Here is a 57,671-nt window from a genome sequence, read left to right on the forward strand (position 1 = left end):
TAATTTATTGTTTGTTGACGCTTGTTTGTTTAGTTTTCAAAGAGCAATGAAATTGGAGCGGGTGAAGAGAATCGAACTCTCATCATCAGCTTGGAAGGCTGAGGTTTTACCACTAAACTACACCCGCATATAAAGTTGAATCGCTGAATGGTCGGGAAGACAGGATTCGAACCTGCGACCCCTTGGTCCCAAACCAAGTGCTCTACCAAGCTGAGCTACTCCCCGTTATTGAAGAAAAATAATGGCGCGCCCGAAAGGAGTCGAACCCATAACCTTCTGATCCGTAGTCAGACGCTCTATCCAATTGAGCTACGGGCGCATATAATGTTGATAGCAACTTTTATATATTATCACACCCGATAAAGGATGTCAATAACTTTTTTGGTGCGGCCGAGAGGACTTGAACCTCCACGGGGTTGCCCCCACTAGGCCCTCAACCTAGCGCGTCTGCCATTCCGCCACGACCGCATTATCATGACAGGTTTAAATCTTAACTGATTAAAGTACATTAATCAACAGGTAATTAATGGTGCGGGTGAAGGGAGTCGAACCCCCACGCCTTGCGGCGCCAGATCCTAAGTCTGGTGCGTCTGCCAATTCCGCCACACCCGCATATTCACATTGTTCCTTTTTTTCGCCGGAGCGAATTAAGGAAGATTATTTCGCTAGTGCGAAAATATCATGGTGAGCCATGAAGGACTCGAACCTTCGACCCTCTGATTAAAAGTCAGATGCTCTACCGACTGAGCTAATGGCTCAAAAAATGGCTGGGCTAGCTGGATTCGAACCAACGCATGACGGAGTCAAAGTCCGTTGCCTTACCGCTTGGCTATAGCCCAATAAAAATGGCGGTCCCGACCGGGATCGAACCGGCGATCTCCTGCGTGACAGGCAGGCATGTTAACCGCTACACCACGGGACCAGAGGAAATATCGTATATTTAAAAATGGTGACCCCTACGGGATTCGAACCCGTGTTACCGCCGTGAAAGGGCGGTGTCTTAACCGCTTGACCAAGGGGCCATATTAAAAGGTTCTGGCGGAGAAGGAGGGATTTGAACCCTCGCGCCGGTTACCCGACCTACACCCTTAGCAGGGGCGCCTCTTCAGCCTCTTGAGTACTTCCCCATACCTTTAAAACTAATGGCTCCGCAGGTAGGATTCGAACCTACGACCGCTCGGTTAACAGCCGAGTGCTCTACCACTGAGCTACTGCGGAAAAATAGTATTTGTTCTTTCAAAAGTTACCCTTAGCCGACTGTCCTCATCTCAGGACGCTTATCCAAGAAGCGGCTCGATGAGTACAACTCGCAGTAAAACCGGAGATGATATCGCTCGTTGCTCTACCACTGAGCTACTGCGGAATAACTTTATTTTTTCGTGCTGTTGTCTTATCGACTCTTACTATTATAGGGAGGTGCCCACTAAAAGTCAAGGGTGTTTTTAATAAGTTTTTCATTTCTTTTTTAAAAGCTTTCAAAGCCTTATTCTACAGTCATTTCTTTCACTTTTATTAGTTTTCCTCGGCACTTTCCACACACGTATTTTGAGGTGTTTATAGATCTTTTACGGCGATAGGTCAGCTTACATTCGCTGCACTGATAATAAATGAATTTCTGTTTTGCCCTTCTTTTCTTCTCTTCCGGAAGTATCGAACAAAATCTTGGGGCATCTACCTTCTTTAATAAATCTCTAAAGTCTTTATCGCGATGCTTGTATCCTTTTCCTTCTATATGAAGGTGGTAATGCACCAACTCATGTTTGATGATCCCAATAAGTTCCGCTTCACCCAGCTGCTCAAAATACTTTTTATTGATTTCAATATTGTGGCTGCTTAGCATATAGCGTCCGCCGGTTGTCCGGAGTCTGGGATTGAAGAATGCTTTATGCCGGAATGGTTTCTGGAAGTATTCCTTGGAAATCAACACGACAAGATTGTGTAATTCTTGATCAGTCATCTGCAAAACGCCTGCCTTTTAAAGAAACATGACAACCTATTATAGCATATATTAATGTTACCTTTTACCGTATTATCTTAAGGAGGTATTGCTCTATGCCTGTCTGGTTTCAAAATCAAATGAAACGAGCCTTCTATGAGAAAAACAGATATCAAATCAAACTTCTAAACCAATGTTGGTACTTTTATAGAAAGAAACATGGGTCAAATGATTAAAAGACTGCAGGATCTCCTGCAGTCTTTTGTATTATGCCTGGTCAGGCTTCAGCATTGTCAAAGCAACTCGACCTTTCTTCTGGTCGACACTATCCACCCAAACAGTAACGACGTCCCCGACGGAGACAATATCAAGGGGGTGTTTTACGAATCGGTTGCTTAGCTTCGAGATATGGACAAGCCCATCTTGTTTTACCCCGATATCAACGAATGCTCCGAAGTCTACCACATTTCGTACAGTACCTTGAAGTTCCATTCCTGATTTCAGATCCTCAAGCTTCAATACATCCTTTTTCAATAACGGTGCTGGAAGCTCATCACGCGGGTCCCGTTCAGGTCTTACAAGTGCATCTATAATATCTTTCAGTGTAAGTTTGCCGATTTCTAATTCATCTGCTGTTTGGTCGATGTTGATTTTTGCGAGCGCATCCTTTAAGGCTGGAGTTCCTAAATCCTTAGATTTAAAACCAAGGCTCTCGAGTAATTGTTTTACCTCACCGTAACTTTCCGGGTGGATGCCCGTTCGATCTAGAGGTTCCTTTCCATCAATTACACGCAGGAATCCAATTGCCTGTTCATAGGTTTTGGCTCCAAGTCGCGGAATTTTTTTCAGCTGCGTCCTGCTAGTAAACTTTCCTTCTTCCTCACGTTTCTTCACGATGTTATTGGCTACTGTTTTGGAAAGGCCAGATACATACTGCAATAAAGAAGAAGACGCTGTATTTACATTGACTCCTACCTGGTTAACTGCTGTCTCAACAACGAATGTCAGAGATTCGGATAGCTTTTTCTGGCTGACATCATGCTGATACTGGCCAACACCGACGGACTTCGGGTCGATTTTAACAAGTTCAGCAAGTGGGTCCTGCAATCGTCGGGCAATTGAAACCGCGCTTCGCTCTTCAACCTGGTAATTAGGGAATTCTTCACGAGCAAGGTCTGACGCGGAATAGACACTCGCACCCGCTTCATTGACAATGAGATAGTAAATCTCCTTATTCATTTCTTTCAGTATATCCGACACGAATTGTTCCGTTTCCCTGGATGCAGTACCGTTCCCGATCGCAACCATTTCTACGTCATACTCTTTTAGGACTTTAACGAACTTATCCTTAGCTTCTGTATTTTTCGAGCTAGAGGTATGCGGGTAAATGACACCAATCGAAAGAACTTTTCCCGTTTCATCTACAGCAGCCAACTTGCAGCCTGTTCTGAATGCAGGGTCAACTCCCAGGACCACCTTCCCTTTTAAAGGTGGTTGCAAGAGCAATTTTCGGAGGTTTTCCGAAAAAATATGAATTGCTTGCTCTTCGGCCTTTTCTGTCAGTTCGTTCCTGATCTCACGTTCGATTGATGGCTGAATCAGTCGCTTATATGCATCTTCGATTGCTTCTGTTACTGCAGAAGCTGTGATCGAATGATTTTTAGCAATCCACTTGCGCGTCAGATAGGTCATGATGACATCTGTTTTCGGCTTTATTGATACCCTTAACAGATCTTCTTTTTCACCGCGGTTGAGGGCAAGGATTCGATGCGGTACCACTTTATTGACTGGTTCGGAATACTCGTAATACATCTCGTATACATTTTTCTCATCCAGCTCTTCATTTTTCACCGAAGATTCGATAGAGCCAGACTTACAAGTTTCATTCCGGATCCACTTGCGGCTGTCTGCGTCATCGGAAACAATTTCGGCAACAATGTCTTTCGCACCGGCAATTGCCTCTTCAATGGACTCTACACCTTTTTCTTCTGATAAAAACTCCTGTGCTTTTTCTTCAAGGCTACCGTTTACCGGAAATTCCAGCATCCACTGAGCAAGCGGTTCAAGACCCTTTTCTTTGGCAACAGTCGCTTTCGTCCTTCTTTTTTGCTTGTAGGGACGATACAGGTCTTCTACTTCCTGTAGCTTGATTGCTTTTTCGATGCTTCCCTTCAATTCGTCCGTCAGTTTCCCTTGTTCTTCAATGAGCCTGATGACTTCCTCTTTGCGCTGTTCTAAATTCTGTATGTATTGCCATCGGTCAACGATGTCACGGATTTGCACTTCATCAAGGGCACCAGTCATTTCCTTTCGGTAACGGGCTATGAACGGTACAGTGTTTCCTTCATCAATTAATGAAATGACACTTTGCACTTGTTTAGCTGTTAACGATTGCTCTTTGGCAATGATTCTTACATATTGATCTTGCTTATCCATTGTTTGAGTCAAGAGACAATCCTCCATAATCTATATTGTTATTACTGTCACTTTATTAGTGTACCAAAACCGCAGGGAGGTTTACAGTTCGGGTTACAACGAAGGGAATATAACCTCTCGTTCGTCATCTTCACCAACTTTTATTATAGCCGGCTGTTCCTCATCTTAAAAAACAAAAAGAAGCCCACCGGCTAAAGTAGACTTCCTACAATAAAAGTTGCATCATCCATTGAATTAGCATATTCACTCTTGATTTGTTCTGCGATCGCACCAACTGAGCGGTACCCTTTCAAAATCGTTTTAGCGCCGTGGATATTGTCAAAACCGTCTGAGTAAATCAGGAATTTTGATTCTGGCTCATAAACAAATCTCTGGGTGTGGAACACTTGCGGCTTGCCTGATAAATAACCTGTGACTGGCAATGGATATGTCAGCTTGCCATTCGAGGTATAGAGGAAGAAGCGAATGTTTCCTACGCAGCTGTATACAAACTCACGGCTTTCGAAGTAGACTTTGAAGATTGATACAGCGGCCCCTCGCTTTTGCACTAAGACACTGTTGCAGTATTTCATAAGTGTATCAACATCTTCGTGGTGATGTTGCTCTACTACTGAAACGACTGCGGCAGAAGCTTCATGGGCGTACTGCCCGGACCCTAACCCATCAGCAAGTACACAGACAAAATAATCATCAGTCGCTGTATAAAAATAGCTGTCACCGCACTCTATTTTACCTTCTTTGATTGTCTGGTAAGCATAAAGTTCTATTTTGTCTTTCAACTGTTGGATCATGTAATGTACTCCGAGTTGTTGTTTTCCGCATGAATCGCTTCTTGAAGTTTCTTGATCGCTCTTCTTTGAAGTCTCGATACATGCATCTGTGAAATACCAAGCTTGTCTCCTGCCTCTTTCTGGCTGAGGTTGTCAAGGTAGGTATATTGGATAATTAACTTTTCGCGTTCGCTCAGGACATGAAGCACTTTTTCAAGCACCATTCTTTGATTGATTTTTTCATAGCCTTCATCAATGTTTCCAACGATATCCAACAGGGTAACTGTTCCACCGTCAGAATCGGCTTCAATAGAATGGTCAACAGATAATGCCTGGTAGCTTTTGCCCATTTCCATAGCTTCCAATACTTCTTCTTCGGAAACCTGGAGCGCCTCCGCAATTTCATCCACACGTGGTGAGCGGTGCAGCTGGGTGGTCAAGTCTTCGACTGTCGTCTTGATTTTCGGACCAAGCTCCTTAATTCTTCGCGGTACATGGACGCTCCATGTTTTATCTCTTAAAAATCTTTTGATTTCACCAATAATGGTTGGTACGGCAAACGCTTCAAAGCTTTTACCGAATGTTTCATCATAACGGCGGATTGCGCCTAAAAGACCAATCATTCCCACTTGGAAAATATCCTCATGGAATGACCTTCCTTTTGAGTACTTTCTCGCGATTGTTTCGACAAGGTTTTGATAGTGAAGAACCAGCTCACTTTGGGCGTCTGCATCCTCATGCAGCTGGTAGGCTTTGATTAACTCATTAATCTCTTCTTTTGGCCTCTGCTTAGGTTGAGATTGTCTCTGCATCTCTCTCCACCTGCTCTCCTTCTCGGTACTTGGTCATAAAGACCGTGACGCCCTCTTTGTGATGGATTCGAACCTCGTCCATCAAGGTTTCGATCAAATACAGTCCCAAGCCTCCTTCGCGAAGGAATTCCACGGAACTATTCTGGTCATAAGGACCAAGTCCCTGGCGCGCTGAATGGAAATCAAAGCTTTGTCCATTATCTGCAACCATCACTTCAAGCTTGTCTTCATACAATCCGAAACCGATGATGACTTCGCCGTTCTCATTGTTTTTATATGCATGCTGAACAGCGTTCGTACAAGCTTCGCTGGTAGCAATTTTTAAATCTTCAATTTCGTCGTAGGTAAAACCCATTCGGCTTGCAATACCAGAGAGGGTCAAACGAATGACTCCAACGAATTCCGGTTTGGCCGGGATTTTCATTTCAATATAGTCAAATGACTGGTTCATTGCACTCCACCCTCAATCTGGCTGTTTATATCGATAATATCGGCCAAGCCAGTGATTTCGAAAAGTCTCTGTAAACGCTCGGACAACCCGACGATCTTGAACTCACCGTCATGTGCACGCACGTTTTTGAATACTCCTACAAATACTCCAAGCCCAGTACTATCCATATAATTGACCTCTGAAAGGTCAACAACCATCTTTACGCCCTCTTTTTCGGATAAAGGAAAAAGCTTTTCACGAAGCTGTGGAGCTGTATATGCATCTATTTCGCCACTTACTTTGACTGCTAGCATTGATTCTTTTTCTTTCACATCTATCGAAATATTCATAAATGACCCACCCTTTACAATTCAATTGCTCTTATGATTTACCCGTTTTAAACCCAATTAAACATCTCTTTTCAAAATGATTAATGTAAAATCATCACGCAATTGGAAGTGCTGAAGTTTTTCAAGTTCTCTAAAGATATTATTGACAATTTCCTGAGCATTTAAGTGAATATATTTATTTATATATCCGATTAATGTTTCCTTTTCGATGAAGCCTTCTTCCGTCCTGCACTCGGTTACTCCGTCAGACATCAGGATCACCATATCCCCAGGAAGTATTTCTTTTTCATACTGGGTATACTTCGTCCGCTTGTCCACTCCTAACAGCAAGCCTCTTGCTACTAACTCGGTGAATTCCTTCTTTTTGGAATCATAGTAGAAGCCCGGCTCATGCCCTGCAGATGCATAATAAAAGATGTTGTTTGAAGGATTAAACATTCCATAGAACATCGTGATGAACATGCTTGGGTCAACGTTCTGCTCAACGACTCTGTTCAGATTTTCCAGGATGCTGCTCGGATCAAGCCGGTTTTCTGGCAGGCTGTCCATCGCATACTTGATCATGGACATACAGAGAGCTGCCGGAATCCCTTTCCCGATGACATCAGCGATAGCAACACTGATATTATTGTTCTCATCCTGGACAAAATGGAAGTAGTCGCCATTCATATGCTTTGCCGGAACACTGATTGCCCCGATATCAATACCTGGAACTGCCGGGATTTTGGTCCCGAGCAAGGTTTGTTGAACATTGGCGGCAATCTCCATTTCGGACCTTAATTCCTCCTGCTGGTGTCTTAGGCTTTGATGCTCACGGTATGCGATACCATAGCCAATCATTACTTCAAGCAGGATATCAAAAGAATGCATAATATCTTCCGGAAGTTCAGGATACATCTCAAGAAGCAAGCTTTTATGCACGCTGATGATTTCTTCCGGCGCGATCTTGTGTTCAATCGACTTCCGGCTGAATTTCTGCCCTGCATACAATGCTTGTTCTGATTGCTCTTTTATATAATTGTCAAGAATATCCCGATACTTTGATTCCATCATTTCTCGGAAATCCATACTTTTTCCCCCTAACGGAGCCATTTAGTCGCTTTAATCTGTGTTCCTTGTCCGGGTGTTGAGTCTATGTCGAATTCATCCATAAGACGCTTCACTCCGGGAAGGCCGGCTCCTAGTCCTCCTGATGTTGAAAAACCATCTTCCATGACCTGGCGTATTTCTTTTATACCCGGGCCGCTATCTACTGCATTGATTCGCAATCCCGCTTTTCCGCCATCATACAGCTTGTCTATGCAAATCTGTCCTTTTCCGGCGTACAAGTAAATATTCCTGGCCAATTCACTGATGGCAGTGGTGATTCTTGCTTGGTCAACAGTGCCGAATCCAAGCTCTTTCGCAACATTTCGGCCAAGCTGGCGCGCTGCCACGATGTCCCATTCATTAATAATCGTAACGCAGGATTGGATGTCCATTCAGCTATTCCCCCAATTCCTGTTGTAATTTCTCCAAACCTTTTTCTAAATCTAATGCAGTTAGGACATCATCAAGGCCGATCCCTAATTCAATTAGCGTTATGGCAACAGCAGGCTGGATTCCGGTAATGACTACAATCGCACCCATGAGCTTGGACATATTGATGACATCCCCAAGAACCTTGGCGATAAAAGAGTCGATGAAGTCGATCGAGGTTAGATCGATGACGACCCCATTGGCACTTGTCTCATGTATCTTATGGAGCAAATCCTCTTGAAATTGAAGAGCGGTCTGGTCATCAAGCTCCCATTGAATAGAGACCAACAGACAATCATCCAGCTTTAGGATAGGTATTCTCACTTTGCTCCCTCCAATGAAACGATCTTTTTATTTGTCAGCTCAAGAGCTGCTTCGATTCCTTTTTTCAGATTGTTCTTGGTTGTAAATTGGTTCAGGTCGATGCCCAGGTTGACGATGGTCTGGGCAATTTCAGGACGGATCCCGACCAGCATGCACTTAGCACCAATCAGCCTGACAGCATCCGCCGCCTGGATAATATGATGGGCAACCATTGTATCCACAACAGGTACACCGGTAATATCTATCAGAACTACCTCGGAACGGTGTTTTACCGCACCCTTCAGCAGGTTTTCCATGATTTGCTTTGCACGCTCCGTATCAATCGTACCGACTAACGGCATCACTGTAATTCCGTCAAATACAGGGATGAGTGGTGCCGAAAGCTCTTGCAAGGCAATTTTTTGAAGGGAAACGGTTCTTTCCCAAGTGGATGAATACACGCTGACAATTTCATTGTTCATCGGCGTTGCCCAGCGATCAAACTCATAAACAATTTCCATCTGGTTCTCCGTCGTCACAATCCCTTCCTTTTGCATTCCTTCAAAAACGATCAAATTAAAGGTATGAAGACCTTTTGTGACAAACGTCAACGGCCAGCCAAGCCTGACAACCTTTTCGGCAAAATCCGTCAGCCTTTCTTTATACTCTTCGCTCGTGCCCTTGAAATTTGAGATGATCAGGTCAATGAATTCCTTACTCGCAGATTGGAAAACCCGATCTGATACAACGCGGACTACCCGTTCATCTGCTTCTTCCTTCGTTCTATCAATCCATTGATCCAGGATATCCTGTTTATGAGCCTGAATATAATTCGATATAGTTTTATTCATTCCATCCTCCCCATTCTATCACAACAAAATTTTACATTACCCTCATCCGTCCAAATGTAAACCAATTTTAAAACTGTAAATAAATATTCATAAATTTCCTGATAATATATCTCCATTTAATGATAACAGTTTTCTTTCGTCAAATAAAATCAACTTATCGACAGAATTCTGCGATTATTGCATTGCCGATAGTGTTATTATTCCTAATTAAGCTGTATTCAATTTTCATGTGAGATAAATTCTTAGCAGGTTCTGATTAATACCAGGCTAAAAAACGTTGGGACTGACAAGTTTACTTGTTTTCCTCTGAAAGCGGTCCGAATCCGAGCTAGCTTCGGACAGCTTTTCTTGTTTTCCATACAAACCTGTCTTAAGTTGGGCCTTCTTTTGACTGCTTTTCTTGTTTTCTCATCAAACCTGTCTTAAGGCGGACCTTCTTTTGACTGCTTTTCTCTTTTTCCATCCAAACCTGTCTTAAGTTGGGCCTTCTTTTGACTGCTTTTCTTGTTTTCTCATCAAACCTGTCTTAAGTTGGACCTTCTTCGGACAGCTTTTCTCTTTTTCCATCCAAACCTGTCCAAACTTGGAGCTACTTCGGACAGCTTTTCTGGTTTTCTCCTCAAACCTGTCCGAACTTGGAGCTTCTTCGGACACCTTTTCTGGTTTTCCACCCAAACCTGTCTGAACTTGGAGCTTCTTCGGACAGCTTTTCTGGTTTTCTCCTCAAGCCTGTCTGAACTTGGACCTTCTTCGGACAGCTTTTCTGGTTTTCTCCTCAAACCTGTCCGAACTTGGAGATACTTCAGACAGCTTTTCTGGTTTTCTCCTCAAACCTGTCTGAACTTGGAGCTTCTTCGGACAGCTTTTCTGGTTTTCCACCCAAACCTGTCTGAACTCAAACCTTCTTCGGACAGCTTTTCCTGTTTTCCACCCAAACCTGTCTGAACTCAAACCTTCTTCGGACAGCTTTTCCTGTTTTCCACCCAAACCTGTCTGAACTCAAACCTTCTTCGGACAGCTTTTCTGGTTTTCCATCCGAACCTGTCTGAACTTGGACCTTCTTTTGACAGCTTTTTCTCATTTTCCCATCAAAATTGTCCGAACTTGGACCTTCTCCTGACAGCTTTTCCGCTATTCTCATCAAACCTGCCATAACCCCAGCCTAATTTCCCGAGCTTCTCCCCAATAAAAAAGAGACAAGCGCTAAGCTTGCCTCTCACACAGGAAAACATCCGATTTTTATTTTGGGTTATGTATAAGGCCTGCTGGCAGGCCAGGTGTTCGGTTACAAAAAAACGCTCTATTTTAAGAGCGTGCTTTAAATCAAAATTCGATAAGACCTAAACTTACCTGAAGGGCTTCATCCACTTTTTCCATCATTTCGTCATCGAGATGGGTAATTTTATCGGTTAGGCGCTGTTTGTCGATTGTGCGAATTTGCTCCAATAAGATGACCGAGTCTCGTTCAAAACCGTACCGCTTCGCATCTATTTCTACATGAGTGGGAAGCTTGGCTTTTTGGATCTGTGCTGTGATCGCTGCGATAATGACTGTGGGACTAAACCGATTCCCGATGTCGTTTTGGATGACCAGGACAGGGCGAACTCCGCCTTGCTCTGAACCAACAACTGGGGATAGGTCCGCAAAATAGACGTCACCACGTTTGACAATCAAAGGATTATCCTCCGCTGACTAGACGTTCAACTGTGTGTTCTGCCTCGTATTCTGCTTGAAATGCTTCAGATGCAATGGTCAGATTAATCTTGGCCATTTCCATATAGCCACGTCTCATGGATTCACGAATTTGTCTCTTTTTCTTCTCACGCAAAAACATTTTTGTTGCCTGATAAATAAATTCGCTGCGGTTTACGTTCTCTTGCTTAACAAATCCATCTAGTTCACTTAAAAGATGCTGCGGTAACTTTACCAAAATCTCAGTTGTTGCGCTGGATTCAGACACAAACATACACCTCCACCATCATCACTACATACCATTATTAAGTTCGTTATCTCTCTACCATTACTAATATTATCACTATTTATGCCAGATGCAAAGGTAAATCAGCAATTCTTCTGTATTATCCGCCAAAAATTTAGTATTTTATGCATGGTATTAGCGGGATTGCACAGGTTTGTTAATTAATGGATGTGTTTTATAACAGTGAATTGTTCAAATCGACCACTTTTCCATTTTGTCTGTACAATCTTGGCACCCTTGAGGAGATGATGCACGGGACTTCATAGTTGATCGTTTCTAGCTTGCTGGCAATCTCATTGATGGAGATTGACTCTTGTTCCTGGCTGCCGATCAAGGTAGCGATCGTTCCTACAGGGACCTCGTACGGAAGCTTTACCATGCATTGATCCATGCAGATCCGACCGATGATCGGTGACCTTTTGCCATCGACCAGTACTTCCTGGCCCTGCAGCCTTCTTATCCATCCATCAGCATACCCAATCGGAAGTGTCCCTACCCAAATTTCTTCAGGCGCTTCATAGGTCGCGCCGTAACTGACCTTTTCACCTTTTTCAAGCTTCTTTACATGAACGAGCCTGGAATGCAGCGTGAACGCCTCATGCAGCTCGACAGGCAATTCCGGCGCAATCTCCATTGACGGAGCCAGCCCATACATCGCAATTCCGACTCTTACCGCGTTGAAGCGGGCATCCGCGTGCATCAGAGCAGCGGCACTATTGCTGCTATGGACGACCGGCGGCTGCGTTTCCAATGCCCCAAGCATTTCCCGGAACAAAGCAAGCTGTTTGTTAAAATACGTGTCATCCAATTCATCCGCTGTAGCAAAATGCGTATAGATGCCATGCAGCTGGAGTCTTTGGTCCTCATCGATCAATTTTTCCGCAGACTTTAATTCTTCTATGGAACGAATTCCGATTCGGCCCATTCCAGTGTCTATTTTTATATGAAGAGACAAGCTGGCATCTGCTTTCAGTACTTCACGTGCTTTTCCCAGCCACTCCTCCTGGAAAACTGTTAGGATGATCTCTTCTTCGGCCGCGATATTTACATCCTCCGGCCGGCTGGCGCCCAGCACGAGGATCGGTGCGGTGATCCCTTTCTTCCTGAGCGCGAGCGCCTCATCCATAAACGCGACAGCAAGCATTGTTGCGCCTGCCTCCAAAGCCGTCTCTGCCACCTGTGAATCCCCATGGCCGTAAGCATTGGCTTTCACGACGGCAATAAATTCAACGTCTTCGGGCAAGTGTTCCTTGATTCCCTCTACATTTGCCCTGATGTGATCCAGGTCCACTTCGGCCCATGTATCACGGTAAAAAAATCCTTGCTCCTCCACCGAAACTCCACTTCCTTCAACCCGAACATTATTTATATTGTTTTATTATCAAACCGAAAGAACTCAATGTCAAATGGATAATATATACGGGGCTTTTGTGCAGAAAGTACGTGGCCGGAAACGCGGTTTGGGCCGGAAAGTTGTTTAATCCGCAAAAAAATATATATTGATATTCCTTAAAATCAGATTTTTCCCCTTAAAAAGCCGCATTATAGTTTTATTCCTTACCCATAAAAAAACAGGCCCAGGTTACACTGAGCCTGCCTTTGAGGTATTATTTTTCCATATCAGCCAATACTGACTTTGCGACCATTTCCATTTCTTCTGGTGATAGGTCTGTTGAAGCCAGCATATAATCGACTCCGAGGTGTGTCCACGAAACGGAGGTTTCGTTCATTGCTCCGATTGTGAACCCAAGGTCAACAGGTTTTCCAGTCATGTTGATCGCAGAGGACATTGCAGGCATCGCATCTGCTTTCTCCTGGATCAGCGTGAAGGACTTTTCACCGTCATATGTGAGCACCACGCGCTTACCATTCTCGGTCGTGATTTCTTTTTCATCAATCAAAGTCACGCCTGGAATTTCTGCAACTGGATATTTCACGGTGAATTCGTTGTCTTCCGCATTTGCCATTACAGGTACCTCAAGCTGTGCACCTGTCATGTTTTTCTTCATATCAAACGCATCCTTGTCAAAGCTTGCGTCGAATTTCACGTCAGAGAACTCAACCGTAACCAATGAATTCCGGTCAGGGTCCATCACCTTGACGCTGACTGGTGCCAGGTTCTTTTTGTTCAGCTTGATTTCCTGGATCGGAAGCATCTTATTGTTTTGGTATCTTGTTTTTGTTTCGAACACATAATGTTCCTTTGTCGCCGAGAACTTCGCTTGCTTATCCTCGAGAATATCCATGATTAAAGATTCGTAAAGGTACGCCTGGCTGCTGTTTTTCGGCCAGTCGCTCTGGAAACGGAAGCTCTTGTTCAACGCTGGTGTCAGAACAAAAACTCCTTCCTCATTCCTTAGGATCATCTGGCTCTGGTCCTTCTGGGCATTCTTCAGGTTCACACGGTAAAATGACGGATCTTTATGCCAAATCTCCACATCGTACACTTGAGGCTCCGTACCCATCTGCAATGTCATCTTTGCCTTAGCCTTGTAACTCTTCAGGTCTTCGAGCGTTCCATCCAACTCCTTAACCACAGATTCCTGTGATTTCGTACCGCAGGCAGCCAGAGCAAAAACAACCATGAGCCCGGCGAGAAGCAACAATAACCTTTTCTTCATTCTTCCAACCCCTTTTAGTCTCATTTAAACGTGTAAAGGGAAAGAAAGGACAGGAATAAGACACTGGCTGCAAAATTGCTTGAGTAGTCTTCGTGCAGCCATGTTCTCGCCGCCCTAGCCTTGTCTCCCTTACTGCATTATGAATATATGAGACAACCTGGGCGAATATGCCCCTGGGATTGACAAGCATTTTAAATTTTTTCGATGACCACCTGCGCGATAGCGTATTGCTCACTGTGAGAAATCGAGAGATGGACTCCCTCCATATAAGGCTTCGTGATAATCGGCCTTCCATGCGGGTCCCTTTCGACTTCGATATCCATGAAGGACAATTCCTTGCCGATGCCAGTCCCCTTCGCTTTTGAAAAAGCCTCCTTCGCCGCCCAGCGCCCTGCAAGGAATTCAATTCCTCTCCGCTCATTATATTGTCGGTAAACTTCCCTTTCCTTTTCTGTTAAAACTCGCTCCGGAAAACGCGGCTGCGATTCTACCAGCTTGCGGATCCGGCCGATTTCCACGATATCGATTCCTGTCCCGATGATCATTTTTCCAGCTCCCTTCTAAAAAAGTCTCATGCAGCATACAAAATAGTGTACAACTTTTGCCCGTTAAGGCTATCCTTTAAATTAGGACCTTTTAATTGAAAAGAGATTTTTCATCCCACCTAGTTCACAAATATCCAAGCCTCACGATAATGAGGACCGAGGAGGTTTCCATGTTTACACGAACAGAAAGCTTGCGCGACTTCATTAGATTTTACCCGGTAATTTCTATCATCATATCCATCCATATCTTATTATACTTGCTGACGGCATTGCCAATCTTCCCAAGCAAATACCTGTTTGGACTTTTAGCCGGTGTGAACTTGTATGTTGTGAATGGAGAGTACTGGCGACTATTCACACCGATCTTCATGCATGCCGGTTTTGCACATATGCTGTTCAACAGCTTTTCACTCGTCTTATTCGGCCCGGCACTCGAGCAGATGCTTGGCAAAACGAAATTCATTCTGATTTATCTCGTGACAGGTATCGCGGCAAATATCGCAACCTTGATTCTCGAACCGCTGACTTACACACATGTCGGCTCAAGCGGCGCCATCTTTGGCCTGTTCGGTTTCTATATTTCTATCATAATGTTCCGGAAAGCCATGTTGTCACGTGAAAACTCCCAGACAATCATGACGATCGCCATCATTGCCGTGATCATGACATTCGTCCAGGCTAATATCAATATTACCGCCCATATTTTCGGCATGCTTGCTGGTTTTCTAATCGGTGCTGCCATTTATAGAAGGTAATCACATTTTAAAAAGCGCCACAAGGGCGCTTTTTTTGGTATGAGAGTAGGAATCTCAAGCTCTGTTGACCAAAGCCCTTTGTATTTCCTCACTCTGATGTTTCATGTGAGTACCAATGATAGATCCTATCAACATGCCTTTTCTCAAGGTCAATGACTTTGCCGCCAGCTCCGCCATGCCCTGACTTCACAATGGCCTCGACGGTAGCGAGATTCTTTTTCCTCTGAAAAAAGCTTTCCTTCATGCTGAAGGACTGGACTTTATTTTTCTTCATATATACTGTGTTCTTGACGATATTGCGGTATCGGAAGGTCAGCATTCCCTGGTCGAGACTCCAGCCTGCATCCTTATAATTCAGGTAGGACCAAATGGCCGAGGCCGGGAGCAAGAGCAGTGCGCCAAAGCCCCATGGTCTCAAAAACCAGATGGCCGAGATGATGACCGGCAGTGTAAATATCCAGCCTTTCAATAAATACCTGCTATATGCCCTCACAGGCGCAGGCGATATATTGACGCGGAAGTGGTACTCCGTCAAGTGCGGTTCAAGCAGGCCTGGGATTTTTCTTTTTTTCACAATCGGCAGGATGAGGACCTTGGAGCTTTCCTGGTCAAGCGCCGAGCCACCTGCACTTTCCAGGAATGCCGATGCATAGCCTAGCGGCTGCCTGACGAGATTCTCGCTGATCCGGACAGCCTGGATCCGATTGAGCGGGATCGTGAACTGACGCTTTTCCAGCAATCCTCTTGTGATAACTAAGTCATTATCCACTTTTCTCACGGTAAAATTAGCGTATTTCAGCATCGTCCCAAACAGTGCGATCATCCATGCCAGCAGGAATCCAATAAAAACGACAACACTGATAAAAATAACGCCGTTTTGAACAAAGTTCTCGACTCCATCAAAAATCTGCTCATATGGAATGAACTCTTCAAATTGGAATACGAACGCAAGCACCGCAGAAATGACGACACCGACGCCGCCTGATGTCGTCGCCAGCATTATTAGCTCTGGAACCGAGATTTTATAGAGAAGGTCATCGGATGATTGTGGCTCCTCTTCTCCTTGAAGCATTTGCCCAGACTTTTTAATGGAAACAAGATAATCATGGATTTCTTGTGCATCCTGCTTCGTGATCGCCGTAAGGATTGCCTCTCCATCCTGGAGTCCCATCCCGCCTGAACCTGCCGTCTCCACCTTCACCTTCACCAGCCCGAACAGCCGCTGCAAGATTCCTTCTGACAAATCAAGACTTTGGATCCGGTCGAATGGAATATAGCGCTTTTTCCTGACGATCAATCCGTATTCAATCCGCAATTCGCCTTGCTCGATGCGATATGTAAATCGGTACCACGACAAAACTCCATAAACCAATACCAGCACGACGACACCAATCGATCCGAAGAAGTAAAAGAGATCCCAATCGGTTCCCCGGCTTCCAAATACAACGAAGATCAAGAATGGGATGATCATTTCCTTCAGCTGGCGAAGTGCATTGACGACAGCGGCAATCGGATGCAGCCTTTTCGGTTCAGACATCTTCATCCGCCACCCTTGCCAATCTTGAAATGGAGATCCTTAAGTTTTCGGCCTCCTCCATATCAAGCGCAGGTATTTCGTGGATCGTCGCAGCTGTCGAAATCGTTACGGTCGATAACCTGTATTTACGCAGCAAAGGTCCTTGCTGGGTATCGACATGCTGGACACGGATCATCGGTATGAGCGTCCTCTTAATGAAGAACACCCCGTATTGAAGCTCAATTTCTTGCTCCCTGACTTCATAGCGCCAGCGTTTCCAGCGCAAGGAAGGCAATAAAATGATGAATAAATAGCTATATACAGCAGCCACAGCAAGGGCTGCACCAATAATCCAGATAGGAAAATCAAATATAATCGTCATGGCGATCAGACCGCCTGCTACTATCCATACTACCAGGGAATGGAGGCCAGCAGCAATTTTCCACACGGTCAATGCCTGCCTGGAAATCCGCTTTTGCGGCTCAGAAATCGTCATAAGGATTCCTCCCATTTTTCCAATTAATAGCACCTTTCTAAGTATACAACAACAAAACGTAAGTATGGCACTATATTGGGAGGAAAATGAAATATCGCGAATTTATTTTATTAGAAAGCTGCTGCCGTCTATAGGCTCAACTCCCGGCTTTTGTTTTAAGTCTTCCGCTAATTTGAACAGGGCAAGGTCCTTCTTTTTCGCCTCAATCATGCAGTGAATTTCCGGGACAGACCCTTTTATCCCATTAAGGAAATCCATGAACATATCAGCATCCACATATTCGGCGTGTGCCCGGAATTCTTTTTCGGAGCGAGGACTTGAAATATGCATTTTCACCGGCAGCTTCGAGTGTTCCCAAGTGCCGACGATTCGGCCCCATTGTTCCTCCCAGTTTATGTCCTCATGATGGGCGAGATGATGATGATAGTCGAACACCAGCGGAATCCCCAGCTTTTCGCAAAGGTAAAGTGTGTCGTTTAGTGTGAAGGATGTATCATCATTTTCTAGGATGATCATGTTCTGCAGCCTTGTTGAAACAAGCCCCCAGTTATGGATGAATTGCTCAAGCGCTTTTTCCCGATCTTCATAAACTCCCCCGACATGGAGGACACAGCGGTGCTCAGTGTCGATGTCCATCCCCTTCAGCAACGCATGATGCAGCGCCAGTGTCTTGATTGAATTGTTGAGAGTATCCGTCTTCAGCGTATTCAGCAGGACAAAATGATCTGGGTGAAAATCAACACGCATCGGGTTTTCATGTAAAAAGTCCGCAATATCCTTTAATGGCTCTTTTATTGCGCGCATATATTTCCAATCGGAAAGTTCTTCATGATTGGCAAGCGGAATCAGCCTCGAGCTCAGACGAAAAAAATGAATCTCATTCGCCTTGCTGTGCCTTAACAGCCGCAGGCAGTTTTCTAAATTGGAGATCGCAATTCTCTCCAGCTTATTGATGGCTGCATCCCTGTCCTTGATTCCCTGGAATTGCTTGAAAGTCATCGTCTGGGAAGGCGAAGCATTCTTCAGCTCCTCACTCATCGCCACATAACCAAGCCTGACAATCGTCATTTCAGCCACCCCCATTTTTATTGGTAGTATGCCCAGGTTCAATAGATGGAGACTGGTAAAATTACTGCATCAAATGAGGTTGGTCGATATAAATGGAATGTGGTCGATATATCCCGAAATGTGGTCGATATATTGAAAAAAGTGCTGATATATTCTGAAATGTGGTCGATATATCGCAAAAAGCGCTGATATATTTCGAAATGTGGTCGAATTATTGTTGGATGTGGTCGAATTATCCTGAAATGTGGTGAATTTATCGCGGAATGTGGTTGAATGATCTTGAATTTGTGGTCTAAGTAGTTTGGTTTCAAGTAGTTGATCGTCTTTCACTTGAAAAAGCCCATAAAAAACCCCGGTTTCGTTAAAAACCGGGGTTGGGTGTTTATTTTAGCGTGATGATCTTGATTTGTAGCTGCCGCCTTCTCTGCTTCCGCCGCCTGAGCGTTTTGTTCCAGAGCGTGGCTTATAAGGCTTCTTGCGGCCGTCGCCTCCTCTGTTATCATAACGTCTGCGGTCTCCTTGAGGCTTTTTGTCTCTTCTGTTTGGAAGAGGCTTTTCCTCTGTAAGCTTAACAGGAGTTGTATCAGGCTCTTTTGTCAGCATCTTCAATACTGAAGCAACGACTGTTTGTGCATCATGGTCTTTTAATAGCTCAGCCGCAGCCTGGCGGTAGTATTGAAGGTTATTGGACTCGATTGTTTGTGTAATCTTTTCGATAACAGCTCTTTGCTGGCCTTCAAGCGCCTGGTCCAAAGTTGGAGCTGTCATTTTTTCCATGCGGCGTTTTGTCGTTTTTTCCACTACATGGAGGTAAGAAGTCTCTCTATGTGTGACAAACGTGATCGCCATACCCTCTTTACCTGCACGGCCAGTACGTCCGATACGGTGTACATAGCTTTCAGGATCTTGAGGAATATCGAAGTTGTAAACATGCGTTACTCCGGAAATATCAAGCCCGCGTGCTGCAACGTCTGTCGCAACAAGCACGTCGATAGAACCTTCCTTAAACTTTCTTAAAACAGACATACGTTTTGCCTGAGTCAGGTCTCCGTGGATTCCCTCCGCTGTGTAACCGCGCAGGTTCAACGCTTCTGACAGCTCATCGACACGGCGCTTTGTGCGGCCGAAGATGATGGCCAATTCAGGAGACTGGATATCAAGCAGACGAGTGAGAACGTCAAACTTGTTCTTTTCCTGAACTTCAACATAGTATTGCTCAATCAAAGGAACAGTCATTTCCTTTGCTTTTACCTTCACGACTTCAGGGTCCTTCATGAAGCGCTCAGCGATCTTGCGGATCGGTCCTGGCATTGTAGCCGAGAACAATAATGTCTGGCGTTCGTTCGGGATTTGTGCAAGGATTGCCTCAATGTCTTCGATGAAGCCCATGTTCAGCATTTCATCTGCTTCGTCAAGGATGACTGTTTCCACATTTTCAAGACGGATTGTCTTTCTGTTGATATGGTCAAGAAGTCGTCCTGGCGTTCCGACGATGATGTGCGGTCCTTTTTTCAAGGCGCGGATCTGGCGGTTGATATCCTGGCCGCCATAGATTGCAAGGACGCCCACTCTTTTGCCGGCACCGATTTTATATAATTCCTCGGAAACCTGGATAGCCAATTCACGTGTTGGCGCAATGATGATTCCCTGGATGTTGCGATCTTCTTTTTTGATTTTCTCCACCAAAGGGATACCGAAAGCCGCTGTCTTACCAGTACCTGTCTGTGCCTGGCCGATTACGTCTTTATTCTGAAGGCTGATTGGAATCGTCTCTGCCTGAATCGGAGTTGCTTCCTCAAAACCCATATTCTTTACAGCTTTTAATGTTGCGGGGCTAATGCCCATGTCTTGGAACATTGTCAACTTTGCTCATTCTCCTTTATGTTCACATTTATCCCGCATCGGGTTCCCGATGCATCGTTTATTTTAAGTGGCTGTGTAAGGATCCAAACCATTTCTGATTCTGGTTAATTTTATTGTACCTTTACGGCAAAATAGGTGTTAGCACCTTGTGTTTTAAGCAGGGCTGAATCAGCGAGTACAATACGCTGAAGCACAGAACCTGAAATATTAGCAAAAAAAGACATTCTCCAGCACGGGAGTATGTCCGCTTAAAGGATTTTCTCAGTTAGACACTCAATATTCATCATACCATCTTTAGGAAGGAAAAGCAATTTTTGAGGAATCGCCTTAGCTATTGATTCCTTCCTTTGCATGTGAGGTCAAAAAATCATAAACTTCGTCAAATAGGTGTTCTTTTTCATCACAGTGACAGATCAGATGTTTGGAGTTCTTATAAAAAATCAGCCTCTTATCATCAGCGCCAATATTTTCATATAAGTAATGGGCGCTTTTCGGGGGAACAATGCCGTCACTTTCGCCTTGCGCGATTAGAGTTGGCACCTTAACTTCATTGAGAATAGGCTTGATTTTAGTTACAAGCCTGCGAAACTGCAAGGTAGCGGTCATGGGTGTTTCTTTGATTTTTCGTGTATAACGCCTGAATAACTCGTTTTCTTTAAGATTCCCTTTTAACGTGTCCCTCATCATTTCCTTGATATCGAACGCAAGCTGTTTAGGATTGACATAATAGGCAGCCGCGCTGAGCAGGACGAGTTTTTCAACCGGATAAGCCGAAGCGAGATAGCTGGCAATCAAGCCACCCATTGAAAAACCGACCACATAGACGGTATCACATTTTTTCAATAACGCCTTCAGCTCGTTTTCAGCATGGGCAATCCACTCATTATGTTTGATTCCCTTCAAATTGAGCTCATTCCCATGGCCAGGCAGGGTAGGAACAACTATTTTCCAATCGGTCCTCTCTTTCAACGACTGGGCAAGTGGCTCCACTTCGAACGGAGACCCCGTAAAACCATGGATTAACAGACAACCTATCATAACCTATCACCCATTAGTTTTTCTCGTATTTAATCTTTCCCCATTTTAAATCATTTAACCCAGTTTTTCCTCGAAAATGCCTTTTGGAAAAGAACAAAAAGATGCCCAGTAGAACGGACATCTTCTTGTTGCGGATTACTTCTGCAATGCATGGACGACTTCTTCGAGCGCCATGCCGCGTGATGCTTTTACGAGGACGATGGTTTCACCTGTTACATATTTCTTCAGTTCATTGCTTAACTCCTGCTTATCCCGGAAAGCAAATGCCCTGTCATCGCCTAGAACTTCTTTTGCGCCTCTGGCGATTGATTCGCTTAGTTTTCCGTAGGTGAATACATAATCGATTTTCCCTGGTTCAAGCGATGTCCCAACCTTGTAATGATACTCCTCCTCAAGTGGCCCAAGCTCGAGCATGTCACCAAGCACAAGGATTTTACGGCTATAGCCAGACAGATTGGCAACGAGGTCGATTGCCGCGTTCATGGATGTCGGGCTCGCGTTGTAGGCATCATTGATGATTTTTTCACCATGAGTGCCTTCGGAAAGCTCCATTCTCATATTTGTCAGCTTCAAGCCTGCAAAACCATCGTTCATTTTTTCAAAAGGAACGCCCAGGAACTCTGCCGCAAGCATGGCTGCCAGCGAATTAAGGATATTATGGTTTCCAAGTACCGGGAGATAAAAAGTTTCATCAACAAGGTTTGTCTTGAACTTATTGCCATTTTCCAACGGCTCGATGCTGAGCGGATAAAGGTCATTGTCATGGCTTGCGCCAAACGTTTTTAGCTCTCCATTCCCTTTATAATCCTTCAGCCTTTCCTGAAGAAGCGGCTCGTCTCCATGGAAGATGATCAGCCCATTCTCCTGGAGGCCGTCGATGATTTCCAGTTTTGCATCGGCGATCGCTTCCCTTGAGCCAAGATCAAGCAGGTGAGATTCTCCGATATTCGTGATGATGACCGCATCAGGTCGGCCCAATTTAGTTAAAAACTCAATTTCACCCTTGCTGCTCATGCCCATTTCAAGCACAGCGACTTCTGTATCTTCACGCAAACGAAGAAGCGTCAGCGGCAGGCCAAGGTGGTTATTGAAGTTCCCTTCTGTTTTTTGCACTTTATATTTCTGGGCAAGCAGATTAGCAGTCATGTCCTTGGTCGTCGTTTTCCCATTGCTTCCGGTAATCCCGACAACCTTGATGTCTAGTGAATTGCGGTAGCTTCTTGATAACTCCTGCAAGGCAATCGTCGTGTCTTCAACGATGATGATTGGCAGGTCTTCTGGCGGATTCGGTACATCTTTTTGCCAGAGGGCTGCCGCAGCTCCGCCATTTCGGATGACATCTGCCACAAAGTTATGGCCATCTGTCCGTGCCCCTTTAAAAGGAACAAACAGATTTCCTGCTTCGATTTTACGCGTGTCGATTGAAACGCCCTTCACCTCTACATCAGCAAATTGACTGACATCATTAAGCGCTCCTGCCATTTGGGCGATTTCTGATAGTGGTTTTTGAATCATGTTTATTTCCTCCCATGAGAAAAGCGCAAGCGCCTTGTTCAGCCCCGACAAGCGTTGGAGGGCCGACCAGTGAAGTCGTTCTTTGACTTCATTGGGCGGACCGAAATCGAAAAGTATAGCCGACTGCCCAGAAACGCAGAAACTGGAGACTCCGACAAAGAAGCGCTTTTGGCTTCTGCCGGCGGAGTTGAAGTTTCGGAGTTTCTAGGAGGCGAAACTAGACAAACGTCTCGAGGGGCTAGGCGCTGGAGCTAGACACTAATCTAAGTAAAAAAATTATACTTCCAAGTGAAAGAGAACACGGCCGCGGCCGTGTCTCACTGGTTGATTTATCGGTTAAAATGTATATTTGATCTTCTGCTTTTCAGCGTGGCGTTCGATTCCAAGGTTCACAAGCTTTTCGATCAGCTGCGGATATTCGACACCTGTATGCTTCCACAAGAGCGGGAACATGCTGAATGGTGTGAAGCCCGGCATTGTGTTAACCTCGTTGATCAGAAGCTGGCCATCCTTGGTCAGGAAAAAGTCAGCCCGGACGAGACCTGAGCAATCGAGCGCTTTGAACGCAGTGATCGCCATTTCTTTTAGATCAGCATATTGCTGTTCTGTGATTTCAGCTGGGATGATCATCGCTGTATCGCCATCTTCATATTTCGCTTTGTAATCATAGAAATCTTTTTTAGGGACGATTTCACCAACGACGGAGCATTCTGGTTCATCGTTTCCAAGTACGCCAATTTCGATTTCACGGGCGACAACACCCTGCTCAATAATGATTTTACGGTCGAATTGGAAGGCCTCTTTGAAGGCTTCCTCAAGCTCCTGCTTATTGGATGCCTTGCTGATCCCCACGCTGGATCCAAGATTCGCAGGCTTTACAAAGCAAGGATAGCCAAGTCTTTCTTCAACAAGGCCGTATACCTTTTCATTGTCTTTTTCCCATTCACTTCGAAGAGCGGACACATAGTCCACCTGAGGAAGTCCCGCCTGTGCGAAAACATTTTTCATGACGATTTTATCCATGCCTGCAGCTGAGGCAAGTACGCCATTTCCGACATACGGCAGGTTCAATAATTCAAGCAAGCCTTGAACCGTTCCGTCTTCTCCGTTCGGTCCGTGAAGCAATGGGAAGATGACATCTAGAGTCTGGTTGGATTCTTCTCCGCCTGCCTGGAATAAAGCCGGTGTGAAGGAAGGAGTCGGCAGATTTGATTGATCGTTAAACTCAAGCGCCTTGACATTCTCTGCAGGAGCGCCAAGCTGCGGACCCTTGACCCACTCTCCTTCCTCCGTTATGTATATAGGATAAATCTCGAATTTTTCAAAATCCAATGCTTTCGTCACAGCCAATGCTGTTTGCATCGATACTTTATGTTCAGCCGATTTGCCGCCGTACAGCAGCCCGATTCTTGTCTTCATAAAAATAGACCTCCAATAAATTCAATCTGGCTCCACTTTCCGCTTCCTATTTTACCACTTTATTTTTAAATTACGGAATTGTTATCAATTTTTAATAAAGCTCTTTTTTCGTGAACTTTGTTGCTTTCTACCGGCTTTTAGGATTTTATGAATATCACCGTATTTCCTACTTGAAAGCGAATAACTGTTCTTGTTCAATAAAGCAACCAGCCACACGAAAAAGCCCTCAAGCTATACTATTTCCTGTTTTTCCAGTGTGAAACCTGCCAGGGAGTTAAAAGTTAGCATTCAGAGAAATAGTTACCGTTCAAAAAACCACTTATAGGCAAATAACCCAATTTCAGCGCCTGATTTACCATATGAATTGACTAATAAATCTGTGAATAAATCTCTTTATAAACCATTTATAAAAACCCACCAAATACAATTGTGCATTTAGGCAGTTAAGACATCTTGGAGGTATTTTCTTTTAGCTGGAAAAAATCGAGGGTAATTTCCAATTCGCTATATAAATCAGATTCCCGCTATATTATTTAGATTTTCGCTATATTATATAAATTTTAGCTATATTCATCGGATTTTCGCTATATTAATTAAAATCTCGCTATATTAATTAAAATCCCGCTATATTAATTAAAATCTCGCTATATAAATCCATTATCACAATTTTTTTAGTCAGGTTTCCGTCTTATTACGTTATTAAAATTAAAACTGCAAAGAAAAAACGCTCAGGTTTCCCAGAACGTTGATTATTTTACTATTAATACCGGTGCTTTTACTCGTTTTGCGACTTTGTGGCTGACGCTGCCAAGGACCATTTCCTGCAGGCCGTTCAAACCGCGGCTGCCGACGACGACGACATCGAATAAATTCTTGTTGGCATAGTCAACAATGGCCGGTCCCGGTTCACCGAGCAGTTTTTCAAACCTGAAGTTCAAACTCTCTTCTTCAAGCAAGTTAGTCACCGGCTGGAGCCTGATTTTTCTTTTCTCCTCAACGATTGTGCGATCCGGATTGTGCAAGACATCTTCTTTAGAAGTCTGCCCATCGACAACATACACAACAGTTATTTCACTATCGCCGCTAAGCTTTGCTAATTCCACTGCTTTTTTTGCCGCGCGCACTGAATGGTCAGATCCATCTGATGCCAGCAAGATTCTTTTAAACATGCCATTCCTCCTACATTGATTTCCATTACCTAATATATAAAGAAAGCACGCTGATTCGTCAACGTGCTTCCTGAAAAAGTCATTATTTTTTAATGTCCGGAAAGCTTTGCGCCTTCCTGTTTGTGAACGGCTAATTTGTCAATCAAGTGGGAGCTCGGTTCATTCAATCCTTGGAGGCGGACCAACGTTCCACTTTCCCTTAATTTGATGACGATTTTATCGATGGCCGCAACCGCTGAATCATCCCAGACATGGGCATGAGTCAAGTCGATCACGACTTCTTTTGCAGCTTCTTTCAAGTCGAATGATTCGATAAAGTCAGTAACTGAGGCAAAGAAAACTTGTCCTGTTACAAAATACGTCCTGCGTTCTGCTGCCACATCAAATGTTGAGGTAACCTTCACCTTGGATATCTTTGCTACGAAGAAGATCGCACTCAAGATGATTCCGGCAAATACACCTTTTGAAAGGTCATGCGTGAATACTGTTGTGACCGTTGTAACGACCATGACGATTGAATCGGTAACAGGCGTCTTTGCCATGCCTTTGATGGATGACCAGTCGAATGTTCCAATCGAAACCATGATCATGACGCCAACAAGGGCAGCCATTGGAATTTGAACAACAATATTTCCTAAAACAATAATCAGGAACATCAAGAAAGTACCAGCAACAAGCGCGGACAATCTGCCTCGGCCGCCTGATTTAACATTTATAACGGATTGTCCGATCATTGCGCAGCCTGCCATGCCGCCGAATAACCCGGCAACAATGTTCGCAATCCCCTGGCCACGGCTTTCTTTATTTTTATCACTAGAAGTATCCGTCATATCATCAACGATTGATGCTGTCAGCAAGGATTCCAGCAAGCCGACAATTGCCAGAGCGATTGAATAAGGGAAGATGATTTTTAACGTTTCCAGGTTGAATGGAACATCAGGAATCAGGAATGACGGCAGGGTAGATGTTAGTGTACCCATATCGCCCACAGTCCTCACATCACTCTTTGTCATAAGCGCAATAACAGTAATCACGATGATTGCGACAAGTGGTGACGGAACAGCCTTGGTAATGCGCGGGAAAAGATAGATGATTGCCAGCGCACCGGCTACCATTGCATACATCACCCATGTTGCGTCAACAAATTGCTCAAGCTGTGCCATGAAAATCAGGATTGCAAGTGCGTTAACGAAGCCAATCATGACAGAACGAGGAATGAACTTCATGAACCTTGCCAATTTAAGCACACCAAACAGAATCTGCAGGAGACCTGTCAAAATCGTAGCAGCCATTAAATATTGCAAACCATGGTCAGCAACCAGCGTCACCATCAGCAGTGCCATCGCACCGGTCGCGGCTGAAATCATACCAGGACGGCCGCCGACAATCGCGATTGTCACAGCAATAGCGAATGAGGCGTAAAGTCCTACCATCGGGTCAACACCAGCAATAATTGAAAAGGCGATCGCTTCAGGAATCAAAGCAAGCGCAACGACAATACCCGCAAGGATATCTCCTTTAACGTTGCCAAACCATTGTTCTTTAATTGTAGTAATATTCAAGTAAACACCCCCTTAATTTGATTTTGTGGCTTCCTACTCTCAAGCAAGCCGGGTCCGTTACAAACAGGATTTATCATAACACATATACAAAAACACGCAACTAATGTTGTAAGCGCTGTATATTGTGTTTATCTCTTAAATTCGACTTATATCTCCATTTTTCACATACACACGCTAAAAACCTTAAAATGTAAATTCGACTCTATCTCTCAGCTTACTGCAAGATATTGACGAGGGCATTTTGTTATGATGGATTGGGAGGTTTTCACATGAATACATCAAGTATATCTGCACCATTTAAGACTAATTTTTATTATGGCTGGGTGATTGTTTTCATCGCAGGGCTCGGCGTCTTTTTTTCAGGCCCTGGTCAAACATACTCGGTTTCCGTCTTTATTGATTCTTACATAAAAGATTTCGGCTGGAGTCGGTCACATGTATCGGCCGTCTATTCACTTGCGACGCTTGCCGCAGGAATCTGCATGTTCTTTGTCGGCAGGTTCGTGGATAAATGGGGACAGAGAAAAATGTCGGTTATCGTCGGTATTGGATTGGCCTTTGCTAGCTTTTGGAACAGTATGGTCGTCAACACGGCGATGCTGTTCATCGGCTTTTTCCTCATCCGAGTCCTGGGCCAGGGTTCGATGAGCCTGATTCCAAACACTCTTGTTCCGCAATGGTTTATCACAAAACGAGGGAAAGCCATGAGCCTTATGGCCATCGGGGGCTTTGCCAGCTCAGCGGCCCTCCCGCCATTGAACGCCTGGCTTGTCGCCACTTGGGGCTGGAGCTTCTCGTGGAAGGTTTGGGGCGTTTTGCTTCTGGCAGTCTTTGTTCCGCTTGCCTTTTTCTTGATCAGAAACAAGCCGGAGGACATTGGTGAACAGCCAGATGGCTTGAAACCCGACTGGACAATTGATCCTGCTGATCATAATAGAACAAGACAGCCAGTTGAAGAAGTGAATTGGAGTGTACAGGAAGCGGTCAAAACACGAGCATACTGGCTGTTGCTATTTTGCGTCGGGATTCCTTCACTTGTTAACACAGGACTTACTTTTCATTTAATTTCTATTTTTAAAACGAATGGGATTTCACCGGGAATCGCTGCACTAGTATTAAGCTTGATGGCCTTGATTGGTTTTCCGGTCACACTGATTGCTGGACCGCTGCTTGACCGGGTAAAAGTGCAATATGTGCTCGCCGGAATTTTTGCAGGAGAAATCATTTTCATCCTCGTCCTGCTGGCAGCCGACCAAACTGCAATCGCGATTGCATTCGGGATATTATGGGGAATCAGCGGGGGATTTGAAAGAATAGCGTTAAACTACGTCTGGCCGAGCTTCTTCGGCAGACAATCGCTCGGAAGCATAAAAGGATCGGCCATGACAGTCACCGTGCTTGGTTCCGCTTTGGGTCCTCTTCCATTCGGCCTCGCTTACGATTATTTTGCCGGGTATGAGGAAATTTTGCTGATGTCCATAGCCCTTCCAGTGTTAGGAATGATAGCCGCCCTGCTTGCGAAGAAACCGGTGAAGGAATTTTAGTGATTCTAACAAATTAATAGAGCTTATATTAAACGCAGGTTTTGATTGTTACCGAAATCATATGGCTTCCTGGTTTTCGAGCACATGTTGGCCTTACTTGTTACCGAGTTCAACGCCACTCTCGTTTTTCGGGCACATGTTGGCCTTACTTGTTACCGAGATCACCATCACTCCCGTTTTTCGGGCATATGTTGGCCCTACTTGTTACCGAAATCATATGGCTTCCTGGTTTTCGGGCACATGTTGGCCCTACTTGTTACCGAGATCACCATCACTCTCGTTTTTCGGGCACATGTTGGCCCTACTTGTTACCGAGTTCACCATCACTCTCGTTTTTCGGGCACATGTTGGCCCTACTTGTTACTGAGATCACCATCACTCCCGTTTTTCTGGCATATGTTGGCTTTAATAGTCACTATAATTCAATGCTTAGTCTCATTAGCTGAACTAAAAGAACAAAGTCCTGCAGCTCAATGATCTGCAGGACTTTTCTTCATCCAATCGGAGTGCATATTTCAATATAATGCCCATCCGGATCTGCTGCATAGGCGACGACCTGGCCCCATGGTTTTTCGGTTGGCTCGAGCAGGATGGGGACTCCGGCGGCCCGCAATTTTTCTACTGCGCCAGGGACATCCTCTGTCACGAATCCTAGCTCAAAGGTTTGTTCTTTCCTTATGCCATCCGGGATGGGGAGCGTCGTGATTTCGCGGCCGCTTTCTCTTGTGTTCATCGACAGCACGGTGCTGCCTGTTTCATACTCAATATAGGTCCCAAACTCATTTCGAAGTTTAAGGCCTAGCAGCTCACCGTAAAAATGCTTTGTTTTTTCCAGATCGGAAACATATAGGATGACATAGCCCATTTTCATTTCCATTCTCATCACCTCTTATAATTAAGATTCGTGATGAAGTGGATGGTTTCCTTCATTAAAACTTGAAAGCGGTATTGCTGTTTCTATAGTTTAGGATTGCTTCCTTTGTGCAGGTGTAAATCCCCTCGCTGATCAGCCTGCCGAGCGGTGTTGCAGTGCCCGCATAGGAAATCTCTTCGCCTTGCTGTGTTGCTGCGATGCAGATGCTGTCCGTGGAAATGCCAGCTGGCTGGCCGGCAATCCCAGCTCCGTTTCCTTCCAGTTCGTGCAGGACGCTTATCTTTGCTTCTGCCGCGGTCATTGCGCTTTGGATAAAGGCCTCCTCGGAAATCCTTGCGTTAATGAACAGCCATGTATTGATATTCCGGGGGCTGTCCCGATGTGTGCTGCCCGCAGAAACAATAATGAAAATCGACATTCCGTCAGCTTCAAAGGAGCGGTATGATGCGGTTTCAACCGGAACAGCCGTCATCATCCCCACCGTTTCGCTTGGGATGAATCCAATCTCCTGTAAGTAGTCTGCCATTTCTGCTTTATGGTCACTGCAGTCATACTCCATCGGGACAACACGGTGCACGAACGAACTATGCCAGCCAATCCCGGCACCGGTGATTCCCGAAGACATGGTCCTCAACTTTACTGGTGACTGTAGGTCAATCCGGTCTGCCCCCACATCAAGAAATCTGTCGTCTATTTGCGGCGCAGCGTCATGAACGCCGTCGGTTTCCGGCATGAGCAGCAATTGAGGCCTGGCGATTTCCGGATGCGGATGGTTTTTGATCTCCGTCTTATAGACACTTTTGATCCGCTCTTCTTTTAACACTTCAATAGGAGAGTCGACAATCAGCAGCTCCCCGTTTTCGATCAGCAGCAGCCTGTCACAATACAATGATGCCAGGTTCAAATCATGAAAAATGGAGACGACCGTCAACTCCTCTTCCGCTGCCCATTTTTTCAGCAGGTCCAGCAGCTCTTTTTGAAAACTTAGGTCAAGATGATTCGTTGGTTCATCGAGCAGCAGGATCCTCGGTTGCTGCGCCAGTGCCTGAGCGAGGTAGACTCGCTGTTTTTCGCCGCCAGATAGTTCAACGATTGATTTTTCCTGGAGATGGGCAATTCCTGTCTGGTCCATCACCTTCACGACAATCTGCTCATCTTCCTCACTCCAGCTGTGGAACCAGCCTTTCTGGTGTGCATAGCGCCCGAGCGAAACGGTATCTTTCACACTATAAGAAAAGGCCTGGTCAGAATGCTGCGGCAGGACTGCCATCATTCTGGCAAGCTGCTTCGGTGTATACTGAGTCAATGGCCGGCCGTCCAGCTCAATGTCACCTTCCCTGGATTCCAAAGCACCACTGATCATTTTTAACAGAGTGGTTTTCCCGCTTCCGTTCGGGCCAAGAATTCCAAACAACTCACCCTTGCCAACCTCAAAGGAGATTCCCTTTAACACCTCGCCGCCTGCATATCCACCTGTTAGATTCTTCACTGTGATCATCAGCCAGCACTTCTTTCCTTGCGATTTTTCATTAAAATAAACGCAAAAACCGGTGCACCGATTAATGCCGTGATCACGCCGATCGGCAATTCCGAAGGAGCGATGATCGTTCGTGATATCAGGTCTGCGAGAATCAGGAAGCCGCTGCCCATCAGGACTGATAGCGGCAGCAGATGACGATGGTCCGGTCCCCAGACTGTCCTTGTCAAATGAGGAATGACGAGACCGACGAAGCCGATTGTCCCGGATACGGCAACCGCTGAACCTGTTAAAAGTGAACCAGAAAGCAAAATCAGCAGCTTGCGGCGCTCAACATTGACACCTAGATGCTGTGCGCGCTCCTCACCAAACGACATGGCATTCAGTTCTCTTGTGTTGGCAAGCAAAATCACCAATCCGATTATAAAGAAAGGAAAAATAATCTTAATGTATTCCCAGCCGCGCATCGACACGCTGCCCAAAAGCCAGCCGATGATTTGCCTCAGCTCTTCGCCGGAGAGCGCAATCATCAAAGAAATGAAAGAACCTAGAAATGAACTTAAGATAATACCGGTTAGAATGATCGTCTCCACCCTGAGCAGCCTGTCGACTTTCCGGGCAAAAAATAGCACAAATAAGACGGTCGCAAAAGCGAATAAAATGCTCAGCACCGGCAAGGTGAAGGCACCAATCAGCGGCAGTGAAATGCCAAAAAACAGCGTGACAACCGCACCGATGGAAGCACCTGATGAAATCCCAAGCGTGTAGGGATCTGCCAGCGGATTGCGCAGCAGGCCCTGGAAGGCAGCACCGGCAATAGCCAGCGATGCGCCTACAAGCCCTGCCAGCAATACACGCGGCAGCCTGATTTCCATGACGATACTTGCATACATCGGGTCGATTTCCTGTCCCTGTAAGCGGAAAATCTCAGCACCCATAATCTCAATAATAGCGGGCACAGGGATGGAAACCGTTCCGATGGAGATGCCAAGCAGCATCGAGATGATCAAGAACGCTGCCGCAAATAGATAGGCAATTCCCTTATTATTTAAAAACGTCCGGGTAAATGGTTTTCGCAAGCTCCTCTGCTCCTTCAGCGAGCCTTGGACCTGAACGGGTAACGAGGTCGGAGTGAACATCATATACCCGCTGGTCCTTGACCGCTTTTACATTATTCCAGCCCTGCCGCGCAAGAACCTGCTCATCTGCATTTTCGGTATAATATCCATAGGTTGTCACAATGACATCCGGATTACGCTCGATGATGGCTTCCGGGTCAACCTTCGCCCAGCCATCCAGATCGCCAGCAGCATTCTTAGCGCCGATCAACTCCAGCATTTCATTGATAAATGTACTCTTGCCAGCAGTGTAGATTTCCGGCGCTGGTGAAACCTCGACAAATACAGCTTTCTGCTCTTCAGGTTTAATTGCTTCTGCTTTCTTCTTCAGTTCCGCAAAACTATTTTTCATATTCTCAATAAGTTCATCTGCCTTATCTGTCTCGCCGATGGCCTGGCCAATCATCTCGATTGATCGATATACCTCTTCAAATGACTGAGCATCATTCACGACGACAACAGCTATCCCCGCATCCTTCAACTGCTGAAGGCCCTCTTTCGCGGTATCCGCAGTTGAACCAGGTGCAAGGACGAGGTCCGGCTTAAGGGAAATCATCTTCTCAATATTGAACTCCATGCCTCCGACTTTTTCCTTTGCCATTGCATCTTCTGGATAATTGTCGAAATCGGTGACACCTACAATCGCGTCTCCGCTTTCAAGTGCATAAACGATTTCCGTATTGCTCGGCATGAGGGAAATGATTTTTTCAGGCTTTTCTTCAATGACAACTTCTTCATCAAGCGCATCTTTTACCGTGACCGGATATCCAGTCTTCTGCTCCTGCGCGGTTTGTTCGCTTTCCTTCTTTTCTGGCTGTGCTTCCGTGCCGCAGCCTGCCAAGATCATGGCTGCTGCCATCATCAACATCAATAACTTCTTCATTCGCTTCTCCTCCAATTTTCCAATCAGCTTTGTCAAATCAGACTGTTGATTTCCGTCACTACAATCAACAGAATGTTAAAATCGTGCAAACATTCACCAAAGCCTTTAATAAATAAAAAAACATCTCCACCTAAAGGGGAGATGTCCGAGTAAGCAAATGTTTTTATCATCATAAAATACATAGAGCCAGCCGGCACCTCCCTATCCTCGTAGGTTTGCTTGTGCGATGGACAGGCAGGTCTCCTGGCTCATGGTCAATGCTCGCTGCGCCTTCCCATACATTTGTACAGTGGCATTTACAGCTTGCTCCCATTTACAGTGGCGGGACCGCGTTGGACTTTCACCAACTTCCCTATTAAGTCTTATGATAAAAAGACACCTGTTCATTTGATATGTAATTTTCCGCTAAGTCCCATTATACACGATTGCCAAAAATTGCTCCAAAAAAATATCTTTTTCGACTTATTGAGCAAGCAAGCTCCATTCTTTAGCTTTTTTATCGAAGATGATCCTGCCATCCGGATTGCTGGTGCTGGCTTCTTTATATTCATCATGCATATCATCCATGTTGGCAAAATCACCGATGATCCAGATTGGAATTTCAATTCTGTTACGGCTTTGTTGGATGTTTTTCAGCGAAAATACGGCCCCTTCTTTGAGGGCTGGCGTCAATGATTTCAGGATTTCCTTGTTGACAGAAGGATAGGATTTCTTTTTCCGGATCCCGAGCAGTGTTTTTTCCGGCTTCATTTCCCCTAGTTTGCCTGACAGGACAAGGCCAAGCATTCGGAAAAAATCATTGAGATTGCGGTAATAGGTTTTATTGAACCAGCCATCTTCAGTGGAGAGGAACACAAAACGGTTATTAAGCTGATTATAAAAAGGCAGTTTCAAATGATGTTTGATATGCCCGAGATAAAGAAGCTCAGCAATCTCTTGGGCCGACAGCACATTCAGTGCTTCTACTTCCTCAAAATCGATCCAGCAAAAATCCCCGTATGCATGGACATTGGCTCCAACCAATTTTTCGACGCTGTCTTCAGATACATACTCAAATAAAGTATGTCTGTTGAACTCACCATCCTCATAGCGATGCTTCAACAGCAGCAGATGGTTGAGTGAATCAGACAATGACCTGGCGAATTCATGAAATTCGACCCCATGTGAGAGCACATACTGGTCCCGTTCGTTCATATGGACATATAGTAAATCCCTGCTATAAGGATGGTTCTTTTTCAAAGACAAAACCTCCTGGAAAAATTCTCAGCTGCAAATGGCCAGCGGGCTCCGTACAAATAACACTTCTTCCATTCTAACAAAAATGGCAGAAAATATCTTATTCTGACTCTTCAAAAACATAATTATTATCGACCTTTTCCGCAAAAAGAATCCAACCTGGACCAGAAACTATCATGTCTATTAAATCGTCTAATAGGTACAGGAATATGTTACCTTGGCAGGGATTGTAAGAATCATCCTTTTACGCTAGCATAAAATGGTAAGACCGCTGATCAGTGAGCAGGACAGCTAACTGAAAGCGACAATATTCACCGGACTAATGAATGGGACAGGGTGTAGCAAATGGAGAAATCGATTAAAAAATTCGACAGATTTGATTGGACATTGACGCTCCTCTTATTGCTGTTTTTTCTGACCAGCTGCATTGCTATATACAGCGCACAGAAAACGGGGCAGTATGTCGGTCAAAACTTTTTATACAAACAAATATTCTGGTATGTCGTCGGATCCGGGATCATTGCTGTTGTGATGATGTTCGACAGTGAACAATACCGCAAACTTTCATGGTATTTGTATGGTTTCGGAGTGTTCCTGCTTGTCTTCCTGTTTTTCGCTCCTGCCAGTATCGCCGAAGAACGGAACGGGGCCAAAAGCTGGTTCTTCATCGAGCCATTCGGTTCAATCCAGCCCTCAGAGTTCATGAAGGTCTTCTTGATTCTTGCCCTTAGCAGCACGATTTATGCTCATCATAAAAAACATGCGACAAAGACTCTTCAAACAGACTTCCTTCTTTTCATCAAGCTTGGTTTTATAACTGCCTTGCCACTTGGGATGATCATGCTCCAGCCTGACCTGGGCACCTCTCTCGTCGTGCTGGCCATTTTCACCGGGATCATCCTTGTTTCAGGTATCACCTGGAAAATCATTCTGCCTCTTTATGGAGGCGGAGCTGCTTTTGGTACTGGCATTCTATATCTCGTGATCTGGAAACCTGAGATTCTTAAGAAGTACCTTGGAGTAAAAACGTATCAGTTCGGGCGGATATATGCGTGGCTTGACCCTGAGAGCTACCCGGAGTATGGATACCATCTATTAAAATCACTCAGTGCGATTGGCTCCGGCATGCTAACCGGAAAAGGCATCAATGGCAGTGAAGTCTATATTCCGGAAAGCCATACAGATTTTATATTCAGTGTGATTGGCGAAGAATTCGGCTTTGTTGGCGGCAGCTTTGTCATTAGCCTGTACTTCCTGCTAATCTACCATCTGACTAAAACCGCCCTGGATACGAATGACCCTTTTAATACCTACATCAGTGCGGGAGTCATCAGCATGGTCACCTTCCATGTTTTCCAGAATATCGGGATGACGATCCAGCTGCTGCCGATTACCGGCATCCCACTGCCATTCATCAGTTATGGCGGAAGTTCGCTTATGGGAAATATGCTCGCGATGGGGCTGATTTATGGCATTCGATTCCATCATAAAACCTATATGTTTGCCTCGAGAGACAGGAGTTTTGATATATGAAGCTAGTAAGCCATTACCGTGAGAATGATGTTTTGAGAAAAAGTTTTATCCAGCTTGCCGCCGGCATTTTCGGCCTTGATTTCACGAGCTGGCATGAGCTTGGATATTGGGGAGATAGGTACATTCCGTTTTCCTATGCAGACAGCGACCAGATTGTGGCCAATGTATCGGTCAACGAGCTTGATTTGGTGATCGATGGAATAAGCCATAAAGCCCTGCAAATCGGCACCGTCATGACCCATCCGCAGTATCGGAACAAAGGCCTGTCAGCTAATCTGATGAACCATGTTCTGGATGAATACGAAGGAAAGTATGACTATATGTACTTGTTCGCCAATGAAAGCGTGCTGGATTTTTACCCGAAATTTGGTTTTGAACAAGTTGAGGAACACCAATACTCGGCGAGAGCTTTGATGGAATCAGATCCGCTGCAATTAACGAAATTAAGAATTCCTGAAGATCTTGAGATGATTGAAAAAATCATCTATCGCAGAGTTCCGGTTTCCAACGCATTTGCGACTGCCAATGCCAACGGGATTACGATGTACCACATTCTTCATGTATTTACCGATCACCTGTATTACCATCCAGAATTAGGCGCTATTATTATTTTCACGAAAGAAAACAGAATGGCCCAACTGTATGATGTAATCAGCACCGCACCGGTAAATATGAAAGACATTATTGCATGCTTTGGGGACACAGCTACAATTCACTTCCACTTTACACCCGATTACAGTGATCTCCCATATCAACACGAGCCTTTTAAAAGAGATGGTGCATTATTTGTAAGAAAGAGACCAGGACTGGAGTTTCCTCCGTTCATTATGCACCCAGTCACATCGGAGGCATGAATAGAAAAAAGGCTGAGAGAGTCAGCCTTTTTTCTTCGTCTTTTTTACCTTTATTTTGCGGATAGACATGGTAAAAAAGTAGATGATGAACATCCCCATGATCACCAGGCCTGTTTTATTCAGGTCAAATAGCTTCAGGACCGCTCCTGCCAGCGTGACTAGATAAAGGATCCCAAGCACCGCGTTCATTTCTTTGTTTTCAAAATAGGACGTCATTCTTGCGCCAAACTGGGAGCCGACTAGCGCCCCGGCAATCAGCATAAGCCCGATGAAGTAATTGATATCCGTATTGATCGAATAGGAAATGAACCCTACTGAGACGATGAGCAGCACCGCAAACAGACTCGTTCCGACTGCCTTTTTCGGATTGAAGCCGAGCGATGTAATGATCAACGGAACGATGATGAACCCGCCGCCCACTCCGAGCGTGGCCGAGACAAAGCCGCCGAGAAATCCAACAGCCAACAGCTTTGGCAGCGAAAAATCGGTAGGTGCAGCGATCTCCTCGTCTTTCTTCCTTCCCTGGCGAATCATCTTTATCGCAAAATAAGCAAGCAGCACAATATAGAGAAACGGAATGACAACATCATCCCAGCCCCGCGCTTCCATGGCATATACCAGTGGCCGGGCAAGCTGTGTCGCAGCAATTCCGCTCAGTCCCATGATCAGTCCCTCTTTCCAGAGGATATTTTTCATACGAATATGCGCGGTAATCCCAGAAATCGATGTGCCCACCGTGAAAAACAAACTGGTCGTAATTGCCTCAAGCGGAGAAAAGCCTAACAACAGTAAAATCGGCGTCAGGATAAAGCCGCCTCCCACCCCAAAAAAACCAGAGAGGACACTGATTAAGCCCCCCAGCAGTAAATACAGTATATATTCCATATACAACATCCCTTTAACAGACTAATTCTTTCTTAGGATACCATTAATAGTTGGCTCTAGCAGAATTAATAATGGTATACTTCTAATTAGGCTCAAATGGCCGCTACTATAAAAAACTCAAAGGAGATACTGTTTCATGTCTGAATGGATCCACGCGATTGAAGAATGGCTGCTTGAATTTGGTTCATGGGGATTATTCTTCGTGTCTTTCCTGGAATCTTCCTTTTTCCCGATTCCACCCGATGTTTTGATGATCCCAATGGGTATTGCCAACCCTGACAAGGCACTCTGGTATGCCTTCATCACAACAGCAGGTTCTGTACTCGGCGCCCTGCTCGGCTGGTATATCGGTAAAAAAGTCGGCCGTCCCATCCTGCGATATTTTATAAAAGAAGAGAAAATTGTCCTTGTCGAACGCTATTTTGAAAAATACGGTGCAATGGCCATCCTGATTGCCGGCTTTACACCTATCCCATACAAAGTCTTCACGATTTTTTCCGGAATCTCCAACGTAAGGATTCCTACACTTATTATCTGGTCGATCATCGGCCGTGGCCTGCGCTTCTTCCTGGAAGCAGCCATCATCGTCGCATTGGGTGATAAGGCGATGCCATTCATCGAGGAAAACTTCGCCTTGCTGACAATCGTCCTTGGTGTCGTCGTTATTGCCGGTTATTTGGTTTATATGTATTTGAAAAGATCAAAGAAAGCATAGTATAAAAGAGACGGGCCCAGCGCCCGTTTTTTTTGTCCCCGTGCCGCATACTGACAAACTGCACTAACCTGGCTGCCCTCTAAGACAATCCTCATTCTAGCAATTCACACCCATACCCTATCTAAAGCCTCTCTTCATCAATCACTCAACAATAGTATTGCTAGAATCTATAGGATTAACACACCCCTTTGTTTATAACAGAAACAAATGGGTAGATTAAAGTATGCTTGCTAGCTAACTAGGACCTTTTTACAAGTTATAGCTGCAACTTTTCTTGATCTTATCCTAAGCATTTCGCAGTGCACCTTGTAGGTCCAATGAAATTAAGGAGTGAGAAGTTTGAACAATAATTTTTATAATGGCTGGGACAGCATTCTTGGCAAACTGCCAAATGTGCTGATTGCACTTGCAGTCCTGCTTGTCGGATGGCTTGTCGCAAAATTGATTGAAAAAGCTGTTTACAAGGGGCTTCAGAAAACTAGTCTCGATAACAAGCTATTTTCTAACGTAAACAATAAGAAGTATTCAGCGGAGAAAATCATCAGTAAAATTGTCTATATTTTAATTCTAGTATTCGTCTTCATCATGTTCCTGAATATCTTAGATTTATATGTGTTGACGGAGCCGCTGGTCGGGATGTTCTCAACGATTGCTGCAGCGATTCCTAACATCCTGAAAGCAGGATTGATCCTGTTATTTGCCTGGCTGATTGCTTCAGGGCTGAAGTTCCTGATCCAAAAAGGCGGCAAGACACTTGGTGTTCATGAAAAACTAAGTAAGTACAAGCTTACCGAGGACAACCAGCAGACAACAAATGCGGTAGACACCGTTGCGAATATCGTATTCTATCTGGTATTGCTGATGGCACTGCCGGCAGTATTGTCCGCTCTGAACCTGCAAGGTGTTTCAGAGCCATTCGGAAATATGATCGAGGGCATCCTGTCATTCATTCCTAAACTATTCGCAGCTGCACTGATTCTAATAGTCGGCTACTTCGTCGCTAAAATCGTCCGTGATATCCTGACAAACTTCTTGCAAAGCATAGGCACTGAAAAACTAGTCCAGCGTTTTGGACTGTCCCGTTTATTCGAGGGCACGAGTCTTTCACGTGTGATCGGCACGGTCGCTTTCGTACTCATTTTAATTCCTACTGTCATCGCCGCTCTTGAGCGTCTTGATGTCGAAGGAATTTCCGAACCAGCCATTGCGATGCTGAATGACATCCTGACGATGATCCCGAATATCGTCGTTGCCATCATCCTTGTCATGATTGGCCTATGGCTAGGAAAATGGCTGAAGAAATTCACAGCTGATTTGTTAAGAAGAATCGGTTTCGACTCTTATTTTAAAGGAGTGGGACTAGGCAGCAATGCTAACCGTCCAAACTCATTAAGCTTATCAGAAGTCGTCGGCTATATCGTCCAGGTCATTGTTGTCCTTCTGTTTGTAGCCGAAGCATTGAACGTCGTAAAACTTGATTTCTTCGTCGACCTTGCACGTGGTGTAATCGCGTATCTTCCACATGTCATTGCCGCGATCGTCATCCTTGGTGTCGGCCTATGGCTCGGCGGCCAAGCGAAGAAAGTACTCAGCAGCATCCTGCAGGGAGACTCTTCAAACGTACTGGCAACTGTCGCAAAATATGCGATCATCACCATCGCTGTTTTCATGGCACTTGATCAGCTTGGAGTCGCACCTGCCATCGTGAACGCAGCCTTCATCCTGACACTTGGAGGATTGGCCCTCGCATTCGGACTGGCATTTGGTCTTGGCGGCAAAAACTTCGCTTCGAAATACCTGACCAAATTTGACGAGAAAATCGAAAAAACCAGCATTGATCAGGAAGCGGTTCAGCAGCAGAAAATGAAAAAGAACAATCCGGTCAACCCGAACCCTGCTACACCGCCGAACTTGAACAATCTGAACCAGAGTCCAAACCCTGGCACACCGCCAAACTTGCATAACCCGAACCATCCAAACTCTGGCACAAACCTGAACAATCCGAACCAGAACAGAAACAATAACCCAATGGATCCTCATAACGACGACAATCCGTTGAATCCATAATATAATAAAACACAGCTGCCAATCACGGCAGCTGTGTTTTTTATGTACTTAGCTGAAATTATCTATAAAAAAAATGACGAGAAACACAATGAAGGCATAAAAACTAAGATGCAGCAGCACAGTAGTGAAAAATTCCTTCAGTTTGTCGAATGAAAAAGGTTCACTCTTCCTAGTTCTTGCTCTCATAGCCAGCCTGTCCCCCTCTAGTAAAACTATCCATTAAGTCCATTTTTTTCTTTTCAATAATCATAGCATAATCTAGTGATTTTGTGCCTCCCTATTTTCATTACGGAGCCTGCTACCATAGAAAAAACCCTCTAAAAAGAGGGTCATCTCTGTCCGTATGTCTCAAATTTCTGTGACAGGCGCGCCATTTCTTCATCAGAAAGCTCTGTAGGCTCACCAATCGCTTTCGCCTGGTAATAAATCTGGGCGCTGAACTCAATCTCCTCAGCCACCGTAAAAGCTGTTTCGATATTATGGGCACCGGCAATCATACCGTGATTGGCCAACAGCACGGCTCTTCTATCCACCATGCCTTCAAAAGCCTTTTCAGCCAGATCCTTCGTTCCAAATGTTGCATAAGGAGCACACCTTACATTCGGACCGGCGAACGCCACCAAATACGTGATCGGCGGAATATCCCATCCAAGGGTAGCGATTGTTTTTGCATATGGCGAGTGGGTGTGGACAAGCGCATTCAAATCATCGCGGCGCTGGTAAAAAATCAAATGCATATCCAGCTCGCTTGACGGCTTTTTGCTGCCATCGATGATTTCGCCATCCAAGTTAATGATTACCACGTCTTCAGGCTTCGTATCGAAATAGTCAATCCCGCTTGGACTGATGGCAACCAGCTGCTTTTCCCGATTGAAAAGGCTGATGTTTCCACCCGTCCCTTTCGTCAGGCCGCTTGATATGATTTTCTTGCCGTATTCTACGACTTTCATCCGTTCTTCCAGAAGCAACATATGATGCGCCTCTCTTTCTCTAAAAATCAGATAGGGAACGTCCTATTATCGCATATTATGGCGTGAAGCTGCATCCTTTAATCCTTGTAAAAACTGCTCTCCCGTTTTGTAGTCAGCAGAATTCAAGATGAACTGCTTTGCGGCTGACAGGCAGATTCTCTCCGCTGTAACATGCTGCTTTTCGTCAGCAATCGTCGTCAAATCCTTAACCTTCGCCAGGCCGGCAATACGTCGGATCATCTCCATGCCGGTTACTGAAGCAGTATCCTGAAGGACAGAATCCAGGTACCAGCGGTCGAAACCCTGCTCCTTCGCCATGATTTCAGTAACATTTTCCTGCCAGCTTGCCAGAAATTTTTCCGCAAAAAGGTCCACCGTATCTTTAACCGTTTCCTCAAGCCAAGAAACATATTTTACATCAGCATTTGTTACATGAGCCCTCGACCACGCAAAGATCAGGTTAGCAACTACGTTTCCAACGTCATAGCCCATTGGCCCGTAAAACGCGAATTCTGGGTCGATCACTTTTGTAGAATCTTCTTTTACAAAAACAGATCCTGAATGCAGATCACCATGTACAAGCGCCTGGGCATTGGTCATGAATGCAAACTTCAGTTTCGCTGCTTCAAAACGTAATTTGTCATCGCCATATATATTCTCTTCTATCCATTCCTTATTCGCAGGGAACAGATCATTCCGATTGTTATGGTCTGTAAAAGGTTCAGAGTATACGAGGTCCTCTGAAATTTCGCACAATTCAGGGTTGATATAATCCTGGACCAAAGCCTTCTTCGCTTTATGCTCCATGACCACATCAGAAGTCAACAGGAGCGTATTGACCATGAAAGTCGTCAGGTCATCCGCAAGCTTCGGAAAAATGCGACCTTCATTAAGGGCAGTTCGCAGAATCGTATGATCAGACAAGTCCTCCATCACACAGCAGTTCATTACTTCATCAAACAGGTATACATCAGGGACCAAACCCGGTGCCAACTCGCCCTCAAGCTTTAGAACATTAGACTCAATCCTGATCCTATTAGTAGAAAGCTTGAACTCATCGGAAATTCTCGCCGTATCACCCGCCTGTTTCACAATCAGCGATTTGCCAGATTTCCCATCAATCACACGGAAGACATAATTCAAGTTGCCATCCCCAATTTCCCTACAGCTCAATTCAGCATCTCTATCAAAAAAATCGGTCTTTTCCTTTACATATGAAATGACCTCATCCGCCTTCATCAAAAAATAAGTCTTAAAATCAGCCACGCCGTCCTACCCCTTTCCCGAAAAACAATTATGAAAATCTTTTAAAAATTATTATAGCTTAATAATGTATTTCGACGCACTAAAAAACCTTCAAAGCACGAAAAGCTTATTATAAAAGAAGAAGGCTCATCGCCTTCTCCCATTTATCCAATATTTGCCCTTACTCGCATGGCAGCAGAATTGTAAAGGTAGTGCCTTTCCCTTCTTCACTCTCGACATTGATTCTTCCTCTCATCCTCTGGACGATATCAAAGGAAATCATCATGCCGAGGCCTGTCCCTTTTTCCTTTGTAGAATAGTAAGGATGGCCAAGTCTGTCGAGCTGTTCTTTATTCATGCCGACACCCTCATCACGGAACTGGATTCTTACATTTTCTCTGTCCACCTTGGCGATGATGTAGATGCTTCCGCCTGTGGGCATGGCTTCAATGCCATTTTTCAGGATATTGATGAAAACCTGCCTGATTTCATGGGCATCGCCTTTGATGCACAGATCCTTGTCAATGGCCTCCACCAATTCTGTATTGGCGAGATGTGAATAGGACCTCATGAAATCAATCGTTTCTTTTAAGAGTTCGCTTAGATTAATCTTTGCCATGCTGCCTGTATTCGGTTTGGCTAATGATAGGAAATTATCAATGATTGTCTGGGTACGATCCAGTTCTTGAAGGGAAATCGAGATGAAAAGATTCTGGTTGTCATTCAGATTCCTCTCTCCCTGAAGGACCTGCATGAAGCCTCTGATCGTGGTCATGGGATTGCGGATTTCATGGGCAACCGATGCTGCAAGCTGACTGATTGCTGAAAACTTCTCAGCCTTGTGAAGTTCATGCATCATTTTCCGCTGTAAGTTGGTCATTTCAATAATATAAATGGTGACAGACAGCGCAATAAAAGAGACCAGCGAGAACACAAGCAAGTACAGATAGTCCCCCGCATCACCAGCGTTGATCATAGCCGCAAGCCGGGTTACTGTAATCAGACCATAAACAAAAAGGCCGAGGGCGATTTTTCTGTTAACAGTTGTCTGTTTATATACCTTTTCAATTGAAAAAAACAAGATCAATATAATGAGATAATTGACGGACGTAACGGCCATTTTGTCAAATTCAACAAATCCCTGCAATAACATTAGGACCGCTACAAGCAAAAAGCTATCGGTCCTGCTTAAATAAAAGAAGGCAATGAAGACAGGAATCAGCTTCAAATCGAATTCCATGCCGCCATGAAATCTTACAGGCAGCGCCATGGTCATCAACAAGGCGGCCAAAATCGCCATCTTAAAGACTTGCTTCTTATACACCGAACGCTTTTGCATCCAGAGAAAGTTATACATGAAACCGAGTGATAATATAATCGAAAAATGCAGAATCAAATCTTTTACAAACTCTACCATTGTATCCCCCGGGAATCTCCATTTTATGAATAAATACCTATATGGTTATTATCTACTGCTCGGATGAATTCTTCAATGGAAAATTCAGATTTTTCCAGAAAAACTAAATGATTTTGTCCGTTCACCCATGCTCTTTTCGCATGTTCTGAGCCATGCGCGTGCTGAGGCTGGGAATGGAACCTGTCACACTTGGACGTGCAAACAACAAATTTATAAACTTTTTTTACAGTAGCTGTAAAACATATGCTATAATAAAAACAACCATTGCTTTACCGCATTAAACCCCACTCTAATGAGCGGGGTTTTTTTATGTTTATTATTTCGGACATAAAAAAACAAGCTCTGATCACTCAGAGCTTGTTTGTATGGGCTAAATCGTTATTATAGTTTTGTAACGTTAGCTGCTTGTGGTCCACGAGCGCCTTGCTCAACGTCGAAAGAAACTTCTTGGCCTTCTTCAAGAGTCTTGAAGCCTTCGCCTTGGATAGCTGAGAAGTGTACGAATACGTCTTCTCCACCTTCACGTTCGATGAATCCGAAACCTTTTTCTGCGTTAAACCATTTTACTTTACCGTTTTCCATTTTTGTTGCCTCCTAGTGTGATATCCACACAATTTGTTACTATTCTTGTCTCAGTGATATCCAGGCGAATCAAGCAGTGCATGTTCTTTCCTTGCATACCGAACAAAAATAATTCTTCCTAAGAATAACAGAACTGAAAGGATAGTGCAAGCCTTAAGGGATTTTCCAAAAATAGGTTTTATAAATAAAGTTCCTAAAGACCATAATGGAATATCAATAGTTAGCCAGAAACTGTGGTATAATGGAGAGAACATGAAAGGGCGTGGGTAATTGAAAAGCGCAAGCAACCTTTACAAAATAGGTCAAAGTGTCAGTATCAAAGAAACCGGTGAAACAGTGACCATTATGAAATCCCAATACGTGAAAAACATGAAAAGATATTCATACACTGTAAAAGAGTATCCGAGTACCTTTTATTTCGAGGAAGAACTTACAAAGATCTAGAAGCTGGGTTTCCTGGCTTTTTTATTTTTTCCGCTCAGCCTCAAACTGTCATCTCCTACCAGAGCGTGCTTCGTATGGCACGCTTTTTTCTATTCCCCTTCTTGATCATTCATTACCTTTTTCCTAGAAAACCCAATTATTTGAAGATTAAACTCTATCCAAACTACTTATTTAGCGTCCCGAAATTTGTCTATAAAATAGGCATCTTACTCTATTAATTGTTTTTATAATATTCCGTAAAATAGAGTTGAATCTAGTTTAATAGGAGGAATGACAATGACTTTGAAAAAGAAGGTTCTATCTGTTTCTTTATCAAGCATGATGGCTCTTGGTGCGGTGACGGCGGTGGCGTTGCCTGCTGGCGCGGTTGGAAATGGCCCGAGTGCCGGAAATGGATCCGTACAAACATCGATTCTGCATACATATGAAAGCTTAGTAGATTACTTAAAGACTCAAGATGCCAAACAAGAGGCCATGGAGCTAGAAGTGATTGGCCAGACTGTCAAAGGCCGCGATATTCACATGGCAAAATATATTTCCAATCCGAAAAACCCAACAATCTTGTTCTTGACTCAGCAGCATGGCAACGAGCAGCTGACAACAGAAGGTGCGCTTGAATTCATTAAACACTTAGGAACTGGTAAAACAAGCGGCGTACTCGATAATGTGAATATCCTTGTAATCCCGATGCTGAACGCGGACGGAGCGATGGGCGATGTCGACTTCTCACTTGAGGATTACCATGCAGATGGCGATCGCCACCTTACCCGCTACAATGCTAACTATGTTGACCTAAATCGTGAGCACGCAAAAGAAACAAGCGATATGGAACCAGAAGCACGCGCGCTTCATGAAAATGTTTTTGAGAAATATGATATCGATTACATGATCGACCTTCATCACCAGGGCACACTCAGTGAAACAGAAGGTGAACTTGTTTCTGGATCGATCCTGTATCCTACAAATGAAAATGTGAAGCCAGAGGTGCTTGAAGGCTCCAAGAAGCTTGGTGCAGTCGTTTATAATGCACTTGAAGATACTGGCTGGGGCCATATCGGCAAATATCGCGGCGGTACGGGGGAAAACATTGGCCGTAACGGAGCGGCTGTCCGCTATGACATCTCGACTCTATTATTCGAAATGCGCGGCATGTCCGACCATTACTACGAACCTTATGCACTTGGCCAAAAGAGCAACGGCTACCTGATCAAGCAGACCATCACCACTTTGGATGCGGCAGTCAGAGCCATTGCAGACGATTCTATTGAAACAATGGATACTAGCTTCTGGGATACGCTGCCTGAACAGACAAACAGGCAGAACGAAGAAGCTGACGAGTAAGATATTTGCAGTGACCATATGCAATTAGCCTGCCGGTCGAGATCGGCAGGCTTTTTCGCCTTAAAATGTTCACTGGATATTTGGCATTTTTTACATCAGAATATAACCTGAAAGGATGTGGACTATGATACTAAAAACCCGGTACGAACCAGACGAATTGAAAATCATGAATCTCCTGGAACCACGAATGAATTTTACGGAAAAAGAAAAACAAAGACATTATAGGCTGAGGAAAGGCTATGAGGGTGAAGTCAAGTATGATCTATGGATGAAAAGCATTGAGATCCAAAACCTGACCCTGAACGACCTTCTCCTCGAGGCAAGCAGCACCACGTTCCAGATTGATTCCAGTGTCATTACTCAGAATAAACTTCTACTATTCGAAGTTAAAGATTTCGAAGGGGAATATTACTACGAAGACGAACGTCTTAAAATAATCCATGGCGAAGAAATCAAAGACCCCCTGCTCCAACTAAAACGCAATACCTCTCTGTTTCGCCAACTACTTTCCAGCCTCGGCTTTCACCTTGAGATTGAATCCTATGTCTTATTCATCAACCCCGAGTTCACCCTGTACCAGGCCCCCAAGAATGCACCCATCATTTTACCTAGCCAGCTCAACCGCTTCATGAAAAAATTGAATAAAAGACAATCCGCACTGAATAATCTCCATCAAAAGATTGCCGACAAACTGCTTGCGTTGCATACAGTGGATAACCCCTATAAACGATTGCCGAAGTATGAGTATGAGCAATTGAAAAAGGGGATAGCTTGTGGTGAGTGTCATTCATTTGTGGATCGGGTTGTGAAAAGGGAGTTTGTCTGCAGTCATTGCGGCAGTCATGAAAAAATTGATGCGGCCATATTGCGTAGTATTAGAGAAATCAAATTACTATTTCCTAATAAGAAGATCACCACTACACTGATGTACGAATGGAGTAATGGCGCGATTTCAAGAAAGGTTATAAGACAAATACTAACTAAAAACCTTAATGTAACCGGCCAAAAGAGACATCAGTATTTCGAAGATAATAGTAAGTGATTTGCTTTCTATATGACCTTTTGGGGTTCCCTCCTCGTTTTGGGCTTATAGAATTTTTCTATGTGACCTTTTCGCGGATTCCTCCTTGTTTTGGGCTTATAGAATTTTTCTATGTGACCTTTTCGCGGATTCCTCTTCGCTTTGGGCTTATAGAATTTTTCTATGTGACCTTTTCGCGGATTCCTCTTCGCTTTGGGCTTATAGAATTTTTCTATGTGACCTTTTCGCGGATTCCTCCTCGTTTTGGGCTTATAGAATTTTTCTATGTGACCTTTTCGCGGATTCCTCCTCGTTTTGGGCTTATAGAAATGACAAACAAAAAACCCAGCCAGCAAATCCACGCTGGCTAGGTTCCAATAAAAACTCTATATTATTCAACCGTAACCGATTTAGCCAGGTTACGCGGCTTATCGACGTCACAGTCGCGGTGCAGCGCTGCGTAGTATGAGATCAACTGCAGCGGGATTACTGAGATAAGAGGTGTTAATAGGCTGTGCACTTCTGGGATGACGAAGCGGTCTTCGTCTGTTTCCAGTCCGTTCATGGAGATGATGCACGGGTTTGCTCCGCGGGCAACGACTTCTTTGACGTTTCCACGGATGCTCAGGTTAACGAATTCTTGTGTAGCAAGGGCGATGACTGGTGTGCCTTCTTCAATCAAGGCGATGGTTCCGTGCTTCAGCTCGCCGCCTGCAAAGCCTTCAGCCTGGATGTACGAGATTTCCTTCAGCTTCAACGCACCTTCTAGTCCTACGTAGAAGTCGATTCCGCGTCCGATGAAGAATGCGTTTCTTGTGACAGTCAGGTATTCGCGTGCAATGCTTTCGAATTCTTCTTTGTCGTCGCAAAGAGCTTCCATTGCTGTCGCTACGATTCCTAATTCCTGTACAAGATCAAAATCAACTTCATGGCCAATTCCGCGAGCAGTTACTTCTGCTAAAATTGCCAGTACAGCAAGCTGTGCTGTGTACGCTTTTGTTGAAGCAACCGCAATTTCAGGACCAGCGTGAAGTAGAAGAGTGTAGTCTGCTTCACGGGAAAGCGTTGAACCAGGAACGTTCGTAATCGTCAATGCTTTGTAGCCCATCTCCTTCACTTGCACAAGAACCTGGCGGCTATCCGCAGTTTCTCCGCTTTGTGAGATGAAGATGAACAATGGCTTTTCTGATAGAAGCGGCATATTGTAGCCGAACTCACTTGAGATGTGGACTTCAACAGGAATCTTAGCCAATTTTTCGATGAACTGCTTGCCAACAAGACCAGCATGGTATGAAGTACCTGCAGCGATGATGTAAATGCGGTCTGCATCCTTCATAGCCTTAACGATGTCAGAATCGATTTCAAGTGCGCCTTCGCCATCCTGATAGTTCTGGATGATTTTACGCATCACAAGCGGCTGCTCGTCGATTTCCTTGAGCATATAGTGAGGGTATGTTCCCTTTTCAATGTCGCTTGCATCAAGCTCTGCTGTGTAAGGAGCGCGAGAAATCACTTCTCCATCAAGGTTCTTGATTGTCACTTCATCTTTCGTGACAATGACCATTTCCTTGTCCATCAGTTCAACATATTGGTTTGTTACCTGGATCATTGCCATTGCGTCACTGGCAACAACGTTGAAGCCATCGCCAAGGCCGACAAGAAGCGGGCTCTTGTTTTTCGCCACAAAAATAGTGTCTTCATTTTGCTCATCTATAAGGGCAAGTGCATATGAACCATGTAAAAGTGTCAGCGTCTTACGGAACGCTTCTTCTAAGCTCAGACCTTCTTTTACGAACAGTTCGATTAACTGAACGATAATTTCAGTGTCTGTTTCACTCTTCAATTCGACATTCTGCAAATACTCGCGCTTCAATAGATCATAGTTTTCGATGACACCATTGTGAACAAGAGTCAGTCTGCTTGTTGAGCTTTGATGAGGGTGAGCGTTCACCTTGCTTGGAGGACCGTGAGTCGCCCAACGAGTATGGCCGATACCAGCGTTCGCCATTACACCGTTATCCACTGCGTTGCGAAGATCCGCAATGCGTCCTTTTTCCTTAAAAACGTGAACTCCCTTTTCGTTCATGACTGCGATTCCCGCAGAGTCATACCCTCTATATTCAAGCTTTTCAAGGCCTTTTAATAAAATCTCTTTCGAGTCATAATTTCCGATATATCCAACGATTCCACACATAACTTCTTTTCCTCCTGTACGACAGGGGGCAAGAAGCCTCTTATATAGGGGCAGCTTGCCCCCTTATCTCATATAATTGGTTTGAGGTCAGACTTCGTAAATCCAATCCTCTTTAGTTTTAGCATCCCCATCTTTTTGTGCATTAAGTTGCCCTAATGTTTTGAAGATGAAATTCGCGGCTGTGCTTTCAGCCGGGAGGCATCCGCCGAAACTTCGATAAACCTCCACCTCGTCAACTAATCCACATTTCCGTTCAAGGATTAGTCCTGGCGCTTTAATTTTCCATTGATCTACCTCTGCCCACCTTTCGATAAGTTGTTTTCAAGGCAAAAAGCAGCCTTTTACAAAAACAGGATTATCATACATGATACTAACCCATCCGTCAATAGAAATTCAAAGGAAAACAGCCTTCCCATACAAATACCCTTTACAAGACTGCTAAAAACTCTCTTCCTAAATAAATATGCATAAGGGCTCTATTTTGTGCTTTGAAGCCCTTATGCATATGACTGAATTCTATTCTTTTAAGCCCATTTCCTCTTGAACAACCGCTGCGATACGGTTTACATATTCCTGGCAAAGCTCTGCTGTTGCTGCTTCTGCCATGACTCGTACCAATGGCTCTGTTCCGGAAGGACGGACAAGGATACGGCCATTGCCGTTCATTTCCGCTTCAACCTCTTCAATTACTGCTTTTACCTTCTCGTTATCTGTTACGTGGTGCTTATCCGTCACACGGATGTTTACAAGAACCTGCGGATATTTCTTCATTTCCGCTGCCAGTTCAGAAAGCGGCTTTTTAGTTGCTTTCATAATGTTGGCAAGCTGCAGACCTGTCAGCAGGCCATCACCTGTTGTATTGTAGTCCAGGAAAATGATATGACCTGACTGCTCGCCGCCGAGATTATAGCCATTCTTTTTCATTTCTTCTACTACATAACGGTCGCCAACAGCCGTTTGGACGCTCTGCACACCGTTTTCCTCAAGGCCTTTGTAAAAACCAAGGTTACTCATTACAGTAGAAACGACTGTACCCTGTTTTAACTGGCCGCGTTCCTTCATGAATTTCCCGCAGATATACATGATCTGGTCGCCATCAACGATGTTTCCTTTTTCATCAATCGCAATCAGGCGGTCGCCATCCCCGTCAAAAGCAAGACCTAAATCCGCTCCCTTGTCCTTGACGAATTCAGCAAGTGCCTCAGGGTGTGTCGAGCCTACGCCATCATTGATATTCAGGCCGTTAGGCGATGCGCCCATTGTGGAAGTATCAGCATCAAGGTCAGCAAACAAATGCGTAGCCAAAGATGACGTTGCTCCATGTGCACAGTCAAGTGCGATGTGCAGCCCAGTGAATTCTTCATCAACTGATTGTTTAAGGTATTGCAGGTACTTTTGGCCGCCTTCAAAGTAATCATTCACCTGTCCGAGGTTAGCACCTACAGGACGAGGCAGCTCATCTGTTTCCATATCCATCAATTGTTCGATTTCATTCTCTTGGTCATCAGATAGCTTATATCCGTCCGGTCCAAAGAATTTTATCCCGTTATCTGCAACTGGGTTATGAGAGGCAGAAATCATGACGCCAGCCTGTGCCCCAAGTGCCTTTGTCAAATAAGCGACCCCTGGAGTAGAGATGACGCCGAGCCTCATGACTTCCGCTCCGATTGATAATAGGCCGGCAACCAGTGCTCCTTCAAGCATATGTCCCGAAATACGAGTGTCTCTTCCGATCAATACCTTAGGGCGATCATGCTCCTTTGTCAGGACATAGCCTCCAAAGCGGCCTAGCTTGAAAGCCAATTCTGGCGTTAATTCGCTGTTCGCAACACCGCGTACTCCGTCTGTACCGAAATATTTACCCATTCTTAAAATCTCTCCTTGTATGAAAATTGCAGTCAATTACGCATCTTTTTTCGCAACCGATATACTGGCTTTTTCTTTAGCCAATTTCCAGGTTATATTTTGGGGTGCTGTCACTATCAAGTCGACTTCATGATTTCCCTCATCCAGTTCCGACACATCAATCAGAATCCTAAAATCATCGGATGAAAGGGCGGAAACAATATCACTCGGCCCTGATATAGTCAGGTTAGCCTGACCATTTGCAGGATCAAGGAAATCGACTTCATAGCCGTCACCTTTCCCATCAATTTCAATGGGAACATTGGATATACTTCTCTCGGAAGCCTTAGTGACTTTAACGGCCACTTTAACTGTTTCAGGAGAAACCTGGACAATTCCTTCACCAATAATGACTGGGAGGGTGAGTTCCGTATCCTCATCAATCTTGCTGACATCCACCTCAACCCTTACTTGATCGAACTTCTCAAGAAGAGCTGGATCAGCGATGATTTCAGCTTCCTTCGTTTCCAAAGTGATAGAATCGATCGTTACCCCACTTGGAGGAGTCCCTTTACGTACAATATCAATCGGAACCTTTTTACTCGAGCTCTTCACCGGGATGGTTACTTCAACGACTCCAGGTTCAACGATAACATCTAATTTATTCATGTCCTTATCAAGGGCCAGGACACTCGCCTCTCGTGTGATTGTATCCGAGATTTTTGCGGATGAATTCACAGTAGCCTTTACATAAGTGATTCTATCGATAACATCCTTGGCACCTGTTATTTTGACTTTGTTAGGCTTAACTGTCGGCTTCTCAGCAATATAGCCTTCTTCAACTATATTTCCGTTGAATTCTGCCTCCACTCCGAATTCCTTCGTAACCTTTTCCTGGATTGATACATTTGCATACCCAGGCTCAATGGTAACAGTCAGGCGGTCTGAGACATCTTTAATCGTGATCGGTACTCGCTGATCGCCGATTTCGGCATCCGTCAAATCAACGAACACTTCAAAGTTCCGTAGTGTTTTCGCCTGCTGCACAAGATTTTTCGGTCCTTGCAGCGTGACGGAAACCGTTTCAGGAACGCCTGATACGACTAGAGTATCGGTATCATATATTCTTTTTACCGGTACGTCTTCAATAATCTCTACCTTTTCATCTGATGGCACATTCACATCACCGGGCTTATCAGGATCATTTTTCGGTACAGATCCAAAAAGCAGGACAGCAAGAACCAGGGCAACAACTTTTATGAACCAGGGATTATCCATCCATTTATCCATTTTTCTTCCCCCTCCAATTCCAGCGGGTAGAAGCTGCCTGCTTGATTCTTGATGGTGAAACCAGCTCGGCTGTGAGCAGTTCCCTTAGCGTTTCCCCGCTCAAGTCCCTGTAAAGTTCGCCATTCCGGGTGACTGAAACATTGCCTGTTTCCTCAGAAACGACAATCGTGATACTGTCGGTTACTTCACTGATACCGAGTGCGGCCCTATGCCTTGTACCGAGTTCCTTCGAAATGAACGGACTTTCTGACAGCGGCAAATAACAAGCCGCTGCGGCAACGATGTTTTTCTGTATCACGACAGCTCCATCATGAAGCGGCGTATTCGGTATGAAAAGATTGATCAACAGTTCAGAAGAGATTCTTGATTGAAGCTGGATGCCTGTTTCTATGTAATCACTCATTCCTGTTTCTCTTTCAATTGAGATCAATGCTCCGATCCGGCGCTTAGCCATGTAATCGGTGGCCTTGATAATGGCCTCGACCATCTTCTCTTCGTCTTCCTCTTCCTGCAGACCTGATCTGGAAAAAAGCCGCCCTCTGCCGAGCTGTTCGAGTGCCCGCCGCAATTCAGGCTGGAAGATGATGATAATGGCCAGGAATCCCCAGGTTAGTACTTGTTCCATCATCCAGCTGAGCGTATTCAATCCGAAGTAATCACTGATAAACTTTACAATCAGGATGACAAAAATCCCTTTTAAAAGCTGGACAGCCTTCGTACCTCGAATAATTGCAATCAGCTTGTAAATGACGAACCAAACCAGGAGAATGTCAACAATATTAGCTAGATATTCTAAAAAATCGAAATCCGCAAACGACATTGCACTTCCTCCAGTAGTTTAGTAAGGCTCCTTCAGGCAAAATCATAAATCGCCGGAAGGTTCATCAGCCTTTTTTATAAGGCTATATTGTTAAAAAGTAGATTGGCTTCGGGGTTGCTGGTAAACTCAGCAAAAAGTTGCTCCTAAGCCTTTTGAAATGAGATGTATCATTCATAAAGGGCGAAATCGCCTTTTGAAAAAAATCCACTTCAGCTATAAATAAATGTAACTTTTTTATTATACCATAAGCTTTATTCAAATTAATAATGATGTCAATTGCAGTGTCCTTGACAGGGGGTCCTCACCGGATTCCTTTCTAAAATTGCTTAAAAAACAGCCATTCCTATTGGAATGACTGTTCTTTTTCGTCGTTCTCAAAAAGATCTGCCGTGTTTTTAGCTGTCTTCTTAATATGGTACCAAATCCACTCGAACACTTCATTGACCTCTGTTATTTCACCAGTGACATTTCCGGCAGATGCCATGTAATTCTCACCACTGATCAACTCACCGTTGATCACTGTGACATTCCCCTGAACCTCGCCGTCAATTTTCACCTTGCCATTCCTGACTACAACATCCCCTTTTACAACTTCCCCTTCAGGCACGATGACCGTATCATTTTCAACTACCAAATTTGGCTGTTTCGATACTGAAAACTGGTGATCTTCATTCCAGGTTGAAAATATGCTGACTGTCATTAATGCCAGGAAAAGCGAGGCCGCTGTTACCAATGGATGGCTCCGGAACCAACGCTGGATTTCGGTCTTCTTTTTTTCTTTAGGAAGCCCAGCCATGACCTTTGAAGTAAAATCCTCTGGCGCCTGGATGTGAGAGGTGCTCTGTACAAGCGCAATTGCTTTATTCAGCTCCCTGAAGTATTCCTGGCAATCTTTACAGCTTTGCAGGTGCTCTCTTAAAACCTTTTCATGTTCTTCGGAAATTTCTTCATCTAAGTATTCATGCATATAGTCGATAAATTGTTCTGGACATTTCATATTCTTTCACCTCACCTTATACGTGTCGCAACTGCTGCCTTAAGGCTTCTCTTCCTCGATGAATCCTCGTCTTCACTGTGCCAAGCGGCAAATCCAGTATTTCGCTGATCTCATTCAAGCTGAGCTCTTCAATATACTTTAATACGATGACCGATCGATATTTATCGGGTAGTTTTGAAATTTCTTTTTGGATCGTATCATGCAATTCGATACTTTCAACCTCATCCTCTGGTAAAGGTGTTTCAGATGGAACCTGGGAGTACATTGTCAAGCCCTCTGTTCCAGGCACTTCCGCATCAAGGAAATAATCGGGTTTCTTTTTGCGGATCCGGTCAATGCATAGGTTAGTCGCAATTCTATACAGCCATGTTGAAAACTTCAAGTTTTGATTGAAGCTGTTAATATTGATATATGCACGGATAAATGCCTCTTGTGCAATATCTTCTGCCTCGTGCCGATTCCCAAGCATACGGTAGCAAAGCTGGAATACCTTGTCCTTGTATACCTCAACAATCTCTCCATAGGCATTCTGGTCTCCCTTGAGTACTTGCTTTATTCTGTGTTTAACGATTGTCTCCATTATTTTACCTCCGCGCTTCATGCGGCTAATCGATATACGAATCGATTCCGTAAAAGGTTTCGTTTTTTTTATAAAAACTTTATTTATGTATTTTAATGACAAAATTATCAACTAACTGACTTATTTTGCGAAAAAAATCTAAAAACACGATAACTTTATATTAACAAATTATTACCATTTTGGTTTAAAAAGTTTTATAAGGGGTATAAATGAACTATATTTTATTGAAAGCGAGGAACTATTAGTGTGTGCAAATACGTTGTTGAAGGATATTGAAAATTGTCGTAAAGAAATGGTTGAATTAGCCTCAAAAACCTCGCTGTCAAATCAAGGGGTTGTAGACATGAGCATTAAACTCGACCATCTGCTAAATAAATATGATCACTTAACTTCAAAAAAGACATTTCTATATTAATAATAAGAGAGCAGCAGCCAGACTTGGCCGCTGCTCCTATTTTTGCGTGCTAATATGATTCTATTCCAAAACTATATGAGCATTACAAAAGTTTTTCCCCAAATAAAGAACCCATCAATGCCACTGCTGCGACAGCTGTCTTGTTCTTTTCATCAAGGATTGGGTTGACTTCGACAAATTCAGCTGATGTAATCACTTTCGCTTCAGCTAACATTTCCATCGCCAGGTGGCTTTCACGATAACTGATTCCTCCAGTTACCGGCGTACCGACACCAGGAGCATCGGTTGGATCAAGGCCATCCAGGTCGAGTGAAAGGTGGACGCCATCCGTCTTATCTTTAAGATAGTTGACCGTCTCCTCAATGACGGCAGCCATTCCGAGACGATCGATTTCATGCATCGTGAACACTTTAATGCCCATTTCCTTGATGAGGTCCTTTTCACCATCATCCAGTGCACGCGCTCCGATAATGACAATGTTTTCAGGCTTTACCTTCGGTGCAAACCCACCTAATTGCGTCAGCATCTCATGACCCAAACCAAGGCTCGCTGCCAGTGGCATTCCGTGTATATTACCAGACGGAGAAGTTTCCGCTGTATTCAAATCTCCATGCGCATCATACCAAATGACACCCAGGTTCTTATAATGTTTGGATACACCCGCCAATGTCCCAATCGCAATGCTATGGTCACCGCCTAATACAAGCGGAAATGACCCTGATTCAATAATCTTGTGTACCTCATCAGCAAGCAAACTATTTTTTTCCGCTACCAGTTCCAGGTTGCGCAGATTGCTATTAGGATCAACTTTTACCTCAGGTCTGCCAACAGCTATATCTCCCAAATCCTCTATCTCATCAAATAACACTCTCAGTCTTTCATTTATTCCAGCATAACGGATCGCACTCGGGCCCATGTCGACTCCCCTTCTCATCTGACCCAAATCCATAGGCATGCCAATAATCGAAAGTTTCTTCATTATTTCTCCCCCTTGCTATCTCTCGTCTACCCCCTATTTTAAACGCTTTCATTCAAATGACTCAACTGGACAGTTTCATGAATATATATACGGTTTAGAATTGAGTGAATTTATACATTGAAGTATCCGTAAAACCATAATATAGGGAGGATTTGAACAGTTAAGGCGAGAAGCAACAAGGAAGTTCCCGCCTGATTACGTGCAGTTATAGAACTGATTGATGGAAAAATTAAAGCATATTGCATTGCAATGTGCATTCTTGACATCTTTGAGCTCTGCTTCCTGAAACTTGTCACAATAACTGTGCTTTCTTGACAACTATGAGCTCTGCTCCTTGAAAGCTGTCACAATAACTGCTTTTTCTTGACAGCTTTCTCCTCTACAACCTGATACCTGTCACAATAACTCCGCTTTCTTGACAGCTTTCTCCTCTACAACCTGATACCTGTCACAATAACTCCGCTTTCTTGACAGCTTTGTGCTCTACATCTTGAAACTTGTCATAATAACTGCTTTTTCTTGACAGGTTTGGCCTCTATATCCTGAAACCTGTCACAATAACTCCGCTTTCTTGACAGCTTTGACTTCAACTCCTTGAAACCTGTCACAATAACTGCTTTTTCTTGACAGCCTTGAGCTCTACATCCTGAAACCTGTCTTAATAGCTGCTCTTTCTTGACAGGTTTCTTCTCTACATCCTGATACCTGTCACAATAACTCCGCTTTCTTGACAGCTTTGAGCTCTACATCTTGAAACCTGTCATAATAACTGCTTTTTTTGACAGCTTTGGCCTCTTTTCCTAAAAAGCTGTCACAATAACAGCATCTATTAGAGCAACTCCTTAAAGTCTTTCTGAACTTTGATCTCCTTTAATTTTTATAACTTAAAACCGTTCTAAAATGAAAATAAAAAAGCCATAAACCCAATTGGATTTATGACTGAAATGGTATTTATGTAGTGTGATGGTGGAGCCTAGCGGGATCGAACCGCTGACCTCCTGCGTGCAAGGCAGGCGCTCTCCCAGCTGAGCTAAGGCCCCATTTTGGAGCGGAAGACGGGATTCGAACCCGCGACCCCAACCTTGGCAAGGTTGTATTCTACCACTGAACTACTTCCGCATGTTTTTATTATAATAGATAAAACCCCTAAAAATAAAGGACAAGTTCATTCTTAGGGGTCTTAACATGAGTGAGCCATGAAGGACTCGAACCTTCGACCCTCTGATTAAAAGTCAGATGCTCTACCGACTGAGCTAATGGCTCAAAGTTGAAGTGGAACTAAGGTTGTATCCACCAATTTATATTTCCCTGTCGCATCTGATGCTCAAAAGACCTCCGGCCTTTCTCGCAGATTGCCAGGAAGAAAACTCAATGCAGCGAGCAATCTGCTCTA

Annotated in this window: 53 protein-coding genes, 14 tRNA genes and 1 riboswitch; of the genes, 11 read left to right on the forward strand and 56 right to left on the reverse strand. The window is 44.4% G+C overall.

The features are described from left to right. Positions 1-53: 53 nt before the first annotated feature. The 12 genes from AB5I83_RS21860 to AB5I83_RS21915 all read right to left on the reverse strand — a co-directional run bounded on the left by AB5I83_RS21860 (position 54) and on the right by AB5I83_RS21915 (position 1,957). Positions 54-127: transfer RNA gene (locus tag AB5I83_RS21860), tRNA-Gly, on the reverse strand. 21 nt (positions 128-148) lie between these two features. Next, a tRNA-Pro gene (locus tag AB5I83_RS21865) sits at positions 149-225 on the reverse strand. Positions 226-242: 17 nt separating this feature from the next. Beyond that, positions 243-319, reverse strand: a tRNA-Arg gene (locus AB5I83_RS21870). Positions 320-382: 63 nt separating this feature from the next. Continuing rightward, positions 383-468: transfer RNA gene (locus tag AB5I83_RS21875), tRNA-Leu, on the reverse strand. A gap of 59 nt (positions 469-527) precedes the next feature. Continuing rightward, positions 528-612, reverse strand: a tRNA-Leu gene (locus tag AB5I83_RS21880). A gap of 70 nt (positions 613-682) precedes the next feature. Continuing rightward, positions 683-758: transfer RNA gene (locus AB5I83_RS21885), tRNA-Lys, on the reverse strand. Positions 759-764: 6 nt separating this feature from the next. Beyond that, positions 765-839 (reverse strand) — tRNA-Gln (locus AB5I83_RS21890). 7 nt (positions 840-846) lie between these two features. Next, a tRNA-Asp gene (locus AB5I83_RS21895) sits at positions 847-922 on the reverse strand. A gap of 25 nt (positions 923-947) precedes the next feature. Continuing rightward, positions 948-1,022: transfer RNA gene (locus tag AB5I83_RS21900), tRNA-Glu, on the reverse strand. Between the two features lie 14 nt (positions 1,023-1,036). Further along, a tRNA-Ser gene (locus AB5I83_RS21905) sits at positions 1,037-1,127 on the reverse strand. Positions 1,128-1,143: 16 nt separating this feature from the next. Further along, positions 1,144-1,218: transfer RNA gene (locus tag AB5I83_RS21910), tRNA-Asn, on the reverse strand. Positions 1,219-1,483: 265 nt separating this feature from the next. Beyond that, complete coding sequence (locus AB5I83_RS21915) at positions 1,484-1,957, reverse strand: SprT family protein (protein ID WP_448978502.1); 474 nt, start codon at positions 1,955-1,957, stop codon at positions 1,484-1,486. A gap of 95 nt (positions 1,958-2,052) precedes the next feature. Between AB5I83_RS21915 and cmpA the strand changes: the two genes are divergently transcribed. Next, a complete protein-coding gene (gene cmpA, locus AB5I83_RS21920) occupies positions 2,053-2,172 on the forward strand; it encodes a cortex morphogenetic protein CmpA (RefSeq protein WP_167834251.1) in 120 nt (39 codons plus the stop codon). 31 nt (positions 2,173-2,203) lie between these two features. On the opposite strand, the gene AB5I83_RS21925 is transcribed toward cmpA, so the two are convergent. The 14 genes from AB5I83_RS21925 to acpS all read right to left on the reverse strand — a co-directional run bounded on the left by AB5I83_RS21925 (position 2,204) and on the right by acpS (position 14,550). Continuing rightward, positions 2,204-4,372, reverse strand: a complete 2,169-nt coding sequence (locus AB5I83_RS21925; RefSeq protein ID WP_448978575.1) for a Tex family protein — start codon at positions 4,370-4,372, stop codon at positions 2,204-2,206. A 191-nt stretch (positions 4,373-4,563) separates the two neighbouring features. Then, positions 4,564-5,163 (reverse strand): PP2C family serine/threonine-protein phosphatase, encoded by a 600-nt coding sequence (locus tag AB5I83_RS21930; RefSeq protein WP_167834253.1) that lies wholly within the window; start codon positions 5,161-5,163, stop codon positions 4,564-4,566. Continuing rightward, positions 5,160-5,954, reverse strand: a complete 795-nt coding sequence (gene sigB, locus AB5I83_RS21935; RefSeq protein WP_448978505.1) for an RNA polymerase sigma factor SigB — start codon at positions 5,952-5,954, stop codon at positions 5,160-5,162. Before sigB ends, AB5I83_RS21930 begins: the two co-directional genes overlap by 4 nt. Next, complete coding sequence (gene rsbW / locus AB5I83_RS21940; protein ID WP_167834254.1) at positions 5,932-6,405, reverse strand: anti-sigma B factor RsbW; 474 nt, start codon at positions 6,403-6,405, stop codon at positions 5,932-5,934. Before rsbW ends, sigB begins: the two co-directional genes overlap by 23 nt. Continuing rightward, the gene (locus AB5I83_RS21945) at positions 6,402-6,734 is read right to left on the reverse strand and encodes an anti-sigma factor antagonist (protein WP_448978507.1); all 333 of its coding nucleotides are present in this window, start codon (positions 6,732-6,734) and stop codon (positions 6,402-6,404) included. The genes rsbW and AB5I83_RS21945 overlap by 4 nt, the downstream gene beginning before the upstream one ends. A gap of 57 nt (positions 6,735-6,791) precedes the next feature. Next, positions 6,792-7,802, reverse strand: a complete 1,011-nt coding sequence (locus AB5I83_RS21950) for a PP2C family protein-serine/threonine phosphatase (RefSeq protein WP_167834256.1) — start codon at positions 7,800-7,802, stop codon at positions 6,792-6,794. 11 nt (positions 7,803-7,813) lie between these two features. After that, positions 7,814-8,215, reverse strand: a complete 402-nt coding sequence (locus AB5I83_RS21955) for an anti-sigma regulatory factor (RefSeq protein WP_041967777.1) — start codon at positions 8,213-8,215, stop codon at positions 7,814-7,816. Positions 8,216-8,219: 4 nt separating this feature from the next. Continuing rightward, entirely contained in the window at positions 8,220-8,576 is a 357-nt protein-coding gene (locus AB5I83_RS21960) for an STAS domain-containing protein (protein WP_041967776.1), read from the reverse strand. Beyond that, complete coding sequence (locus tag AB5I83_RS21965) at positions 8,573-9,406, reverse strand: RsbT co-antagonist protein RsbRA (RefSeq protein WP_167834257.1); 834 nt, start codon at positions 9,404-9,406, stop codon at positions 8,573-8,575. The genes AB5I83_RS21960 and AB5I83_RS21965 overlap by 4 nt, the downstream gene beginning before the upstream one ends. A 1,323-nt stretch (positions 9,407-10,729) precedes the next feature. Then, entirely contained in the window at positions 10,730-11,080 is a 351-nt protein-coding gene (gene ndoA / locus AB5I83_RS21970) for a type II toxin-antitoxin system endoribonuclease NdoA (RefSeq protein ID WP_041967053.1), read from the reverse strand. Positions 11,081-11,084: 4 nt separating this feature from the next. Then, positions 11,085-11,366, reverse strand: a complete 282-nt coding sequence (locus tag AB5I83_RS21975) for a CopG family ribbon-helix-helix protein (protein ID WP_031308192.1) — start codon at positions 11,364-11,366, stop codon at positions 11,085-11,087. Between the two features lie 193 nt (positions 11,367-11,559). Continuing rightward, positions 11,560-12,717: an alanine racemase gene (gene alr, locus AB5I83_RS21980; protein ID WP_448978511.1), complete on the reverse strand. Its 1,158-nt coding sequence runs from the start codon at positions 12,715-12,717 to the stop codon at positions 11,560-11,562. A 274-nt stretch (positions 12,718-12,991) separates the two neighbouring features. After that, complete coding sequence (locus AB5I83_RS21985; RefSeq protein WP_167834259.1) at positions 12,992-14,005, reverse strand: LolA family protein; 1,014 nt, start codon at positions 14,003-14,005, stop codon at positions 12,992-12,994. Between the two features lie 191 nt (positions 14,006-14,196). After that, positions 14,197-14,550 (reverse strand): holo-ACP synthase, encoded by a 354-nt coding sequence (gene acpS / locus AB5I83_RS21990; protein WP_448978513.1) that lies wholly within the window; start codon positions 14,548-14,550, stop codon positions 14,197-14,199. A gap of 170 nt (positions 14,551-14,720) precedes the next feature. Between acpS and AB5I83_RS21995 the strand changes: the two genes are divergently transcribed. Next, on the forward strand, positions 14,721-15,305 hold the full coding sequence (locus tag AB5I83_RS21995) for a rhomboid family intramembrane serine protease (RefSeq protein ID WP_448978515.1): 585 nt from the start codon (positions 14,721-14,723) through the stop codon (positions 15,303-15,305). Between the two features lie 88 nt (positions 15,306-15,393). Here the strand turns inward: AB5I83_RS21995 and AB5I83_RS22000 are convergent, their stop codons facing one another. The 6 genes from AB5I83_RS22000 to AB5I83_RS22025 all read right to left on the reverse strand — a co-directional run bounded on the left by AB5I83_RS22000 (position 15,394) and on the right by AB5I83_RS22025 (position 22,801). Then, complete coding sequence (locus tag AB5I83_RS22000) at positions 15,394-16,842, reverse strand: PH domain-containing protein (RefSeq protein ID WP_448978517.1); 1,449 nt, start codon at positions 16,840-16,842, stop codon at positions 15,394-15,396. Next, positions 16,835-17,317, reverse strand: coding sequence for a PH domain-containing protein (locus tag AB5I83_RS22005; protein ID WP_448978519.1), 483 nt, complete (start codon positions 17,315-17,317; stop codon positions 16,835-16,837). The genes AB5I83_RS22000 and AB5I83_RS22005 overlap by 8 nt, the downstream gene beginning before the upstream one ends. Positions 17,318-17,419: 102 nt before the next feature. Further along, complete coding sequence (gene uvsE / locus AB5I83_RS22010) at positions 17,420-18,385, reverse strand: UV DNA damage repair endonuclease UvsE (RefSeq protein WP_448978521.1); 966 nt, start codon at positions 18,383-18,385, stop codon at positions 17,420-17,422. A 387-nt stretch (positions 18,386-18,772) separates the two neighbouring features. Then, positions 18,773-20,248 carry a DEAD/DEAH box helicase gene (locus AB5I83_RS22015; RefSeq protein ID WP_448978523.1) on the reverse strand — a complete coding sequence of 492 codons (1,476 nt, stop codon included), beginning with the start codon at positions 20,246-20,248 and terminating at the stop codon, positions 18,773-18,775. A 327-nt stretch (positions 20,249-20,575) separates the two neighbouring features. Then, entirely contained in the window at positions 20,576-21,286 is a 711-nt protein-coding gene (locus AB5I83_RS22020) for an alpha/beta hydrolase (protein WP_448978524.1), read from the reverse strand. Positions 21,287-21,421: 135 nt separating this feature from the next. Next, complete coding sequence (locus tag AB5I83_RS22025) at positions 21,422-22,801, reverse strand: UDP-N-acetylmuramoyl-tripeptide--D-alanyl-D-alanine ligase (RefSeq protein WP_448978526.1); 1,380 nt, start codon at positions 22,799-22,801, stop codon at positions 21,422-21,424. A gap of 69 nt (positions 22,802-22,870) precedes the next feature. Here AB5I83_RS22025 and AB5I83_RS22030 point away from each other — a divergent pair, with 69 nt between their 5' ends. Beyond that, positions 22,871-23,056 (forward strand): hypothetical protein, encoded by a 186-nt coding sequence (locus AB5I83_RS22030; protein WP_448978528.1) that lies wholly within the window; start codon positions 22,871-22,873, stop codon positions 23,054-23,056. A gap of 81 nt (positions 23,057-23,137) precedes the next feature. Here AB5I83_RS22030 and AB5I83_RS22035 read toward each other — a convergent pair whose 3' ends face one another. From AB5I83_RS22035 to AB5I83_RS22045, 3 genes are all read right to left on the reverse strand, one after another. Then, a complete protein-coding gene (locus AB5I83_RS22035) occupies positions 23,138-24,220 on the reverse strand; it encodes a D-alanine--D-alanine ligase (RefSeq protein WP_226647467.1) in 1,083 nt (360 codons plus the stop codon). Positions 24,221-24,969: 749 nt separating this feature from the next. Continuing rightward, on the reverse strand, positions 24,970-25,389 hold the full coding sequence (locus AB5I83_RS22040; RefSeq protein WP_448978529.1) for a universal stress protein: 420 nt from the start codon (positions 25,387-25,389) through the stop codon (positions 24,970-24,972). An 89-nt stretch (positions 25,390-25,478) separates the two neighbouring features. Further along, positions 25,479-26,951 carry a SulP family inorganic anion transporter gene (locus AB5I83_RS22045; protein WP_448978531.1) on the reverse strand — a complete coding sequence of 491 codons (1,473 nt, stop codon included), beginning with the start codon at positions 26,949-26,951 and terminating at the stop codon, positions 25,479-25,481. A 269-nt stretch (positions 26,952-27,220) separates the two neighbouring features. Here AB5I83_RS22045 and AB5I83_RS22050 point away from each other — a divergent pair, with 269 nt between their 5' ends. Continuing rightward, the gene (locus AB5I83_RS22050) at positions 27,221-28,495 is read left to right on the forward strand and encodes an MFS transporter (protein WP_448978533.1); all 1,275 of its coding nucleotides are present in this window, start codon (positions 27,221-27,223) and stop codon (positions 28,493-28,495) included. A gap of 493 nt (positions 28,496-28,988) precedes the next feature. Here the strand turns inward: AB5I83_RS22050 and AB5I83_RS22055 are convergent, their stop codons facing one another. From AB5I83_RS22055 to AB5I83_RS22075, 5 genes are all read right to left on the reverse strand, one after another. After that, a complete protein-coding gene (locus AB5I83_RS22055) occupies positions 28,989-29,372 on the reverse strand; it encodes a VOC family protein (protein WP_448978535.1) in 384 nt (127 codons plus the stop codon). A 52-nt stretch (positions 29,373-29,424) separates the two neighbouring features. Further along, a complete protein-coding gene (locus AB5I83_RS22060; protein WP_448978537.1) occupies positions 29,425-30,867 on the reverse strand; it encodes a heme ABC transporter ATP-binding protein in 1,443 nt (480 codons plus the stop codon). Beyond that, positions 30,867-31,925, reverse strand: a complete 1,059-nt coding sequence (locus AB5I83_RS22065) for a FecCD family ABC transporter permease (protein ID WP_448978539.1) — start codon at positions 31,923-31,925, stop codon at positions 30,867-30,869. Before AB5I83_RS22065 ends, AB5I83_RS22060 begins: the two co-directional genes overlap by 1 nt. Then, the gene (locus AB5I83_RS22070) at positions 31,891-32,847 is read right to left on the reverse strand and encodes an ABC transporter substrate-binding protein (protein WP_448978541.1); all 957 of its coding nucleotides are present in this window, start codon (positions 32,845-32,847) and stop codon (positions 31,891-31,893) included. Before AB5I83_RS22070 ends, AB5I83_RS22065 begins: the two co-directional genes overlap by 35 nt. 216 nt (positions 32,848-33,063) lie before the next feature. Next, positions 33,064-33,245: riboswitch (cobalamin riboswitch) on the reverse strand. 64 nt (positions 33,246-33,309) lie between these two features. Then, on the reverse strand, positions 33,310-34,086 hold the full coding sequence (locus AB5I83_RS22075) for a hypothetical protein (RefSeq protein ID WP_226647479.1): 777 nt from the start codon (positions 34,084-34,086) through the stop codon (positions 33,310-33,312). Between the two features lie 342 nt (positions 34,087-34,428). On the opposite strand from AB5I83_RS22075, the gene AB5I83_RS22080 reads away from it, so the two are divergent. Both AB5I83_RS22080 and AB5I83_RS22085 read left to right on the forward strand, forming a co-directional pair. Continuing rightward, on the forward strand, positions 34,429-35,616 hold the full coding sequence (locus AB5I83_RS22080) for an FtsW/RodA/SpoVE family cell cycle protein (RefSeq protein ID WP_448978543.1): 1,188 nt from the start codon (positions 34,429-34,431) through the stop codon (positions 35,614-35,616). Next, the gene (locus tag AB5I83_RS22085) at positions 35,613-36,470 is read left to right on the forward strand and encodes a GNAT family N-acetyltransferase (RefSeq protein ID WP_448978545.1); all 858 of its coding nucleotides are present in this window, start codon (positions 35,613-35,615) and stop codon (positions 36,468-36,470) included. Before AB5I83_RS22080 ends, AB5I83_RS22085 begins: the two co-directional genes overlap by 4 nt. A 21-nt stretch (positions 36,471-36,491) precedes the next feature. Here AB5I83_RS22085 and AB5I83_RS22090 read toward each other — a convergent pair whose 3' ends face one another. Beyond that, complete coding sequence (locus tag AB5I83_RS22090; protein WP_448978547.1) at positions 36,492-37,355, reverse strand: sulfite exporter TauE/SafE family protein; 864 nt, start codon at positions 37,353-37,355, stop codon at positions 36,492-36,494. 136 nt (positions 37,356-37,491) lie between these two features. Between AB5I83_RS22090 and AB5I83_RS22095 the strand changes: the two genes are divergently transcribed. After that, positions 37,492-38,070, forward strand: coding sequence for a YqaA family protein (locus tag AB5I83_RS22095; protein WP_167834279.1), 579 nt, complete (start codon positions 37,492-37,494; stop codon positions 38,068-38,070). Positions 38,071-38,409: 339 nt separating this feature from the next. After that, complete coding sequence (locus AB5I83_RS22100) at positions 38,410-40,137, forward strand: mechanosensitive ion channel (RefSeq protein ID WP_448978549.1); 1,728 nt, start codon at positions 38,410-38,412, stop codon at positions 40,135-40,137. Between the two features lie 48 nt (positions 40,138-40,185). Here the strand turns inward: AB5I83_RS22100 and AB5I83_RS22105 are convergent, their stop codons facing one another. The 5 genes from AB5I83_RS22105 to AB5I83_RS22125 form a co-directional block, all read right to left on the reverse strand. Next, positions 40,186-40,323: a hypothetical protein gene (locus tag AB5I83_RS22105; RefSeq protein WP_214740437.1), complete on the reverse strand. Its 138-nt coding sequence runs from the start codon at positions 40,321-40,323 to the stop codon at positions 40,186-40,188. A gap of 143 nt (positions 40,324-40,466) precedes the next feature. After that, positions 40,467-41,108: an L-fuculose-phosphate aldolase gene (locus tag AB5I83_RS22110; protein WP_448978551.1), complete on the reverse strand. Its 642-nt coding sequence runs from the start codon at positions 41,106-41,108 to the stop codon at positions 40,467-40,469. Between the two features lie 45 nt (positions 41,109-41,153). After that, positions 41,154-42,374: an S-methyl-5-thioribose kinase gene (gene mtnK, locus AB5I83_RS22115; RefSeq protein WP_448978553.1), complete on the reverse strand. Its 1,221-nt coding sequence runs from the start codon at positions 42,372-42,374 to the stop codon at positions 41,154-41,156. A gap of 160 nt (positions 42,375-42,534) precedes the next feature. Continuing rightward, positions 42,535-43,770, reverse strand: a complete 1,236-nt coding sequence (locus AB5I83_RS22120) for an ATP-binding protein (RefSeq protein WP_448978555.1) — start codon at positions 43,768-43,770, stop codon at positions 42,535-42,537. A gap of 381 nt (positions 43,771-44,151) precedes the next feature. Continuing rightward, positions 44,152-44,352, reverse strand: a complete 201-nt coding sequence (locus AB5I83_RS22125) for a cold-shock protein (protein WP_023626356.1) — start codon at positions 44,350-44,352, stop codon at positions 44,152-44,154. Between the two features lie 720 nt (positions 44,353-45,072). Between AB5I83_RS22125 and AB5I83_RS22130 the strand changes: the two genes are divergently transcribed. Both AB5I83_RS22130 and AB5I83_RS22135 read left to right on the forward strand, forming a co-directional pair. After that, a complete protein-coding gene (locus AB5I83_RS22130) occupies positions 45,073-46,137 on the forward strand; it encodes a M14 family zinc carboxypeptidase (protein ID WP_448978557.1) in 1,065 nt (354 codons plus the stop codon). A 124-nt stretch (positions 46,138-46,261) separates the two neighbouring features. Further along, positions 46,262-47,179, forward strand: coding sequence for a nuclease-related domain-containing protein (locus tag AB5I83_RS22135; protein ID WP_448978559.1), 918 nt, complete (start codon positions 46,262-46,264; stop codon positions 47,177-47,179). Between the two features lie 370 nt (positions 47,180-47,549). Here AB5I83_RS22135 and glmS read toward each other — a convergent pair whose 3' ends face one another. From glmS to sigW, 6 genes are all read right to left on the reverse strand, one after another. Continuing rightward, the gene (gene glmS / locus AB5I83_RS22140; RefSeq protein ID WP_448978561.1) at positions 47,550-49,352 is read right to left on the reverse strand and encodes a glutamine--fructose-6-phosphate transaminase (isomerizing); all 1,803 of its coding nucleotides are present in this window, start codon (positions 49,350-49,352) and stop codon (positions 47,550-47,552) included. A gap of 516 nt (positions 49,353-49,868) precedes the next feature. Then, positions 49,869-51,218, reverse strand: coding sequence for a phosphoglucosamine mutase (glmM, locus tag AB5I83_RS22145; RefSeq protein ID WP_448978563.1), 1,350 nt, complete (start codon positions 51,216-51,218; stop codon positions 49,869-49,871). 36 nt (positions 51,219-51,254) lie between these two features. Beyond that, a complete protein-coding gene (locus tag AB5I83_RS22150) occupies positions 51,255-52,487 on the reverse strand; it encodes a CdaR family protein (protein ID WP_448978565.1) in 1,233 nt (410 codons plus the stop codon). After that, positions 52,480-53,307, reverse strand: a complete 828-nt coding sequence (cdaA, locus tag AB5I83_RS22155) for a diadenylate cyclase CdaA (RefSeq protein WP_448978567.1) — start codon at positions 53,305-53,307, stop codon at positions 52,480-52,482. Before cdaA ends, AB5I83_RS22150 begins: the two co-directional genes overlap by 8 nt. Before the next feature lie 343 nt (positions 53,308-53,650). Further along, complete coding sequence (locus tag AB5I83_RS22160; protein WP_448978569.1) at positions 53,651-54,304, reverse strand: zf-HC2 domain-containing protein; 654 nt, start codon at positions 54,302-54,304, stop codon at positions 53,651-53,653. Positions 54,305-54,320: 16 nt separating this feature from the next. Next, the gene (gene sigW, locus AB5I83_RS22165; RefSeq protein ID WP_167834292.1) at positions 54,321-54,884 is read right to left on the reverse strand and encodes an RNA polymerase sigma factor SigW; all 564 of its coding nucleotides are present in this window, start codon (positions 54,882-54,884) and stop codon (positions 54,321-54,323) included. Between the two features lie 244 nt (positions 54,885-55,128). Here sigW and AB5I83_RS22170 point away from each other — a divergent pair, with 244 nt between their 5' ends. Continuing rightward, positions 55,129-55,299: an aspartyl-phosphate phosphatase Spo0E family protein gene (locus tag AB5I83_RS22170; RefSeq protein ID WP_448978571.1), complete on the forward strand. Its 171-nt coding sequence runs from the start codon at positions 55,129-55,131 to the stop codon at positions 55,297-55,299. An 82-nt stretch (positions 55,300-55,381) separates the two neighbouring features. On the opposite strand, the gene rocF is transcribed toward AB5I83_RS22170, so the two are convergent. The 4 genes from rocF to AB5I83_RS22190 form a co-directional block, all read right to left on the reverse strand. Next, complete coding sequence (gene rocF / locus AB5I83_RS22175) at positions 55,382-56,278, reverse strand: arginase (protein ID WP_448978573.1); 897 nt, start codon at positions 56,276-56,278, stop codon at positions 55,382-55,384. Between the two features lie 964 nt (positions 56,279-57,242). Beyond that, positions 57,243-57,318 (reverse strand) — tRNA-Ala (locus tag AB5I83_RS22180). A 4-nt stretch (positions 57,319-57,322) separates the two neighbouring features. Then, positions 57,323-57,397: transfer RNA gene (locus tag AB5I83_RS22185), tRNA-Gly, on the reverse strand. 71 nt (positions 57,398-57,468) lie between these two features. Next, positions 57,469-57,541 (reverse strand) — tRNA-Lys (locus AB5I83_RS22190). Positions 57,542-57,671: the final 130 nt, after the last annotated feature.

It is taken from the genome of Mesobacillus sp. LC4, from assembly GCF_053543455.1.

What these genes read in the sequence shown, in the direction of transcription:
- AB5I83_RS21915 (WP_448978502.1), bottom strand. Translation starts at nt 1,957, where the DNA reads ATGACTGATCAAGAATTACACAATCTTGTCGTGTTGATTTCCAAGGAA.
- cmpA (WP_167834251.1), top strand. Translation starts at nt 2,053, where the DNA reads ATGCCTGTCTGGTTTCAAAATCAAATGAAACGAGCCTTCTATGAGAAA.
- AB5I83_RS21925 (WP_448978575.1), bottom strand. Translation starts at nt 4,372, where the DNA reads ATGGATAAGCAAGATCAATATGTAAGAATCATTGCCAAAGAGCAATCG.
- AB5I83_RS21930 (WP_167834253.1), bottom strand. Translation starts at nt 5,163, where the DNA reads ATGATCCAACAGTTGAAAGACAAAATAGAACTTTATGCTTACCAGACA.
- sigB (WP_448978505.1), bottom strand. Translation starts at nt 5,954, where the DNA reads ATGCAGAGACAATCTCAACCTAAGCAGAGGCCAAAAGAAGAGATTAAT.
- rsbW (WP_167834254.1), bottom strand. Translation starts at nt 6,405, where the DNA reads ATGAACCAGTCATTTGACTATATTGAAATGAAAATCCCGGCCAAACCG.
- AB5I83_RS21945 (WP_448978507.1), bottom strand. Translation starts at nt 6,734, where the DNA reads ATGAATATTTCGATAGATGTGAAAGAAAAAGAATCAATGCTAGCAGTC.
- AB5I83_RS21950 (WP_167834256.1), bottom strand. Translation starts at nt 7,802, where the DNA reads ATGGATTTCCGAGAAATGATGGAATCAAAGTATCGGGATATTCTTGAC.
- AB5I83_RS21955 (WP_041967777.1), bottom strand. Translation starts at nt 8,215, where the DNA reads ATGGACATCCAATCCTGCGTTACGATTATTAATGAATGGGACATCGTG.
- AB5I83_RS21965 (WP_167834257.1), bottom strand. Translation starts at nt 9,406, where the DNA reads ATGAATAAAACTATATCGAATTATATTCAGGCTCATAAACAGGATATC.
- AB5I83_RS21985 (WP_167834259.1), bottom strand. Translation starts at nt 14,005, where the DNA reads ATGAAGAAAAGGTTATTGTTGCTTCTCGCCGGGCTCATGGTTGTTTTT.
- acpS (WP_448978513.1), bottom strand. Translation starts at nt 14,550, where the DNA reads ATGATCATCGGGACAGGAATCGATATCGTGGAAATCGGCCGGATCCGC.
- AB5I83_RS21995 (WP_448978515.1), top strand. Translation starts at nt 14,721, where the DNA reads ATGTTTACACGAACAGAAAGCTTGCGCGACTTCATTAGATTTTACCCG.
- AB5I83_RS22000 (WP_448978517.1), bottom strand. Translation starts at nt 16,842, where the DNA reads ATGTCTGAACCGAAAAGGCTGCATCCGATTGCCGCTGTCGTCAATGCA.
- AB5I83_RS22005 (WP_448978519.1), bottom strand. Translation starts at nt 17,317, where the DNA reads ATGACGATTTCTGAGCCGCAAAAGCGGATTTCCAGGCAGGCATTGACC.
- uvsE (WP_448978521.1), bottom strand. Translation starts at nt 18,385, where the DNA reads ATGACGATTGTCAGGCTTGGTTATGTGGCGATGAGTGAGGAGCTGAAG.
- AB5I83_RS22020 (WP_448978524.1), bottom strand. Translation starts at nt 21,286, where the DNA reads ATGATAGGTTGTCTGTTAATCCATGGTTTTACGGGGTCTCCGTTCGAA.
- AB5I83_RS22025 (WP_448978526.1), bottom strand. Translation starts at nt 22,801, where the DNA reads ATGATTCAAAAACCACTATCAGAAATCGCCCAAATGGCAGGAGCGCTT.
- AB5I83_RS22035 (WP_226647467.1), bottom strand. Translation starts at nt 24,220, where the DNA reads ATGAAGACAAGAATCGGGCTGCTGTACGGCGGCAAATCGGCTGAACAT.
- AB5I83_RS22040 (WP_448978529.1), bottom strand. Translation starts at nt 25,389, where the DNA reads ATGTTTAAAAGAATCTTGCTGGCATCAGATGGATCTGACCATTCAGTG.
- AB5I83_RS22050 (WP_448978533.1), top strand. Translation starts at nt 27,221, where the DNA reads ATGAATACATCAAGTATATCTGCACCATTTAAGACTAATTTTTATTAT.
- AB5I83_RS22055 (WP_448978535.1), bottom strand. Translation starts at nt 29,372, where the DNA reads ATGGAAATGAAAATGGGCTATGTCATCCTATATGTTTCCGATCTGGAA.
- AB5I83_RS22060 (WP_448978537.1), bottom strand. Translation starts at nt 30,867, where the DNA reads ATGATCACAGTGAAGAATCTAACAGGTGGATATGCAGGCGGCGAGGTG.
- AB5I83_RS22070 (WP_448978541.1), bottom strand. Translation starts at nt 32,847, where the DNA reads ATGAAGAAGTTATTGATGTTGATGATGGCAGCAGCCATGATCTTGGCA.
- AB5I83_RS22080 (WP_448978543.1), top strand. Translation starts at nt 34,429, where the DNA reads ATGGAGAAATCGATTAAAAAATTCGACAGATTTGATTGGACATTGACG.
- AB5I83_RS22085 (WP_448978545.1), top strand. Translation starts at nt 35,613, where the DNA reads ATGAAGCTAGTAAGCCATTACCGTGAGAATGATGTTTTGAGAAAAAGT.
- AB5I83_RS22090 (WP_448978547.1), bottom strand. Translation starts at nt 37,355, where the DNA reads ATGGAATATATACTGTATTTACTGCTGGGGGGCTTAATCAGTGTCCTC.
- AB5I83_RS22095 (WP_167834279.1), top strand. Translation starts at nt 37,492, where the DNA reads ATGTCTGAATGGATCCACGCGATTGAAGAATGGCTGCTTGAATTTGGT.
- AB5I83_RS22105 (WP_214740437.1), bottom strand. Translation starts at nt 40,323, where the DNA reads ATGAGAGCAAGAACTAGGAAGAGTGAACCTTTTTCATTCGACAAACTG.
- AB5I83_RS22110 (WP_448978551.1), bottom strand. Translation starts at nt 41,108, where the DNA reads ATGTTGCTTCTGGAAGAACGGATGAAAGTCGTAGAATACGGCAAGAAA.
- AB5I83_RS22120 (WP_448978555.1), bottom strand. Translation starts at nt 43,770, where the DNA reads ATGGTAGAGTTTGTAAAAGATTTGATTCTGCATTTTTCGATTATATTA.
- AB5I83_RS22125 (WP_023626356.1), bottom strand. Translation starts at nt 44,352, where the DNA reads ATGGAAAACGGTAAAGTAAAATGGTTTAACGCAGAAAAAGGTTTCGGA.
- AB5I83_RS22130 (WP_448978557.1), top strand. Translation starts at nt 45,073, where the DNA reads ATGACTTTGAAAAAGAAGGTTCTATCTGTTTCTTTATCAAGCATGATG.
- AB5I83_RS22135 (WP_448978559.1), top strand. Translation starts at nt 46,262, where the DNA reads ATGATACTAAAAACCCGGTACGAACCAGACGAATTGAAAATCATGAAT.
- glmS (WP_448978561.1), bottom strand. Translation starts at nt 49,352, where the DNA reads ATGTGTGGAATCGTTGGATATATCGGAAATTATGACTCGAAAGAGATT.
- glmM (WP_448978563.1), bottom strand. Translation starts at nt 51,218, where the DNA reads ATGGGTAAATATTTCGGTACAGACGGAGTACGCGGTGTTGCGAACAGC.
- AB5I83_RS22150 (WP_448978565.1), bottom strand. Translation starts at nt 52,487, where the DNA reads ATGGATAAATGGATGGATAATCCCTGGTTCATAAAAGTTGTTGCCCTG.
- cdaA (WP_448978567.1), bottom strand. Translation starts at nt 53,307, where the DNA reads ATGTCGTTTGCGGATTTCGATTTTTTAGAATATCTAGCTAATATTGTT.
- AB5I83_RS22160 (WP_448978569.1), bottom strand. Translation starts at nt 54,304, where the DNA reads ATGAAATGTCCAGAACAATTTATCGACTATATGCATGAATACTTAGAT.
- sigW (WP_167834292.1), bottom strand. Translation starts at nt 54,884, where the DNA reads ATGGAGACAATCGTTAAACACAGAATAAAGCAAGTACTCAAGGGAGAC.
- rocF (WP_448978573.1), bottom strand. Translation starts at nt 56,278, where the DNA reads ATGAAGAAACTTTCGATTATTGGCATGCCTATGGATTTGGGTCAGATG.